Source organism: Stenotrophomonas sp. STEN030 (genome assembly GCF_056759995.1).
In genome coordinates, this window is record NZ_JBRREB010000031.1 from 1 (window position 1) to 57,671 (window position 57,671).

The window sequence follows — 57,671 nt, forward strand, 5'->3', positions numbered from 1 at the left end:
CCCGGCTCCATTCAGCTCTCGGCTACACCACGCCTTTACAGATCGAGCAGCAATATCAACAGGTCAGGAGTGTCCCCTGACTACCTTATCCATGGAATCCGGGGCAGTTCACTCTGACCCCGGTTTTGCCTTCAAGCAAAAGCCAGAGCCCGAGCGATTCCCCCTTCGCGGGAATGACGATCTGAAAGATTTCCGGGGTCAGAATGCGGGGTCGCATCGAAACCGCACTCTGACCCCGGTTTTGCCATCGCTGACAGTGCGCATGACTGCTGCCAGGACGAACAAGCCAGTACGCCCTGTGCCAGCGGTGACAGCTGCGACTGTAAGCAGCATTGCAACATGCTGCCCAGCGTCACGATGACGCGGCTTGCACCGATGCGTCATGCATTGGCGTCAATGCCAGCACTGCCCTCTCGCGACGACGTGGCCCCGGGCCAGCTCAACCGCCCTCCCATCGCCTGATTCCCGCGCCTTCTGGCGTCCGCAGATATCTGTGCCAAGGCCATCGCCCTGGTGCACCCTTGATCTGTTCAGGACATGCAGCGACGCATCGTGATGCGGCTGTGTGACCGGGAGTTCCACATGTCTTCTGATTTCCTTTCCGATTCGCGCTCGGTGCTGTCGCGACGTCGCTTCGTGCAAGGCCTGGCCATTGGCGGCGTCGTCGCCGGTGCCGGCTTGGCGCGTATTCCGCAGGCCTTCGCCGCCGGCAGCGCCATGGCGGTGCCGCCAGTTGAGCTGCGTGGTACCGAGCTGAGCCTTGCGATTGGCCGCTCGGCAGCCAACTTCACCGGCCGTACCCGCCCTGCCATCACCGTAAATGGCTCATTGCCGGCGCCAATCCTGCGCCTACGCGAAGGCGATACGGTCAACCTGCGCGTGGCCAATACGCTCACCGACGAAATGACCTCCATCCACTGGCACGGCATCCTGCTGCCAGCCAACATGGATGGCGTGCCGGGGCTGAGCTTCAACGGCATCGCGCCGGGCGAGGCCTACCAGTACCGGTTCCAGCTCAAGCAGTCCGGCACTTACTGGTATCACAGCCATTCGATGTTCCAGGAACAGGCCGGCCTGTACGGCGCGATGATCGTCGATCCGCTGGCACCGCCGCCGTATCACTTCGACCGCGAGCACGTGGTCATGCTCTCGGACTGGACCGACATGGATCCGACTGCGCTGTTCCGGCGCATGAAGAAGATGCCGATGCACGACAACACCTACCAGCGCACGGTCGGTGACTTCATGCGCGATGCGCGCAAGGATGGTCTGCGCGAGACGCTGAGCGACCGTGGCATGTGGGGCCGGATGCGGATGACGCCATCCGACCTGTCCGACATCAACGCCCACACCTACACCTACCTGATGAACGGCACCGCGCCGGCCGGCAACTGGACCGGCCTGTTCCGCAGTGGCGAAAAGGTCCTGCTACGTTTCATCAACGGCTCGGCGATGACCTACTTCGACGTGCGCATCCCCGGCTTGAAGATGACCGTGGTAGCCGCCGATGGCCAGTACATCCATCCGGTCAGCATTGACGAGTTCCGTATCGCACCGGCCGAGACCTTCGACGTCATCGTCCAGCCAACTGGCCAGGATGCCTTCACCCTGTTTGCGCAGGACATGGGCCGCACCGGCTATGCCTGCGGCACGCTGGCAACGCGCCAGGGCCTGCAGGCACCGATTCCGCAGATTGATCCGCGCCCGCTGTTGACCATGAGCGATATGGGCCACGACATGGGCAGCCATGGCGATCACGGTGCCGGCATGGAAGGTGGTTGCGGCGCCAACATGGGCGCCAAGGGCATGGAAGGTGGCTGCGGTGCAGCGATGGGCCACGGTGCCCATGGCGGCGGCGACAAGTCACCCAAGCACAAGCCCAGCGAAGCCGGCAACCCGCTGATCGACATGCAGACCGCGGCCACCGAGCCCAAGCTCGACGACCCCGGCATCGGCCTGCGCGACAACGGCCGCAAGGTGCTGACCTACGGCGCGATGCGTTCCTTGTTCGAGGACCCGGATGGACGCGAGCCCGGCCGCGAGATCGAACTGCATCTCACCGGTCACATGGAAAAGTTCGCCTGGAATTTCGACGGCATACCGTTTGCCGGCGCCGAACCCATCAAGTTGAACTATGGCGAGCGCATGCGCATCGTGCTGGTCAACGACACGATGATGCAGCACCCGATCCATCTGCACGGCGTATGGAGTGATCTGGAGAACGCCGACGGCGAGTTCCAGCTGCGCAAGCACACCGTTGACATGCCGCCAGGCACACGCCGCAGCTACCGCGTGCGTGCGGATGCGCTGGGCCGTTGGGCCTTCCATTGCCATCTGCTGTACCACATGGAAGCGGGCATGATGCGCGAAGTGAGGATCGACGCATGAAGACCTTCTCTCACTCGCTGTTGTTCATCGCCCTGGCCGCCAGCGGCAACGCCTTCGCGCAGGACCCGCATGCGGGCCACGCCGGGCACACCGCTGAAGCAAAGCCAGCAGTGGATCCGCATGCCGGGCACAACATGCCCAAGGCGAAGCCGGCCGATCCGCATGCCGCGCATCGTGGCCACGGTGAAAAGGCCAAGGCTGCAGATCCGCATGCCGGGCATGCGATGCCAGCTGATCCACATGCTGGTCATGCAATGCCCAAGGCTCAAGATCATTCCAGCCACGGCGCGGCAGCCGACCCGCACGCGGGACATGCGATGCCGGCCGATCCGCATGCAGGCCACAACATGCAGGGCAGCAATGCCAGCGACACACCGCGCGAACCGATCCCGACGCCGACCAAGCAGGACTTCGACGACGCCTTCCCGGTGTTGAAGCCGCATGCGATGGAGCACGCGCCGTCGTTCAACAGCCTGGTGGTGTTCGATCACCTGGAAGCCTGGGACAACGCCCATGGCAGCGGCCAGGCCTGGGGTATCGACTCCTGGTTCGGCAACGACATCAACCGCTTGTGGATCCGCAGCGAAGGCGAGCGCAGCGACAACGCGCTCGGCGACTGGTCGGTGGATGCGCTGTACGGCCATTCGATCTCGCCGTGGTGGGACGTGGTGGCTGGCGCTCGGCATGACAACAACCGTGAATCGCCGGACCTGACCCGCGCAGCCTTCGGTCTGCAGGGCATGTCGCCGTACAAGTTCGAAGTCTCAGCGATGGCTTACATCGGCGGACCGCGCAAGGCCGAGTTGGCCTTCGAGGTCGAGTACGACGTGCTGCTGACCAACCGGCTGATCCTGCAGCCGGTGGTGGAAGCCAGCATCGTTGCCGATGATGATCCGCGCCGCGGTGTCGGCAAGGGCCTGAGCAGCGTGGAAGCAGGCCTGCGCCTGCGCTACGAGTTCACCCGCAAGTTCGCGCCGTATGTGGGCTTTGTGCACGAACGCGCGTTCGGCAATACCGCTGATATGCACCGTGATGCCGGCGAAGGCGTGAGTGAATCGCGCTGGGTTGCCGGCGTGCGCTTCTGGTTCTGATTCGTAGTGATGGCGTCGCGTGCCGACGCCATCACCACTCTCCCTACAAGGAATACATTCGATGAAGTTCTTTATCCAGGCCGCACTGGTCGGCGTGATCTGCCTTGCCTCCGTTTCCATCGCGCAGGCCCAGCATGCCGGCCACGAGCATCACGCACCGGCTGCAAAACCTGCTGCAAAGGCACCGCAGGCTGATGCAGCGGCAACGTTCAAACGCTTTGATGCCAACAAGGATGGCTTCATCAGCCGCGAGGAGCTGCCCAGCGGTCACCCACTACTGCCGCACTTCGGCATGAGCGACGGCAACCGCGATGGCAAACTCGACGCCAGGGAATTCGAGCGCGGCCTGTCGATGCTGTGATGCCCTACCGCCGCATCGGCCAGCGGTCGGTGCGGCGAACTGCCCAAGGAATCAAGATCATGAAAATGCGTTCAAAACCGATGTTCTCGTTGCTGGTGTTGGCTGCCAGCACTCTGTTGATCAGCGCCTGCAATGCCAGTCCGTCGACTGCTGCTGTGGCAGCCGCAACGGCTGCTGTGACACCTGTGAAAGCTGTTGAAGCTGCGCCGGCCACCAAGGCCTTGCCGCTTGTGGTTGTGCACAAGGACCCGAACTGCGGTTGCTGTGGTGGCTGGGCCGAGCATATGCAGGCCGCTGGCTTCCCGGTACAGCTCAATGACACCAGCGACATGATGGCGGTCAAGCAGCGCTTGGGAATCGGTGACGGCATGATGTCCTGCCACACTTCCGAGATCGACGGCTATGTGGTGGAAGGCCATGTGCCGGTGGAAGACATCAAGAAGCTGCTGGCCGAGCGCCCGCAGGCGCGCGGGCTGGTGTTGCCGGGCATGCCGGTTGGTACACCGGGCATGGAGTCGCCGGATGGTTATCGCCAGGCGTTTACGGTTGCACTGCTGGGCAATGATGGTTCGTTGAGCGAGTTCTCAAAGCACGAGTAAGTCCACCGCAAAAATGATCGGAGTAAAGCCCCTCTCCCGTTTACGGGAGAGGGGTTGGGGTGAGGGGAAGCTTCTAGCTAAGCAAAGTCAAAAGCTCCCCTCATCCGCCCTCCGGGCACCTTCTCCCGCAAGCGGGAGAAGGGAGTGTCCAAAGCCGAAGCCGAAGCCAGAGCCAGAGCCAGAGCCAAGGCCAGAGCCAGAGCCAGAGCCGAAGCCGAAGCCGAAGCCGAAGCAACAGCAACTACAACTACAACTACAACTACAACGGCAACACCTGCAGACCTCCAACATCTGCAGCCGCGACAGCCAAGCTCTAGTTCACTCAGATCTTGAAGTCATCAAACGCAACCCGCTCATCCGCAACACCCAGTTTGCGCAGCAGCTGCCTGGTCGCCGCCAACATCGCCGGCGGCCCACACAGATAGAACTCGCAACCCGCCAGATCCGGATGCTGCTTCAATAGATCTTCATGCATCGCCTCATGCACTCGACGCGCGTCTGCCCCCTGCCCTGACCACACCGGATGCCAACTGAAGTTGGCATGCTCATGCGCCAGCTCCTGCATCTGCTCGACATAAGGGCAATCACGCTCGCCACGGGCGCCGTACCAATAGTGGATACGCTCGCCACCGCCCTCATCCAGACGCTGCTGGATCAGCGCACGTAGTGGCGCCATGCCCGCGCCAGCGCCAATGAATATCTTCTCGCGCTCGCTGCCACTGAGTGCAAAGTCACCGAACGGCCCGCTGTAGCGGACACGGTCGCCCTCACGCAGCGTATAGGCATAGGTCGAGCCCTTGCCCGGCGGATGCTTGCGATTCTCCTGCCAGCCGGGGCTGAAGCGGACCAGCAGCACCAGCCCGCCGTCCGCGTTGGACACTGGTGTTGCCAGCGAGTACGAACGCCGTACCGCCGCCTTGTTCTGCAAGGTCGCAGGCAAGGACAGTGCCTTCCAATCCTCGTCATGCTCGGCCGGATACCACACTGCACTGCGCGGCAGCTCGTACTCGGGCACGTGCAGCTGCAGATAGCAGCCAGACTGGAACTGTGCATCCGCGGCCTGCTCCGGGCGCAGATGGATCTCTCGCAGGAACGGCGTCACTGCGACGACCTTCTCGACGATGGCCCAGTGTTCGGTCCAAAGGCTGGCACCGCCGGCAACTTCGATCTCTACGTCTTCATCCACCTGCAGATTGCAGGCCAGTCGACAACCAACCTTGCGCTTCGCCTCAGGCACGTGCGCGCGATCGGCCGCCGTTGCCTTGCCCACGCCAGAACGCACCCGCACTTCGCATAGACCGCAGCTCTGCCCACCACCGCAGTTGGAAGGCAGATTGATGCCTTCGCGCGCCAGTGCAACATAAACGCTGTCACCACTGGCTACTTCAACCGTGCGCAGATGCGCGCCGCCCGGTGCGTAGACCATCAGCTGCCGACGCGACCGCCAGCGACGCGGGATGAACTCCTGCAGGTGAAAACTTGCGATCAACAACCACACGCCGGTCAGCGCCAACCATAGGCCGCCTATTCCAATGCCCACCACCAGCGGGTTGTTGAAATCGACCCGGCTGCTGTAATCCATGATGTGCAACATCCAGAAGATGTCGAACAACCGCCAGGTGGCGTTGCGGTGCTCCATCACCTGGCCGCTGTGCGCGGAGACGTAGATGCTGGTGTCCTGCGCATCGCTGAAGTCCACGCGCCACACCGGGTCCGGGTTGGCCCTGGTTTCCAACGTCTTTCCCAGATACTGCGGCGCAGCGGCAACACCATCGCCGGAATAGGCCGCATGTGCGACTTTCGCCGCAACAGCCGCATCAATGACGATGCGCTTGCCGTTCAGGGCATCGATGACCTCGGTGCCTTCCGGTGATTGCAGACGGTACACCGGCTGTTGCAGCAACCAGCCACTGTCCAGTGTTGCCGCCTCGCCCTTGGCTGCAGCCAGCGCCACGCTCGGCGACACTGCCGTGGCCGGCCACGCAGGATTGGCGACAGCTGCTGCTTGCTGGGCACTGCCTTCGATCTTGTCCGGATCAAGCAGGCTCATCATCAGGCCGCTGCCCAACCACACCACGAACTGCAGGCCGACGATCAGGCCCACCCACTTGTGCAGGGTCCGCATCCAGGGCGTCATGCGCTCCTCCGCTTGCCGAAGCTGTAGAACAACAACCAGATACCACTAAGCGCAAAAACCAAGCCAACAATCGAGGCAGCACGCAGCAAGGTGTTGTTGACGTCGGTACGGTTCTCGTAATCCATGATGTGCAACATCCACACGAAGTCGAATACTCGCCACAGGTCGTGTCGGCGTGCCAACAGCTCACCGCTGTCTGGTGACAGATACAGCGTGCTGTCGCCGCGGCCGCTGAAATGCACGGCCCACATCGGCACCGGTCGCGTCTTTACTTCTGACGGCGCGCGGGTGATCCACTCCACTCGCTCCACTTCGCCCTCGCCCTGATACAGCGACTGGGCCAGCGCTATTGCCTGCTCGCGGTCCATCGGCGCCAGGCGTTCGCCGCTGGCGGCGTCGACCAGGTATTTCTGTTTTCCTTGGCGGATCTCATAGACCTCGCGTTCCAGCACATGCTTGAGCCGGAACGACTCCATCTGCGGGTAGCGAGTGGCCAGCACATCGGCGCCGACGCGCGCGGTCTGCGCCGGCAACGGCGTGCCATGCACGTGGGCCAGGTGGTCGCCATGGATCACGTCCAGCGGCACCACGGTCATGTAGACACCGCTGAGCATCCACAGCAGCGCCTGCACACCGATCACCAGACCGATCCATTTGTGGGCACGGCGTGCCCAGAATGCGGGTTTCATCAACATCGTCCTCGTTCAATGACGCGCCCCGCCGCAGCTGCGACGGGGCGCATCCAATCACCAGCGGTAGCCGATGCGTGCGTACCAGCGGCGACCCAGCAGGTCGTAGGTCATCGTATCGGTGTTGGCATCGGTATAGCTCTGGATGAAGGGCGGCTTCTTGTCGAATACGTTGTCCAGGCCCAGCGATACATCCAGCGCCTTGCTCACCGCGTACTTGAGCTGCAGGTTGTGATAGAACACCGACGGCGCGTGGTCACCGATGTCACCGCGCGCCGCATTGATGTCATCGGCCCGGCCGATGTACTGCGTGCTCCAGGTACCCGACCATTGGTCGCGCGAGGCATTCATCGAAACCAGACCGCGCCACTTGGCATAGCTGCCGCGGCCGCCGGTGATCTTGCCTGCATACTCGATCAGGTCGGCACCGTCGTACGGCCGCACGTCGTAGCGCTGCAGGTAGGACACATCTGCACTGACACTGGCATCGAAGCCCACTGCCTTGAACTCATACAGCGCGCCGAAGTCATAGCCGGTTACGTGTTCGTTGGCGGCATTGACCGGCTGCGAGGACAGAAAGTCGACTTCGCCAGTGCGCGGGTTGCGGGTGAAGTTGCTGGCATCGCAGAACGGATGCGCCAAGCCCGGCGTGTTGTAGCAGATGGCAAGCTTGGTGGAGCCGTCGATGCGCTGGATCGCATGCTTGATGCGGATGTTGTAGTAATCCAGCGTCAAGGTCAGCCCGGACAGGAACTCCGGCGTCCATACCAAGCCTGCGGTGAAGGAGGTGGCGTCCTCCGGCTTCAGATCGGCATTACCACCCGAGGTGGTAAGGATGGTATTGCCCGGCTGCACATAGCCGGCCGGCACGCCGTAGGCCTGGCAGTTGGCACGCACCGTGGAGGCCGCCGGCAAGGCCGACCAGTTGCTGCAGGGATCGGTGGTGGTCAGGTTGCCTTCGGCCACACCGCCAAACAGTTCCGGAATGTTCGGAATACGGAAGGCGGTGGCATAGGTACTGCGTACTTTCAGCGAGGAATTGACCTGCCAATCCAGCCCGGCCTTGTAGTTGTAATCACGGCCGAACAGGTCGTAATCCGATGCGCGGCCGGCGAGATTCAAATACAGCGAATCAGCAATGACGTTGTCCTGCAGCAGCGGGATAGCCAACTCCGCAAAGACTTCCTTGGCGGTGTATTCACCGGCAATCGGATCCTGCTGGTTGGTATTGCCGATGCCCAGCACAGTCAGCGGATCGGGATTGCGCCAACCACGTTCCTTGCGCACTTCAACGCCAGCAGCAAAGCCCACCCAGCCAGCCGGAAGCTCGAAGATCTGCCCGCTGAGGTTGGCGGTGAAACTCTTCTGTTCGTTACCGCCGGTATCGCGCGAGGTATAGAGAATGTAGTCGAGCACTTCGCGACTCAGATCGCCGTAGCCGAGATAGTCGCCGCAGGGAATCGCAGCGCCCGGCACCGGACTGCAGATGCCGCGGTTCAAGGTCTGCTCGACACGATCAAGATTGGCGACGTTGTCCGAGCCATCGACGCCGGTGTTGCGGCCCCAGTTCAAGGCTGCCGACCAATCCCAGCCGGTGCCGAACTGACCCTTCACTCCCACCAGTCCACGGAAGGTGTTCACCTCCTGCGAGAAATGGCGCGGGCCGGCTTCTTCCAAGCGTCGGCGCTGCAGCAGCAAGTCCTGTCCGGTCGGGTTGGTCGGGTGATCGGCAGCAATATTGATCGGCCGGTACACACCCAGTCCGCCCGGCGCAGCCAGCTGATCGGATTGGCGATTGGTGTACATCAGCTCGGTGAACACCGTGGTGTTTTCGCTGAGCTGGCTGTCGCCGAACACGCTCATGCTGATGCGTTTGATCGGATTGACCGCGTTGAGCGTGGGGTTGCCGTTGTAGTTGTGTTTGGCGGCCGAGTACGGCTCGTAGAAATCGCCGTTGCCGCCCAGCACCTGGTTGAAGTTGACGCGGCTACCATCGGCCAGCAGCGCGCGGCCGCCTACTGTGGTCGAACTGCCCGAGCACACCAGCTTGCCGTCCACTTCGGCCAGGCCACAGGGCGCGCGTGAGCCCATATTGACCGTGCCGCCTTCTGCATAGTTGATGCCGGCCATCAACGAGCCGCGATCGCTGGTGACGCCCCAGGCCAGATCCACGGCGGTTTCGTCGCCATCGCCGCGAGTGGTCTGGCCGTAACGCACGGCAGCCTCGGCGCCGTCGAAACCTTGCTTGGTGATGATGTTGACCACGCCAGCCACCGCATCGGCGCCATAGATCGCCGACGCGCCGTCCTTGAGCACTTCCACGCGCTCGATCAGCGATACCGGGATCATGTTCAGATCGACCGAGCTGTTGGCGCCGGTACCGCCATTGACGATGCGGCGGCCATTGAGCAGGACCAGGGTGCGGTTGATGCCCAGGCCGCGCAGATTGACCTGGGTGGTGCCATAGCCGTTCTCGGCCCAATAGGCATTGCTTTGGCTGCCGGCAAAACCGGCCGAGGCCGGCAAGCGCTGCAGCAGCGTGTCCACCGAGGTGGCGCCGGAGCGTTCGATGGCCTGCGCGTCGATCACGCTGACCGGGCCTACCCCGGACAACTGCGCGCGCTTGATGTGGCTGCCGGTGACCTGCACGGCATCCAGCGTGCGGGCGGCTTCATTCGGGGGTTGCGCGTCCTGCGCGTTGGCGGTGTGGACGGCGGTGGCACACAACAGCGTGCCAATGGCCGCAGCCAAGGCTTGGGGCTTCAAATACATGTTCTCTCTCGCTGGGATTCTGTCTCGGGGCGATAGCCGCGATCGCGGGTGCGAGCACGGTTCACTACTACGTCGTGGTGACGCGAGAACAACCGCTCAGACGATGGGAGGTCGGAAGACGCGGGATAGCCTGCCCGCCGGCAATACCAGCGCTGGCAATGGCGTATCGGCCGATACCGGTGGATGCGCACCGGCGAACAACAGCGCCGTCGCGGGGGGATAGATGGTGAACACACACAGGCATTCGCAGCCCACGCTGTCGGCGCAGCTGCAGTCGTCGGCATGGCTGGATGCCGATTTGCCGGCATGCTCATCGTGACCGCCACCGCCGGTTGCGCGCGGCGCTGCCGATGTGCGAGCCGCCACATCACTTCGAACCGGATCACTTCGAACCGGGTCACAGCTGGCACTGGCCGCGCGGGTAATCCCGGCAACCGACGGAGCCGCGTCCGCATGCAGCACCATGCGCGTGCTCGCCCATGCCCCGAGCACGCCTTCGACGGCGAGCACCAGCATCAGCAGCAACGGCAGGCACATACGGTAGGACATGAAGTTCCGGACAATTCCGTTATTTGTATATACATACAATGAATAACGCGAGCAGCGAAACCTTGTCAACCGCCGCTGGTCACGTCGTGGCTCCGTCCGTGGTGGCATCCCCTGCCAACAATCCGCGCAGCCCTTGCGCCAGCGTCACTTCCCAGCGCACATCAGGCAATGCATGTGCGCTTCATCAAAACGAGAGGAACAACGACTATCCTGCGACGCAGCATAGCCAGCGCGCGCGCAGCCGCCTAGCCACTGAAGGTATGCCGTTGATGATTTTTTGTATCGACGCACGCAAGCTGGGCTAGCGATTTCAAATGCAACTTTCTGCATGAGCATTGCGTTGCCGCAGCTGCACGCGCGCCCTCCCCCATTCATCGCAACAGGACAGATTTCATGAGCCTTCAAACCCTTGCTCAACAGCCCGGCGTCGCCGCCCAGGTACCGGCCGAAACCAACGGCTTCGTGTTCAACCACACCATGCTGCGGGTCAAGGACATCCGTGCCTCGCTGGATTTCTATACGCGCGTGCTCGGCTTCCAGCTTATCGACCAGCGTGATTTCGCCGAAGCGCAGTTCAGCCTGTACTTCCTGGCCTATGTGCCAGCCGGAGTGCAGGTGCCGCAGGACGATGCCGAGCGCCGCCTGTGGATGGCCGGCATTCCCGGTGTGCTGGAACTCACCCACAACCACGGCACCGAGAACCAGGACGGCGCGATATACCACGACGGCAACAGCGATCCGCGCGGCTTCGGCCATATCTGCGTGTCGGTGCCGGAACTGGAAGCAGCGTGTGCGCGTTTCGAGGAACTTGGCGTGCCGTTCCAGAAGCGCCTGACTGATGGCCGCATGAAGAGCCTGGCCTTCATCAAGGACCCGGACGGCTATTGGGTGGAGATCATTTCCAACAGCGTGCGTGCCTGATCAGCACATAGTCTTGAAACAACAAACGCCGGCTTACGCCGGCGTTTGCTGGTGTCGAACCACTTGGCAGAATTCGACTTACTTGGTGAAGGTGCCGGCCTTGACCAGCACCATCTTCTGAGGATCCACGTATTTGCGGATCGCGCCATTGACCTGCTCCAGCGTCACCGACTGGATCGCCTGCGGGTAGTTGTCCAGCCATGCCAGGCCAACACCGCGCTCAACCGTGCCGATGATCGCCGCCGACATCCCATCGGTGTTGCCCAGGCCAACCTGGTAGCTGCCGACCATCGCCTGCTTGCGTGCATCCAGTTCGGCGGCAGTGATGCCATCCTTCCACCAGCGCTGCAGTTCGCGGCGGGTGCTGGCGATGCCCTTGTCCATCAGCTCCGGTGCAAACGTGGTGCTGATGCCCAGGCCGCCGTCCATGTAGTCGCTGCCCAGCAGGTTGCCGCCGATGCCGTAGGTCAGGCCTTCCTTCGCGCGCACCGCTGCCATCAACCGGCCGGTGAAGCCCGAACCCAACACGTCCACGCCCACCGTCATCGGCAGGTAGTCGGCATCTGTGTAGCGCAGGCCGGTGGCCTGGCCCAGGAACACACTGACGCTGGCCTTGTCCTTCATCGCGATGCTGTGCTCGGCGGCCTTGGCCGGCAGCCGCGCCGGTGCATCACGCAGATAGTCGACGCCGCCGCTCCAGCCGTTGAAGCCGTGTGCAACCGCGGTCTCAATCGCCTTGGCATCGACGTCACCGGCAAACACCAGGGTCATGTGCGCCGGGCCGTAGTACTTGGCATGGAAGGCCTTGATCTGCTCCAGCGTTACCTGCGGCACAGCCTTGAGCATGGCCTCGCGCGGTGCCGGTGCGTTGATGCTGGCGGCCGGGAAGATGCTCAGCATCAGCGTTTCACGCGCCATCGCGCCGGGGTTGTCGCTGGCCTGGCGCAATGCCGCTTCCAGCTGCACCTTGGCCTTGGTCAACTCTTCAGCGGTGAACGCCGGCTGGCGCAGCTGCTCGGCGAGCAGGTCGAGCACGGTCGGCAGGTCCTGCTTCAGGCTCTTGCCGTAGATGCCGATGCGTGCCGCGCTGGGGCTGAAAGACAGCTGCGCACCGATGCCGTCGAGGGTATCGGAGATGGCGAACTTGTCGCGGCGGATGGTGCCGGCCTCCAGCAGCATCGCGGTCAGCGTCGGCACCGCCGGGTTATCGGCCTTGGCGGCGAGGAAGGCGTCACCCAGCGGCATCGAGCCGGTGAAGGTGACCACGTCCTTGACCCCCATCGGGTAGACGATCAGGTCGATGCCTGCAGCCTTGGCGTGCACGGCGGTATCAGCGACACCGGCCTGTGCGGCGAATGCGGCAAGGCTGGACAGTGCAGCCAGTGCCAGCGGAATCAGTCGAATGCGTTTTGCGTTGTTCACTTGCTGCTCTCCGGCACGAACCAGCCAACCGTGCTCTGCTCTGCGGTGAAATACTTGCCGGCGACGCGCTGCACGTCGGCCGGGGTGACCTTCTCAAGATCCTTCAGGGCGCTGGAATACAGGGTCCAATCACCCATAGCGATGAACTCGTTGAGCGCATCGGCGGCCTGATCGGTGCCATCGCGGCGGTAGGCTTCCTCGGCGCGGTACGGACCAAGCACGCGCTTGATCTCCTCGACGCTGACGCCGTCGCGGGCAACCTTGGCGATCTCGTCGCGGACGATCTTCTCGATGTCTTCGTGCTTGCTGTCCGGGGCCAGCGCCACGCTCAGCATGAACAGGCTGGGATCGCGCTGCTGGTACATGCCGCCCGATACCGCCACCGCCTTGCTGGTGTCCACCAGCGCACGCTGCAGGCGGGCGCTGCGGCCGCCCTGCAACACCAGCTCCAGCACGTTCAGTGCCGGAATGTCCTTGTCCAGGCCAGCCGGTGCCTTGTACGCCATCATCACCGTGCCGGTTTCGCCGCCACGACGCAGCGTCACCCGACGCTCGCCCTGCTGCTCCGGTTCGGTGGTGTAGACCTCAGGAATGGCATGCGGCGAGCGCGGCACCTTGCCGAACTTGTCGCCGATGCTGGCCAGCACCTTGGCACTGTCGATATCGCCGACCACGGTGACGGTGGCGTTGTTCGGCCAGTAGAAGGTGTCGTAGAACTCGCGCAGCTTCTCGATGGACACCTTCTCGATATCGCTGCGCCAGCCGATCACCGGATGGTGGTACGGATGCGCACTGAAGGCGGTCGCCCACATCAGCTTCATCAAGGCGCCATTGGGATTGTTTTCATTGCGCTCGTACTCGTTGCGCACCACGGTCATCTCGCTCTGGCGGTCTTTCTCGCGCAGCAGCAGGCCGCGCATGCGGTCCGCTTCGATCGCGATGTAACCGTCCAGCGCGGCCGGCGGCAGCGTGGCGTAGTAGTTGGTGCGGTCCAGCGAGGTGGTGGCATTGAAGCCGGCGCCGACGCGGTCCAGGTAGGTATCGACGTTGTTCGCGCCGTCGAAGTTGGTGCTGCCCATGAACATCAGGTGCTCGAGCAGGTGGGTGCCGCCGGTAGTGCCGGTCACCTCGTTGCGCGAACCGACCCGGTAGGTCATCTGGAAGGTCACCACCGGTGCGGCATGGTTGGGCAGCAACAGGACGCTCAAACCATTGGCGTCGAGCCGGTACTCATCGATGCCATCGGCGGATTTTACGTAGGTGAAGCCATTGACCTTGACCGGCTCGGCCGAGGCAGCAGCAGCTGCCATCAAGCCCAGCGCAAGGCCGGCGCACAACAGGCGTTGCGAAATCATGCGTTGCGTTCTCTCTAGATGCGCTCGGAGGCGCGGGGAAAGTCGGGGCGGGATTTCAATCCCGTCCTGGTGGGGTAGCGTTTTCCAGCGCGGAGAGCACGATCTCCGGCGTGAGTACCTCGGGCAGTTCGCGCGGCGGGCCGCCACCAGCCGGATAGGCCAGGTTGAACGGCACCGCGCTGCGGTTCCAACGTTCCAGCTCAGCCGTGATCAGTGGGTCGGCGTTGGTCCAATCGGCCTTCAGCGCAACCACCTCGTTGTCGCGGAAGTAGTCGTTCACTCGCGCCGCGGCGAACACCACCTTCTTGTTCACCTGGCAGGTGGCACACCAGCGTGCGGTGAAATCGACGTAGATCGGGCGGCCTTCGGCCTGCAACTGCTGCACGCGTTCGCTGCTCCAGGCCTCCCATTGCAGCGCTTCCGGCGCTGGTGCACGCGGCCAGCCGAACAGCACCGCCGCAGCCAGCACCAGCACGCCAGCCACCGCACTGAGCTTTGCGCGGCTACCGCGTGCACTTGGACGGGTGCCACGGCCGTACAACCACAGACCGAAGCCCAACAGTGACAGCGCCAGCAAGGCATTGAGCAGGGCCGCTTCGTGCAACTGCCCGGCCAGCACCCACAGCAGATAGCCGACGGTGGCATACAGCGGGAAGGCCATCAGCTGCTTGAAGGTTTCCATCCACGCACCGGGTCGCGGCAACAGTTTGACCAGCGATGGGAATACCGACAGCAGCAGATACGGCAGCGCCAGCCCCAACGCGATGGCGGTGAACACCAGGAACGACTGTGCGGTCGGCAGGGCCAACGCTGCACCCAGGGCCGGTGCTAGGAACGGCGCACTGCACGGCGTTGCCACCACGGTGGCGAGCATGCCGCTGAAGAAGCTGCCGGCCACACCACTACGCGTCTGCAGGCTCGAGCCAACGCTGGTGGCGCGCATACCAACCTCGAACACGCCACTGAGGTTCATCGCGAAGGCCAGCATCACCAGCGCCAGTACAAACACGAACGGTGCCGACTGCAGCTGGAAGCCCCAGCCCAGTTGCTGTCCGCTTTCGCGCAGCACCGCCAGCATGCCGGCCAGCGCCCAGAACGAGAGCAGCACACCGGCGGTGAACGACAGCGCATGCAGGCTGACCTTGCGCCTGTCGTTGCCAGCCTGCTCGATGAAGCCAACCACCTTCAGGCCAAGCACCGGGAACACGCATGGCATCAGGTTGAGGATCAGCCCGCCTAGTACTGCGAACAGCAGCACCAACAGCGACAGCTGCGCGCCGTCATTGCCTGCGCCCGAAGCTGGTGCAGCCCCAAGGTCGGCCGTGCTGACCAAGGCAGTCGCTTCGGCCTCGGCCACGAACGGCAGCTCGATGCTGACACCACGGTAGACGCCCTGTGCGTCGGTATAGGCCAGCACACCGCGCAGCGCTGCATCGGCCGGCATGGGCTCGGCCGGGTCCAGTGGCAACTTCAGCAAGGCGCGTGCACCGCGATTGCCGATCGTCTGCGGCACCTTGTAGGAGACGAATTCGTCAGCCGGGAAGAAGTGCAGCTCAGCAATATCGGCCGGTGCTGCCACGCGCAGGGTCAGGTCGCCCTGCTCACGGGTCGCCGCCAGCTGCCAGCCTTCGCTGGAGCTCGGCATCGGCAATGCCGCCAGCGCCGCCTGCACATCGGCATCAGGCTGTGGTGGGTCGGCACTGACCGGCACGCTCAGACTCACGGCTGCCTTGCCCGGAATGCACACGGTCTCGCACATCAGCCAACGGGCCTGCGCCTTTAGCTCGACCGTACTGCCGGGCTTCAGGTCAGCCGGTGCGATGAGCCGCACCGGCAGATACGACAGGCCTTCATAACCGTGACCGGTGATGTTGCCTTCGCGGTCACGCACCAGGATTGGTGTTGGCCACTGGATCGCCTCGGCGGTCCAACCCGGCGGAAGCTCCCACATCAGCTTGGTCGGCAGGCCAGTGCCGGCGTTCTTCCAGAAACTGTGCCAATGCGGATCGTGCTGCATGCGCAGGGCCAGCTGCAGCGGTTGCCCCGGCTGCACCGAGCGCTGGGCGGTTACCAGCTCGGCCTGCACCTGCGCCAGCACGCTGCCGGGCAGCAACACGCCGAGCAGCAGCAATGCACTCAGCGCGGCGCGGCGGATGACATCAACGTGCAGGCGCATCTTCAACCTTCTTGATCTGCGCACGCACTGCGCGCTCGACGTCCCACTCGCGCATGCCGACGCCGACAATGGTGCCGTCACCGGCGATCAGGTAGTTCTGTGGCAGCTGCACCACGCCGTAGGTCTGCGCGGCTTTGTCCTCGAAGCCCGGTGCCTGCAGGTTGATCCACGGCAGATCGTTGCTGCCGCCCTCTTCCTGCATGGCCTTGGTCCAGTCCGCCTTGTCTTCATCCAGGGACACGGCGTAGATCTCGAAGCCGTGTGCGTGGAATTCGCGGTAGACCTTCAGCAGGTGCGGGAACTCGCCCCGGCACGGCCCGCACCACGAGGCCCAGAAATCGAGCAGCACCAGCTTGTTGCGTGCCAGCACCTCGGACAGCTTGACCACCTTGCCGTCCACGCCGACGGCCTCGATGTCGGCATAGGGCTTGCCCGGACCGAACTTCTCGGCCAGCTGCTGGGTCTTGGCGTAGTCAGCGGCGGCCTGCTCCATCTGCACGATCAAGGGATGCGCGCCGAGCTCCTGCTTGTAGCTGGCCAGCAGCTGCGCGCGGCGGGCCATGTCGTAGCGTTTCCAGTCGTAGTTTTCACTAAGCACGAGCAACTTGAGCAGGGTCGGCTCGGCACCGTCGAGGATGACCGCGTCATAGTCGTTCCTGACCTTGGTCAAGGCGGTGAACGGCGCAGCCACCGATTCGCGTGCGGCCTTCATCGCCGACTCGTCGTTCTCATCGACGCCGTCGAAAGCCTTGCGATTGGCTTCGCGGTTGGCCTGGTAGGCGGCCACATAGGCCGGATCTTCCAGATAGCCGTAAACCCGCTCGGTCAGGCTGCCGCCCTTGGCCACCGGCCCCAAGGCCCCGGCTTCGATACGCAGCTCGCCCGGTTCCAGCACCAGCTTCACCGAGCCCTGATTACCGACCATCAGCACCGCTGGCACCGCCTGCTGCACCTGCCCGCTGAGCACGAACGCACCGCCTTGCGCGGTAGCCGTGGCCACCGGCTCGACATGCAGCGGGTCGGTCGCTGCAGACGGCACCAGCAGCTTGAGCTCGGTGCCATCGGCCAGCCCCGGCAGCGTGCCGCGGATGCTGTACGCACCGCTGCTTGCGGGCGTGGCGGCGGCCTGGCCAGGAGCGGCAGGCGGGGTTTGCGATGGGCTGCAGGCAACGAGGCCGAGTGCAGTGACGACCGCGCTGGCCAGCAGGCAGGCGCGCAGGGTGTTGGCGATGGACTTCATGGATTTCCTTGCAATGGATGCGGCGCGCCGCCGATGAGGGATCGGCGCACCGCGTTGTTACGGAGCAACGCGACGGCGTCAGAACTCTTTCTTGATGTCCAGGTAGAGCACGCGGCCGCGGATGTTCACGCGGTTGGAGACGAAGCCGGACAGGTTGTCGACGAACGGATAGTCGCGATCGAACATGTTCTGTACGCCCATGCGTGCGGTAACCCCACCCAACCAGCCGTCACGCTGATGCTTGCGATAGCCGACCTGCGCATCGAAGGTTGTGTAGGACGCCGAACGCGTACGCGGGCTCTCGTTTGGAGTGAAATCGTTGTAATCGGTGGCGGTGGCCGACAGCGGATACAGCACGCGATGCGCGGCGCTGTAATGGCTGCCCAGCGAGGCAAACCACGAATTCCCTTCCCAACCGACGAACAGGTCGCCGGCCCACTTGCTCGGCCCCAATTCGCTGTCCGCATAGCTCAGCGTCGGCATCGACGCCAACGAACGCGAGGTCAGCTCCAGCGTACGCACGGCATTGAGCTCGATGCGCCAATCGCCCCAGTCATTGCCGAAGTAATAGCTGGCGGTGGTATCGACGCTGCGCGAGCGCCGGCCGAGGAAGTTGATCGCACGGTTGTCCCACAACATCACCCCGTTCTCGCCCAGGGTGAAGGTGCCTTCAGGCATCTTGCTGATGTCCTTGAAGATCTCCGAATAGGTCAGGCCGGACAGCGGATCGCCGATGTAGTTGTCGAAGGTGGTGCGGTTATAGGTGGCCGACAGCTGCAGACCGGTAGCGAAGGTCGGCGACCAATCGAAACCGTAAGTCACCACGCTGGCCACCTGCGGCTTCAGGTTTGCGTTGGGGCCGCTGAGCGCGACGATCTGGGTGACCCCGTCCGGCAATTGGCCGCCGTTGAACAGCACGCGTGCGGTGTAGTCATCCATGATCAGCTGGCCGAACTGCTGCTGGGCCTGCGGCACCAGGAAGGACTCGCCCCAGGTGGCACGCAGGCGCAGCTGATCGATCGGCTTCCACGCCAAACGTGCCAGCGGGCTGGTGCGACTGAAGCTGCGCGACACCGTGGTGTCACTGCCGGTCATGCCGGTAGCGCCGTCGTTGTTGATGCCGGTCAGTTGCTCGACATCAAAGCCACCAAGTTCACCCAGGCCGGCAGACCAATCGCGCAGTGCGCTGTCGCCGCGCTGATCGAAGCGCTCGTAGCGCGCGGCAACGGTCAGGCTGAGCAGCTTGGCCAGCGGCTGATCCTTCAACAGCGGGATGCCGATCTCGGTGAACAGTGCCTCTGACTTGCCGGTGCTTTCTGAATTCAAGCGTTCGCCGAGATTGCTCTCGTAGTTGTAGCGCTGCTCTCGGTGCTGTGCGCCAAACGCCGCTTCAATCTTGCCTGCGGGCAGCTGGAACAGCTCACCACGGGTCAGCAGGTCCACCGTATTGGCACGCGACTGGAAACGATAGACATAGCGTTCGACCAGGCTCTGCAGAAGCTCGCGATTGCGCGCGACAATTGCGTCGTTGCTGCCGTCGCCAAACACGTTCAAGCCATTGAGCACTTCCAGCGTGCGCGCATAGCCATCGGCGCCCATCGAGCCGGTCAGGTCCATCAAGGCGGTAGTGGTGCCCTTCTCGCGGCCGATACTGTACGTCGCCTCGTAGTCCCACCCCTTGGCGAAGGGCAGCTTGCCGTTGATGCCGATATGCGCATCGCTATTGGTCTGCTTCTGATCTTCGCTCAGGTTCATGCCCTCGAACTCACGCTCGAAGGAATAGCCCACCAGCACGTCGCTGCCGAAATTGTTGTATGGATTGCTCTCGGGAACGTAGGTGTTGTAACCGTCCTCGAAGATACTGAAATCGAACAGCGTCGGCCGCCAGTTCTCCTTGTTGACCTGACGCACATGGCTGACGCCGTAGTTCAGTTGGGTGGTTTCGCCAAGATCATGCAGGCCGCTGATGCGGACATAGCTGTTATCAACCTTGGGACCGATGCGGCTGCGCTCATAGGTCGACGGTGCAGTGGCCGGGTCGTAGGCAAGCAGGCTGTCCGGATCCAATGCGGTGCCATCCTGGCCAGCGGGAATCACGCCGAGCACATCGCCCATGAAGTGATAGTCGATGCCGAAATCCAAGGACTCATAGACCACCCCGGGCTGGCCTTTGTTGCGGGTGCGGCCGTTGACGCCACCACGGTCGCTGAAGTCACCGCGGCCGTCCGGGCCAACATGGATCAGGCTGGTGACATCAGCAGGCAGGGTGCGTTCAAACCCTACTGCCGCAGTGACGTGGCCACTGCCATAGCCAAAGGTACGGGCCAGATCCAGCCGCGATACATCGGCGCCGGTGCTGGAGTTCTCGTGCCGTACCTGCGCGGTGGTGCCGTCGTAGGACTTCTTGAGCACGATATTGATCACGCCAGCCACGGCATCGGAGCCATAGATGGCGCTGGCGCCATCGCTGAGTACTTCGATGCGCTCAATCTGCGAAACCGGGATCGAGGAAATATCGGTGTAGGCGCCCTGCGCCTGTGCCGAACCGCTGCGGCGACGGCCATCGACAAGGATCAGCGTGGAGCGGCTGCCCAGGCCGCGCAGATTGGCGCCGGAGGAACCCAACCCGGATACGCCATCGCCATACGTGCTGCCGAACTCCTTCTCACCCAGCGCGCGCGAGGCGCTGGTGCGATTGGAGAAGTTCTGCGGCAGGTTGCGCAGCACGTCTTCGATCGAAGCATAACCACGGCTTTCGATCAGCTGCGAATCAATCACGATCAGCGGCGAAGCCGGATCGATATTCTTCAGGTAAGTACCGGTGACATTGATGGTCTCCAGCGTTTCGGCATTGCCGCCTGCCTGTTCAACCACATCGCCAGCGCTGCTGCGCGGGCGGATGGCGACGGTTTTGGCATTGATGTAGGCAGACGTATAGCTGGTAGGCGCAAGCAGCTGCTGCAAGGCAGCGTCCGCAGCAAGGCGGCCATTGACCGCGCCGCTTTGCACGCCACTGCCAGCACCGCCGGCATAGACCACCTGCAGCCCGCTCTGCTCGGCAAACACCTCAAGTGCCGAGGCCAGTGACTGCGCCGGCACATCAAACTGGAACACCGCCGCATCGGCAACCGTGTCGGCTGCCGGTGTTGACTGTGCCACCGCCACATTGCCGGTGCCGACCAGCAGCGCTAGCGCCACCGCCTTCACCAACGCGTGCTTATGAAGAATAGTGCTGGACCCCATGGATAATTCGCCCCCGAAAGACATCGAATGGTTACCGAGCAACCGGAGCCGCCTTGCGCGGAACCAGCCTCTTATTACATCCGTGTGTCCAAGTGCGGGAAAAGGGTACTCATGAGCAGAAATATTTTTCCGGGAACCTGCATTACTGCTTACTGACGACTACCGCGGTTGCCGATCACACTGCGATCAGCCTGACGGCTGACCTGCAGCTGCGAGCAGCATTCCAGGAACTGCAGGAAGGAATCGGCATCATCGGCATAGAACACGCCGCTGTAGCGCTGCTCGCGGATCAGCGGATCGGTGACCACGATGGGCCGCGGGTTGTAGCGGTTGAACTCGCTGATGATGTCTGCCAGGGTGTCGTTGCGGAAGCTCAACCGCCGCTTGCCATCGGCCGGCGCGCTCGGTGCTTCCAGCGGCATCCGCAGCATGGCCTGCTGCCCCTGCGGTATGCGCGCCTGCTCACCGGCTGACAATGCCGCCGGGCGGCCCAGCGATTCGACCTTGGCCTTGCCCGCTTCCAGCGTCGGCGCATCATCGCGCCACAGCGATTCCAGCCAATTGCTGTTGGCGGTCACCTTCACCTTGCCCTCGCTGACCGCCACCAGCGTGCCCGAGGGCAACCGGTTGACGGTGAAACGCGTTCCCACCGCCTGCACGGTGTTGTCGCCGGCATGCACGCGGAACGGGCGGCTTGTGTCGTGCGCCACATCGAAGGTGGCCTCGCCATCGCGCAACTCGATGTCGCGCACACCCGCACTGAAGCGCACAGCGATATACGAAGCCGGTGCCAAGGTGACCATCGAGCCATCGGTCAGGGCGATGCTGCGCTGCTCGCCGACCGCACTGGCGTACTGGTGAACCGGCACCTCCGGTTGCAGCAGAGTCCAGCTGCCAACCAGCAGCGCACAGGCGGCGACGCCCGCCACCAGTGCCCAGCTCAGTCTGCGACGGCGTCCACGCACTGCAGCTATGCGCTGCTGCGGCGGTGGTCCCGCGACAGCGCTGGGTGCATCGTGCAGCGGTACCACGTTGTCCATGGCCTGCGCCTGTGCCAGTACCGCGTCCAGATCGAAGGCCTGCAGCGCGGTGCTGGAGGCCAGCTCGCGCTGCACCAGCTGCGCCATCAGCAGTTCTTCCAGGTGCAGCGGCGAACGCGCCACCCAGGCGGCAAAGCCGGTACGGTCGGCATCACTGGGGGCAGCACCCATGACGTGCAGCCATTCGGCTGCCTCGCGTGCGGCGCGCTCCCGGCTCTGTTGCGGCGATGTGCGATAGATATTCATGGCTTCACCCGCCCTGCTCGTAGCAAGGTCCACATCCTGTTCATCGTTCCAAGCTCGCGCGTACATGCGCCAGCGCTTCGACACTGTATTTCTTCACCGTATGCACGCTCAGCCCCAGCTTCTGCGCGATCTGCGCATGGCTCATGCCTTCGCGCCGCTCCAGCAGCAGCACCGCCAGCCGGTTGGCTGGCAGCTGCGCCAGCGCATCGCCTACCTGCCGCTCGAAGAAGCCACCGCCTTCGCTGAAAGCTACCTGCCCCGGGTTCTCGGATACCGCGTCCACCACCGTCGAGTCGTATAGCAGCCGGCCCTGGCGCTGGCGCATGTTGAACTCGCTGGCCACGTGCGCGGCGATGCCATAGATATAGGCCAGCGGATTGCGCACGGTTTCGATGCTCTGCACCCGCAGCAGGCGCAGATAGACCTCCTGCACCAGGTCACCCAGATCCTGCGCCTCGGCCACCCGCCGGCGCAGGTAGCGGTGCAGCTCGGCGCTGTAGTCGTGGACCGCCCGCGCAGCGAAATCGCCCCCGGGCTGGTCCTGTCCGGCCGACTCCATCATCGTCTCCCGCCCGGACCTTGCCGACGGTGGCTTTTCCGCAACCTCATCACCCACTCCCAATGGCTGGGGCAACGAAAACGATGTCCCCTTGATCATGCAGTGCGTGGCAAGGGGCGATTTGGGTACTCCGGGCGTTCAATTCATTCAGCCAACAATCACCTTGCCGGCCAGCTTACCGGGGCTGGAACGACAACGCCCGGCGCAGGGCCGGGCGTTGTCGTCATCGCATCAGGGCGCGATCAGGGCCGGACCGGCACCCCGGGCATCTGCTGCGCCCCTGGGCCCCGCCGGCAACGCCGGCCCTGGCAATCATCGAGCCCAGCCTCACCCATCGCGCCCGCGCTGCCAACACCGGCACCACCCTTGCCGTAGGTGATGCGCAGGCCAACGCTGTTACTGGAGGCGCTGTTGCTGCCCTGGTCACGGCCGAACAACAACGAGATCAACCAGCCGTTGCGGGTCTGCATGTCCAACCCCAACCCGGCGGTGACCATGTTGTCGGCATAGCTCTGCATCTTCAGCAGATAGCCATCGGCACTGGGCTGCTGCACGTAGTTCATCCAGGCGTCACCGCTGTTGGACAGGGACTGACGGTACTCCAGCTTCCAGAACGGCCGCAGCTGCAAACGTTCACCTTGCCAGCTGTAACTGCCGTCAAAGCCCAGCGCCAGCCCACTGTTGCGCACGGTCTGCCGCGCATAAGCCAGGTCATACGCTTGCAAGCCATGCTCGCGGTAGCCGTCCAGGCGGGTGTGACTGCCATCGAAGCGGCCATAGCCGGACAGCGTGGTGGCACCGTGCTGCTGCTGATAGCCGAAGGTCAACGCCCCGAAGGTCTGGCTGCCATCGCGTTGACCAACCGCAATGGCATTGGCATCGCTGCTCCAGCGCGCGATGTCGAAGTCCAGACGGCCCTGCGCCAGCACACCATCAACAAACAGGTGTTCACCGGCACGCCATAGGCCATACATCGCCAGCGAGTACTGGTCGGCGTCCGTCCGCGAGGGTGAGTTGTCCAACCGGCTGCGGTTGCGGCCCAGGCTGGCGGCCATACCCAGCAGGCCGTTGTCGCCGTAACTACGGTCCACACCCAGGCTGATGCCGTCGGTGTTGAAATCGAAGCCACCGCCCTGTTGCTGGCCGCTGTTGCCAAACGTGGCCGTGCCCGACATCCAGCCACCCCAACCACTGGGCATGCCGGTGAACTGGTTGACCGGCAGCTGCACCGGAACCGACAAGGCCTGCCCGAGCAGATCGCCAGCGTAAGCCAGCGTCAACGTTGCCGACGACGGATTGCTGCCCGAACGCACCTGCTGCAGACGCGACTGGATGTTGCCCAGCTGCACGCGGCTGAAGCGCACGCTGGCATCCACCTGCGCCTGCAGGCTGCCGCGCACGCTGGCGTCAGCGGTCGGGTCAGGCCGTGCATTGACAGTCAGGGTCAGCTCCACGCTGGCCGCGGTGTAGCCACCCTGCGCTGCCTGGTGAGCGGTGAGGGTAGTGCTGCCCTCGCCCACCAGCGTCACGCTACGGCCAGTGATCGTCGCCACACGGGTATCACTGCTGCTGAAGCTGAAAGCACCGGCACTGTTGCTGCTGGGATCAGGCAGGTCGAAGGCAGCCTCGCCATAAGCCTTGTTGATACCGTCCAACCACGCCAGCGACGGCGCCGCAGCCGCAATGTCCACGTGCAGTACGCCCTGCTGTGCCGCCAGGTACTGCGCGTTGCCAGCCTGATCGATCGTCAGCACGCAGGTGCCTGCATCCAGCATGGTCACCACATTGCCCGCCACGCTGCAGATCGCCGGTGAACCGCTGCCGTATACCAGCGGGTTGCCGGACTGCCCCCCCTGTGCCGATACGATGAAGCTTCCACCGGCGGCGAACACCGGCTCGGCCGGATCGGTAGCCATGTCATGGATGATCTGCAGTCCCGCTTCCACCTTCAGGCTGAGGCTGGCGGTGTCGGCAAAGCCATTCGCATCGGTCACCTGCGCGGTGAATGCGAATGTTCCGGCCAGCTCCGGCACGCCACTGATTTCACCGTCCGCGCTCAACGACAGCCCTGCCGGCAGCTGACCGCCAGCAATGCTGTAGCTGTAGGGCGCGGTACCGCCCTGGCTGCGCAGCTGGGTCCGATACTGCTGCCCGCCAAACGCAACCATCAGTGCCGAGGTAGCCAGTTCCAGGTCCGGATTGGTGACCACCAACGTATAGCTCTGTGCCACCGTGAACGGCCCGGCACCATAGCTGCTATCGGTACTGCTGACGGTGAACGTGAAGCTGCCGGTCTGGGTGGGCGTGCCGCTGAGCAGCCCCTCATTGGACAGGTTCACGCCAGCCGGCAGGCTGCCCGAGGTCACCACATAGCTGTAGCCCTCAATGCCACCACGGGTGACCAGCTGATGCTGGTAAACGGAGCTGGCGACTGCGTCCGCCACACCGCTGTCCATCGACAAGCTGGGCGGGCCAACCATCACATTGACCGTCGCCGTTGCGCTCGAATAGCCGTCCATCACCTCGTAGGTGAAGCTGTCCGGGCCGACGTAGCCCAGGGTCGGCGTATAGGTCAACCTGGTACCCCGTACACTGACCGAACCATTGACTGGGTTAACAAAGACGCTCACTGCCTGGTAGGTGCCGGTGACAGAAAGGGTGATTTCCGCCGCGGTGCCATAGGCAACGTTCTGCGTGACCGGATGGGCTTCAAGCAGCGGCACCATGAACAAGGTGTTCGAGAAGGCCGAAGGCGCGCCCGTGCCGACGCTGTTGATGGCTACCACGGAGAACGAATACTGCACGCCCTTGGTCAGACCGGTCACGCTTATTGGTGAACCGGTCCCCGCATAGGTGGCCCCTCCTGCCGTAGCCGGGTGTGGCTGCACCTGATAGCCGCTGATCGCCGCGCCGCCGTCGAAGGCCGGTACGGTGAAGCTGATCTCGGCACTGGTTTCGGACAGCATGGTCGCAGTGCCAATCACCGGTGCTGCGGGCACTACGGCCTGCACCACGAAGCTCTGGCTGACCCGTGCTGCCGGATCATGGCTGGCATCGCCCGCCTGGTCGGCATGCACGGTGCAGCTACCTACCGAAGCAAAGCTGAGCACATCATTGTTGATCGCACACACCGATGCGCTGCCAGCATCCACCGTCAGGCTCACCGGCAGGCCCGAACTGGACGCGGCACTGAACGTCGGCGTCGTGCCGAAGTCGTAGCTGCCCGCCACACTGAAGGAAATGCTCTGCGCGACCATCGGCTGCAGTGCGTTGGATGCAGCCGAAGCAGGGCTGTCACCGGCGCTGTTGCGTGCCAGCACGGTGAAGCTGTAACTCTGCCCTGCAATCAATCCGTCCACCGCTACGGGCGAACTGCTGCCCACGAACGGACCACCAGCTACGGCCGGTGACGGCACCACCTCATAGTGCGTGATCGCAGCACCGCCATCGAAGCTCGGCGCGGTGAAACTGATGCCTGCAGCGGTTGCGGAGGTCATCGCCGCGGCGCCAATCACCGGCGCCGCCGGCGCCACCGCCAGCACGTTGAAGCTCTGGCTGACCTGTAGCGCCGGGCCGTGGCTGGCATCGCCGGCCTGGTCGGCAAGCACCGTACAGGTCCCCACCGACGCGAAGCTCAGTACGCCGTTGCGGATGCTGCACACAGCAGCGGCCGCGCCATCCACCGACAAGCTCACCGCCAGGCCCGAACTGACACTTGCACTCAAGGTGGGTGTCGTTCCGAAGTTCTGCGCCCCCGGATTGGTGAAGGTGATGGTCTGTACCGTCATCGGCTGCACGGCATTGGAAGCAGCAGACGCAATACCGTCACCCGCGCTGTTGCGCGCCAGCACGCTGAAGCTGTAGCTCTGGCCTGCAACCAAACCACTGACCGTCAACGGTGAGCCAGTGCCAACGAACGGGCCACCGGCCACGCTTGGTGACGGAATCACTTCGTACTGGGTGATCACCGCACCACCAGCAAACGCCGGAGCAACAAAGCTCACCTCGGCCTCTGTTGCCGAACTCAGCGTGGCCGCACCGATCACCGGCGCTGCCGGCACTACCGCCTGCACCGTGAAGCTCTGGCTGACCTGGGCAGCCGGATCGTGGCTGGTATCACCGACCTGATCGGCAAGCACCGTGCAGATGCCAACGGTCGCAAAGCTCAGCACACCATTGTTGATGGCGCACACGGCAGCAGTTGCGCCATCCACCGACAAACTCACCGCCAGACCGGAGCTGGCACTTGCACTCAAGGTCGGCGTAGTACCGAAGCTCTGCATGCCCGGGTTGTTGAAGGTGATGGTCTGAGCCGTCATCGGCTGCACGGCATTGGAAGCAGCAGACGCAATGCTGTCACCCACACTGTTGCGCGCCAACACGCTGAAACTATAGCTCTGGCCTGCGACCAAGCCACTGACCGTCATCGGCGAGCCAGCGCCAACGAACGGACCGCCAGCGACGGCCGGTGACGGAATCACTTCGTACTGACTGATCACCGCTCCGCCAGTAAATGCAGGGGCGATGAAGGCCACTTCGGCTACCGTCGCCGAACTCAACGTGGCGGCGCCGATCACCGGCGCTGCCGGTACTACCGCCTGTACCAAGAAGCTCTGGCTGACACGCGTAGCCGGATCATGACTGGCATCACCCGCCTGGTCCGCATGGATGGTGCAGCTACCAGCAGAGGCAAAGCCCAGCACACCGTTGTTGATCGCACACACGGCCATGCTGCCAGCATCCACCGTCAAGCTCACCGACAGGCCCGCGCTGGAAGTAGCGACCAACGTTGGCGTAGTACCGAAATCGTAGCTGCCCGCCGTGTTGAAACTGATGATCTGCGCCGTCATCGGCTGCAGCACACCAGAGGCGGTTGATGCCTGGCTTGCGCCGGCACTGTTGCGAGCCAGCACGGTGAAGCTGTAGCTCTGGCCTGCAACCAAGCCATTGACGGTCAGCGGTGAACCGCTGCCGATAAACGGGCCACCGGCCACCCCCGGTGACGGCAACACCTCGTACTGGGTGATCGCCGCACCGCCATCGAATACCGGCGCAGTAAAGCTCACTTCAGCCGCCGTTGGCCCGCTCAGCGTCGCCGCGCCGATCACCGGCGCTGCCGGCACTACCGCCTGCACCGTGAAGCTCTGGCTGACCTGGCCAGCCGGATCGTGGCTGGCATCACCGGCCTGATCAGCAAGCACCGTGCAGATGCCGACGGTTGCAAAGCTCAGCACACCGTTGTCGATGTCGCACACTGCAGCAGCAGTGCCGGCCACCGACAGGCTCACCGCCAAGCCAGAGCTGGCGCTGGCGCTGGCACTCAGGGTCGGCGTCGTACCGAAGTTCTGCGTGCCCGGGTTGTTGAACGTGATGCTCTGTGCCGTCATCGGCTGCACCGCATTGGAAGCAGCCGATGCCTGGCTGTCACCGGCACTGTTCCGTGCCAGCACAGTGAAGGTATAGCTCTGGCCAGCAACCAAACCACTGACTGTCACCGGCGAGCCGGCACCAACAAACGGACCACCGGCTACGCCCGGCGACGGCATCACCTCGTACTGGGTGATCGCTGCACCGCCATCAAACGCCGGAGCGGTAAAGCCAACGTCGGCCACGGTCGGTGAACTGAGCGTGGCGGCGCCGATAACCGGCGCCGCCGATACGACGGCCTGCACAGTGAAGCTCTGACTCACCCGCATGGCCGCAGCATGGCTGGCATCACCATTCTGGTCGGCGTGGATGGTGCAGGTACCCACCGCCACAAAGCTCAGCGCGCCGTCGCTGCTGATGGTGCAGATACTTGCGGTGCCCGTTGTGAAGGTTGCTGCAAGGCCCGAATCCACAGTCGCGGTCAAGGTCGGTGTCGTTCCGAAATTCTGCGCACCCGGGTTGGCAAACGTGATGGTCTGGGCTGCGGTGGGTGTCACAGCGTTGGTTGGGTTGGACGCCAGACCGATGCCAACACTGTTGGTGGCCGACACGGTGAACTCATAGGATCGGCCGTTGGTCAGCCCGGTCACTGCAATCGGCGAGCTGATAGCGCTGACCGGTGCAACATCGGCCGGAATGACAGTAACGGTGTAACCGGTGATGTCTGCGCCGCCGGTGGAGGTGGGGATGGCAAAAGCCACGCTGGCCTCACCGTCACCTGCAGTGGCCACTGCATTCTGCGGTGCTCCTGCCAGTACGGCGTTCACGGCAAAGTTCCGGGTGACCTGGGCTGCGGCCATATAGAAGCCATTGCCAGGTTCATCCACGTTGATGGTGCAGGTACCCGCAGTCACAAAGATCAGTGCACCAACGGGGCTGATGGTGCATACCCCGCTTGTGCTGGAAGTGAACGTCGGCGTCAGCCCGGAGTCCGAAGTAGCGGTCAAGGTTGGCGTAGTGCCAAAGTTCTGTGCCCCCGGATTGTTGAAGGTGATGGTCTGGGCTGCCTTGGGCGTGACCGAGTTGGAGGCAATCGACGCTGGGCCGGTGCCCGCACCGTTGTCGGCGCTGACAGTAAACGTATAGGGCTGGCCATTGGTCAAACCACTCACAACAACTGGTGAGCCCGCGACACTGACTGGGGGGACATCGGCAGGGCTGACCGTGACCGAATAGCCGGTAATGCTTGTGCCACCGGTGTTGCTGGGCGCGACAAAACTGACGCTGACCATGGTGTCGCCAGCGATAGCCACCAACGAAGTGGGTGCACCTGCCGTGATAGCGCTGACAGTGAAAGTGTGATTGACCTGCGTCGCCGCCAGAAATGCGCTGTCGCCAGCCTGATCCGCCTTGATGGTGCAGCTGCCTGCGGTGACGAATGCCAGCACACCATCGGTGGTAACGGTGCATACACCTGTTGTGGAAGAGGTGAAGGTCACCCCCAGACCGGAGGTTGCCGAGGCACCGCCGTTGATGACGCGCAGATCCGGCGTCGTGCCGAAGTTCTGTGAGCCCGGATTGTTGAAGGTGATGGTCTGTGGCGAAGCTGGGACGACGGCGTTGCTGCTCTCGGATTCGCTGCCGGTACCTGCGGAATTGGTCGCGGTCACCGTGAAGTCGTAGGAGACACCGTTGGTCAGCCCGGTCACGGTGACCGGCGACGAACTTCCCGTAGCGCTGGCTCCGCCGTGGTTTGCCTTGATGGTGTAACCGGAAGCGATGATCGCAGCACCGCCGGAGCTCGAAGGAGCAGAGAAGGTGACCGTAGCCTGGGTGTCGCCAGCCGTTGCGGTACCTATCGTCGGTGCGGAGGGTGCCACTGCTTTGACCGTGAAGCTGCGGGTGACGGTAGTCGCAGCATTGGTCGAAAAGTTTCCCGCTTGTTCTGCATCAATGGTGCAGGTTCCTGCAGTAACGAAGGTCAGCACACCAGCACTGGTCACCGTGCACACGCCCACCGTCGTCGAATAAAAGCTGATCGCAAAACCCGTTGCGCCCCCACCGATCGCATAGTTTGAACTCGCGGTCAGGGTTGCGCTGGCATCGAAGTTGTAGCTGGTCGGCTGGGCGAAGCTGATGACCTGGTTGGCCTTCGGTGTTGCACTGTTTGATGCACCGGAGGCGCTACCTGTGCCGGCGGCATTCGTTGCAGTCACACTGAAGGTGTAGGCCGTGCCGTTGGTCAAGCTGCCAACGGTGGCAGTACAAGCCGCCGGCCCGGTACAGGTTCCGGTGGCACCGCCGGGGTTGGCAGTTGCCGTATAGCTCGTGATCGGCGAACCGCCGTTGCTGGCGGGTGCGGTGAAAGTCACCGTCGCCTGCGTATCGCCCGCCGTCGCAGTACCTATGGTCGGTGTTCCCGGTACGGCGGGGATTGCAACGGTATGGGGACTGCCACCATTGTAGGACGGAATCGAATTCCCCGCTTTATCGACGATGTTGGTCGATGCGTTGAGGTTCACCTTTATTTCGCCGTTACCAGAAATTTCGGCAATGTTCACGCTTACCGATGAACCGCTGGACGCCGAAACACTGGCTATCCTGCCCGTCGCACCGTTGGCCCCCACCACAGTGAAATCGTCAGTGGAAACATTCGTCACCAGCTCACTGAAGCTGACGTTGAAGGCCATCGACGTATCCGTCGCCAATGGTGAGCCGGACACCGCGATACTACTGACAGAGGGCGGGTTGTTGTCCACGGTTGCATTGGTGGTGTCAGTGGTTGTCGCCCTATTGCCCGCATTGTCGGTGGCGGTGACCTTGACGTTCCGGTTGGTGGCATCGATGTTGCCCAAAACTATCGTATAGGTGGCCGTCCAGGTGCCCGAGCTGTTGGTGGCTGCTACCACCGCACCACCACCGAAGTCGGTCAAGTCCACGGTGACATTGGAAATGGTGTCGGAGTTGTTGTCGCCGCCGGCGGTATTGTTCCAGGTGGCGGTAACCGTATCGCCGATCTTGTAGATTCCGCTGGTTCCAGTAGCACCGCTGATACTGATCCGCGCGTCGGTCACCGTTGGCGCGATGTTGTCCACGGTTGCATTGGTAGTGTCGGCGGTGGTGGTTGTACCGGCTGCGTTGGTCGCACTGACACTGATGTTGCGGTTGGTTGCGTCAATGCCGCCTGAGGTGATGGTGTAGCTAGCCGTCCACATGCCGCCACTGTTCGACGCAGCCACGGCCGGGCCGCCGCCGAACTGGCTGAAGTCCATGGTGACGCTGGTGATTCCAGAGTTGTTGTCACCACCGATGGTGTTGTTCCAGGTAGCAGTAACGGTGTCGCCGACCTTGTAAGCACCGGCGGTGCCGCTGGCACCACTGATGTTGATTCTCGCGTCGGTCACAATGGGTGCCGAGCCATAGATGTATTGGTCCGCCACGCTGGTCGCACTGGTGCCGCCAACCGTTGTCACGGTGACATCGTAGGTGCCCGCACTGTTGCCGGGCGCGGTGGCGGTGATCTGTGTGTCGCTGTTGACGACGTAGGTGGCAACCACGGCACCAAACTTCACTGCGCCGGTGGCCGCTGCTGCACTGAAGCCGGTGCCGGTGATGACCACCGACGTGCCCCCACCACTGGGCCCGGTGGTGGGGGAAACCCCGAGTACAGAAGGCGTTTGAACGGTGGTGAGGTTGTTCAAGACAACCTGGTTGAGGGCAAACGACGTGGCTACACCACCACCGTAGCCTGTGAACATGATTGTGAATGACGAAATCCCCACAAACTCGGGGCCAGAGAAATTCAGGGTCGCTGGAACGCCATATATATTCACCGAACCGCTTCGACTTCCTCCTTTACTGGTCGTAACGAGGTAATTGCCACTATCGAACGGTTCGAGGTTTGTAAGCGCCAGGCTGGTGAGATCAAATACTTTGCCCGTAACTGACGTCGTCACATCGAGCGGCCCCGGCCCACTTGCTCCCCTGCTTACGCCCCAGCCATCAAAGAAGAAGCAATCCATGGTACCCATCACCCCCAGGATGCCATCGCAGCTACGGGGATAGTAGTCAGGCGCCCCGATCACAGAGAAACGCAAGGTCTCGCCATTTTCGGTCCAGGTTGCCGAACTGCGACTGCTGACGTTTTCAATACCCGCGCCATGGGTCAACGAGAATGTCGCGGCCATTGCCGGGGCGCTGACGCCCGCCAGAAACAGCACGAGGCTCCAAAGCACTGCTGTGAATAAAAGCCGAAACCCACCCTTTCCCAAACGCATTGGTCGCCCCTTTGCCATTTCATTCATCCGGACAGGCCCGCCAAGCGTCGCCTGCCAACATTGCTTGATGTCCAAACACACCTGATCAGATGGGCGCCAACCTGCCGGCTGCGCCGCCGTCAAGCGCTCATACCGCAAGCGCCTGCACAGCAGGCCGCTTGCGCGCTCTCACTCACGGAACGATGGCCATCCCCGTCCTCCCAAGGCGTCTCAGGCCAACGCCTGCGGATGGCAGCACGGCCGGATAAACCACCTTGCACGCAAGAAAGCGTGGGTTCTGCCGCAGGATGCCGGCCAGCAGGGTCGAGCCGGAGCGTGGCAGGCCGGCAATGAAGTGGTAACGCCGGCTCATGCGCGCAGCCCAACCGCCGCCGCGCGAGCAGCAGCCATCGTCCAGCACTGAACGCGCACCACCCAACCTGGCGGCACGCCTTTCGCAACACACATACAGCCCCCTGTCATGACGTCCCCACCGGCGGTGCCGGTTTTTCTGCTGGCTCTATTGGGTAAACCGGCAAAAGCGGCGCGCGATCATCATCGCCTCTATGATGTTCATCACACTTTGCAACTGCCAATCCCGCGAACCATCGCGGTCGGCACTGTGACCGAAATCCCGAGCGCCGTCTGTAAGGGCCGCCCGGACACCCCACAAAGCAAAAGCCCGGCGCTGGGCCGGGCTTCGAGCAACGTCGGGGGAGAGAGGACCGGGCTGCTGGAGGTGATTATCCATAGGCCCGGTTACGCTCCGGTGACACCTGCGTTACTCCACGGTAACGCTCTTGGCCAGGTTGCGCGGCTTGTCCACGTCGGTGCCGCGTGCCAGGGCGGTGTGGTAGGCCAGCATCTGCACCGGAATGGTGTGGACGATGGCACTGAGCACGCCGGCATGGCGCGGGGTGCGGATCACGTGCACGCCCTCGGAGGCATTGAAGTTGCTGTCCTGGTCGGTGAACACGAACAGCTCACCACCACGCGCACGCACTTCCTGCATGTTGGACTTCACCTTCTCCAGCAGGCTGTCGTTGGGGGCAATCACCACCACCGGCATTTCCGCATCCACCAGCGCCAGCGGGCCATGCTTGAGCTCGCCGGCCGGATAGGCCTCGGCGTGGATATAGGAGATTTCCTTCAGCTTGAGCGCGCCTTCCAGCGCGATCGGGTAATGCAGGCCGCGGCCGAGGAACAGCGCGTTCGACTTGCCGGCGAAACGCTCAGCCCAGGTGGCGATCTGCGGCTCCAGGTTCAAAGCGTGCTGCACGCTACCCGGCAGATGCCGCAGCTGCTCCAGGTAGTCCGCTTCCTGCGCGGCATCGACCTTGCCATGCAACTTGCCCAGCACCACGGTCAGCTGGAACAGCGCGGCCAGCTGGGTGGTGAAGGCCTTGGTCGAGGCCACGCCGATCTCGGCACCCGCGCGGGTGTAGCAGACCAGCTCGCTGGCACGCGGGATGGCGCTTTCCGGTACGTTGCAGATCGACAGCGTGTGCTTGTGGCCAAGCGACTTGGCGTACTTGAGCGCTTCCATCGTGTCCAGGGTTTCGCCGGACTGGGAGATGGTGACGATCAGATGCTTGGGATTGGCGTAGGCGGCGCGGTAGCGGTATTCGCTGGCGATTTCCACGCTGCACTGCAGGCCGGAGATGGCTTCGATCCAGTAGCGCGCGGTCAGGCCAGCGTAGTAGCTGGTGCCGCAGGCCAGAATCTGCACGCCTTCGATGTCCTTGAACACCGCTTCGGCGTTCTGGCCGAACAGGGTTGCCGGGAAACCACCGGCATCAATCGCTGCCTCGACGGTGTCGGCCAGCGCGCGCGGCTGCTCATGGATTTCCTTCTGCATGAAGTGGCGGTACGGGCCCAGCTCCAACGAGGCCAGCGATACATCCGACATGCGCTGTTCGCGCTGCGCTGGTGCATTGTTGGCATCGAATACACGCACGCCCTGGCGGGTCAGCTCAGCGGTATCGCCCTCTTCCAGGAACATCACCCGACGGGTGGCCTGCAGGATGGCCGATACGTCGGAGGCGACGAAATTCTCGCCATCGCCAAGGCCGATCAGCAGCGGGCAGCCCATCCTCGCCACCACCATGCGCTCGGGCTCGTTCTCACTGATAACCGCCAGCGCGTAGGCACCAGTCAATTCCTTGACCGTGCGCTGCAGGGCGCTGAGCAGATCGTCGCGATCGGCCTTGAGGTGATGGTGGATCAGGTGGGCGATGACTTCGGTATCGGTCTGCGACTCGAACACATAACCCAGTGCCAGCAGCTTCTCGCGCTGCTCTTCGTGATTCTCGATGATGCCGTTATGCACCAGTGCCACGCCCTGGCTGATATGCGGGTGGGCATTGGACTCGGTGACGCCACCGTGGGTGGCCCAGCGGGTATGGCCGATGCCCATCACCGAATGGAACTGCTCGGCGATGGCCGCACCTTCCATCTCGGCAACACGACCGGTGCGACGCACGCGGCGGATGTGCTCGGCATCGAGCACAGCTATGCCGGAGGAATCGTAGCCGCGGTATTCCAGCCGCTTGAGTCCTTCAATCAGTACCGGAACCACATCGCGATCAGCGATCGCTCCCACAATGCCGCACATAGCCTATCCATTGGTGATTACGAACGGACATTCTAAGCCAGCTGGATCAGACAGCCAGCGGACATACCGGGACATCGCCCGCCGGACACTGTCCGGGTGAGCGTCCGCGGACACCCGGACACTCACAACGCTGAATGTTTTACAAACAAATTCAATGAGTTGGAGTTGGCACGCTGCCTGCTTAATAGATACCAACCCCAGCAGCGAAGCCGACGATGATCCGCGACACCTCCGCCCAGGACCAGGTAAGCACCCAGCGCCCACAACCCGTCTGGCGCCGTTGGCTGTGGCCGGCAGTCGCCACCGCAGCGGTGGTGATCGGCATCGGCTATGTGATCAGCAACTGGCTGGGTGCCAGTCGCTCATTCGACGGTGATCGCCTGCGCATTGCCGAAGTCAGCCGCGGCAATCTGGTCCGCGACATCGCCGCCGATGGCCGCGTCATCGCCGCCAACAGCCCGGTGCTGTACGCCATCTCCTCCGGCACGGTGACCTTGAAGGTCGTCGCCGGTGACGTGGTCAAGCAAGGCCAGGAGCTGGCCGTGATCGACAGTCCGGAGCTGCGCAGCAAGCTGGCGCAGGAACAGGCCACTCTGGCCGGTTTGGAAGCCGAAGCCGGCCGCGCCGCACTCGATGCCACCCTGGCCCGCGCCACCGGCGCCAAGATGTCCGACCAGGCCGATCTGGTGCGCATCGCCGCCCAACGCGACCTGCAGCGCTATCAACGCGGCTTTGACGGCGGTGCAGTGCCGCAGGTGGATCTTGCCAAAGCCCAGGACGAGCTGAAGAAGGCCGATATCGAGCTGCAGCACGCCCATCAGGACGCCAGCCTGCAGAGCCAAGGGGCAAGCCTGGATGCGCGCAACAAGCGGTTGATGGCGGATCGTCAGGAAGCCGTGGTGGCTGAAGTGAAGCGTCAGGTAGATGCACTGACCCTGCGCGCACCGTTCGATGGTCAAGTCGGCCAGGTGCAGGCCATCCAGCACACCCAGGTCGCCACCAACGCACCGATCCTGGGTGTGGTTGATCTGTCGCGCTTCGAGATCGAGATCAAGGTGCCGGAAAGCTTCGCCCGTGATCTGGCAATCGGCATGCCGGCCCAGCTCACCAGCGGCTCCGGCCAGCCGTTCCCGGGCGAGATCGCCGCGGTGTCGCCGGAAGTGGTCAACGGCGAAGTCGTCGCCCGCCTGCGTTTCTCCGACAAGCAGCCGCCCGGCCTGCGCCAGAGCCAGCGCATGAGCGCACGCATCCTGCTGGATACCCGCAACAACGTGCTCAAGGTTGAGCGCGGCCCGTTCGTCGAACAGTCCGGTGGTCGTTATGCCTATGTGGTCAGCGGCGGCACTGCGGTGCGCCGTCCGATCCAGACCGGCGTCAGCAGCCTGGGCGAAGTTGAAATCGTCTCCGGCCTGCAGCCGGGCGAAAAGATCGTCGTCTCCGGTGCTGACCTGTTCGGTGATATCGAGCGCGTATCGATCAATTGATTGAGAGCTGAGAGTCGGGATTGGAAACAGCTGCTGGCGTCCGGGGCGTCGTGAACCCTGCCGCCAACGCTGCAACGCCACTCCCGGTTCTCGACTCCCTGATTCATCGCCTCACCTTTGCAATACCCGTCCCAAGCCCCGCTCCACATTCCCCGTCGCTGAAAGGAATACCCATGCTCCAGATGCAATCCGTCTCCAAGGTCTTCCGTACCGAACAGGTTGAAACCCATGCGCTGCGTTCGCTGGACCTGCATGTGCGCGAAGGCGAGTTTGTCGCGGTCACCGGCCCGTCGGGTTCGGGCAAGACCACCTTCCTCAACATCGCCGGCCTGCTGGAAACCTTCACCAGCGGCCAATACCTGCTCGATGGCCAGGACGTCAGCCACCTCGGCGATGACGCCCGCTCGCGCCTGCGCAACCAGAAGATCGGCTTCATCTTCCAGGGCTTCAACCTGATCCCCGACCTCAACCTGTTCGACAACGTCGATGTGCCGCTGCGCTACCGCGGCATGCCCTCAGCCGAGCGCAAGCAGCGCATCGAGAAAGCCTTGAGCGACGTCGGCCTGGGTTCGCGCATGAAGCATTACCCGGCCGAACTGTCCGGCGGCCAGCAGCAGCGTGCAGCAATCGCCCGCGCCCTGGCTGGCAGCCCGCGCCTGCTGCTGGCCGACGAACCTACCGGTAACCTCGATACGCAGATGGCACGTGGCGTGATGGAGCTGCTGGAAGAGATCAACAGCCAGGGCACCACCATCGTCATGGTGACCCATGATCCGGAACTGGCCGCACGCGCCCAGCGCAACGTGCACATCGTCGACGGCCAGGCCACCGACCTGATCCGCGAACCGGTGCTGGCACACGCCGCACGCATCGCCGCTGTCGCCGACAACCAGGGCTGAGTCAACGATCATGTCGCTGTTCGCCTACCACCTCCGCCAAGGCCTGCGCAGTCTGCGCCGCACCCCCGTGCTGACCGCACTGATGGTGCTGTCGATTGCGATGGGCATTGGCGCGTCGATGACCACGCTGACGGTAAAGCACCTGCTCTCGGGCGACCCCCTGCCCGGGCGCAGCGCGCAGATCTATTACCCGCAGCTGGATGCATCGCCGCGTGGTGAGCGGGCCCGCAGCGAACCGCTGGACATGCTCGACTACACCTCGGCGACGGACCTGTGGCGTGATGGTCCAGCCGATCGCAAGGCTTTGGTGGTGGACAGCCCCGTCAAGTTATCCGCTCCCGGTAGCCAAGTGCCGGCGATGATGACGACGTTGCTGTCCACCACGGCCGATTTCTTCCCGATGTTCCAGGCACCGATGGCCTACGGTGCCGGCTGGTCGGCCGAGGATGACCAGCGCCGCGCCCGCGTAGCGGTGATCTCCGCGGAATTGAACCAGCGCCTGTTCGACGGCAAGGACAGCACCGGCAAGATGCTGCGCATCCGCGACAGCGAAGTGCGCATCATCGGCGTGCTCAAGCCATGGCGTCCGTCGCCCCTGTTCTACACCGTCGCTGGCGGACGCTTTGCACAGGGCGATACGGCCGACTATTACCGGCCGGTCGAAGACGTGATGGTGCCGTTCTTCACCGGCCTGCAGATCAACGCCGGCAACTTCCAGCAGTTCACCTGCAACACGCTGCCGGAGAAGCCCGGCCATCTGGAAAACACCGATTGCGTCTGGCTGCAGTTGTGGGTGCAGCTGGACAGCACTGCCAAGGTTGCTGCCTACCAGCAACACCTGCAGGCCTATGTGCAGCAACAACAGCAGCTGGGCCGCATCAGCCAGCCCGAGCTGGTGCGCCTGCGCAGCCTGATGGAGTGGATGGACTACAACGGCGTGGTTCCGCGCGATGTGAAACTGCAGGCATGGATGGCCATTGCCTTCCTGGTGATCTGCCTGTTCAACACCATCGGTCTGCTGCTGGCCAAGTTCCTGCGCCGCACCGGCGAAATCGGCGTACTGCGTGCACTCGGCGCCACCCGCGCAATGGTGTTCCAGCAGTGCCTGATCGAAGCAGCCCTGATTGGTGTTGGCGGCGCTGTGCTGGGACTGCTGTTCACCCTGTTCGGCTTGTGGAGCATCCGCCAGCAGCCTCTGGCCTATGCCGACATGGTGCAGCTGGACATGAGCATGCTCGGCCTCACCTTCGCCACCGCGGTAACGACCACCGTTCTTGCTGGACTGCTGCCGGCGCTGCGCGCCGCGCGCATCGATCCGGCCCTGCAGATCAAGGCGCTGTAAGCGATGACCCTGGACATCAAACCCATCATCAGCACGCTGTCGCGGCATCGCATCGCCGCCAGCCTGATCGTGCTGGAAATCGCACTGGCCTGCGCGGTGCTGTGCAATGCACTGTTCCTGGCCGCATCGCGGATGGAGCTGATCAGCATGAACAGCGGCGTCGACGAGGCATCCATCGCAACACTCAGCCTGCTCGACTGTGACTCCTGCAGCGAAGTCGACGTCAACAGCCGCTGGCTGCAGCAGCTGCGCAGCCAGGCTGGCGTGCAGGCGGTGGGCGTGCTCAATGCGGTGCCGTTCGGCCAACGTGCCGGCACTGCCGGTGTCTCGCTGGATCAGGAAGGCAAGCACCATGGCGGCGTACCACACTTCTACTTGATGGATGCAGGCGCCATCGATGCGTTGCAGCTGAAGCCGGCACAAGGCCGCATGTTCAGCGATGCCGATTACCAACCGGTGGAGAATTTCCTGCCGGCGCACGCACAGGTCTGGATTACCCAGGCTTTTGCCAAGCATCTGTGGCCGGGCCAGGACCCGCTGGGCAAGCAGCTGTGGATGGGCGACTACCAGCTCACCGTGGCCGGTGTTCTGGCGCACTTCTCGCGCCCGGACCCGGGCCGCAGCGAGAACGGCCTGGCAGGCATGGAATGGTCAGTGATTGTGCCGGTAACCACCGATGCGCAGGCCGGTACCTATGTAATCCGCGCCAACCCGCGTGACCTGCAACGTATCGTCAGCGACGCCGTCGCCGCCGCCCCGAAAGTCACCCCGGAGGCAATCATCTCCGCCGACTACAGCAAGACACTGCAGCAACTGCGCGAGGTCTACTTCCAGCAGGACCGCAGCATGACCCGCTTGCTGCTGGGCATCTGCCTGGTGATGCTGCTGGTCACCGCGCTGGGCATCATCGGTCTGGCCAGCTTCTGGGTGCAACAGCGCACCAAGCAGATTGGCGTGCGCCGCGCCCTTGGTGCAACCCGCCGCCAGATCATCAGCTACTTCCAGACCGAGAACCTGCTGCTGACCAGCGCCGGCATCGTGCTCGGCATGCTGCTGGCCTACACCGGCAATCAATTGCTGATGACTTACTTCGAAATACCCCGGCTGCCGCTGTATTACCTGCCGCTGGGTGCCGTACTGCTGTGCTTGCTGGGCCAGGCCGCCGTCATCGGCCCTGCCCTGCGCGCTGCTTCCATCCCACCCATCGTCGCCACCCGCAGCGCCTGAGCTGCCAAGGATCGTCCATGTTCAGTTACTACTTCAAACTTGCGCTGCGCAGCTTCGGCCGCAACAAGATCCTGACCGCACTGATGGTACTGGCCATCGCGCTCGGCATCGGCGCGGCGATGACCACCTTGACCGTGTTCAAGGTGTTGTCCGGTGATCCGATCCCGCACAAGAGCGATCGTCTGTTCTACGTGCAGTTGGATCCGGGCATGCGTGAAGGCTACAAGGCCGGTGAAGAGCCGGAGATGCAGCTGACCCGCTTCGATGCGGAAACCCTGCTGAGCCAGAAGAAGGCACCGCGCCAAGCCCTGATGACCGGTGGTGGCGGCATCGTCGATCCGCGCGTGGATGCACTCAAGCCTTTCAGCATCAGCATGCGCTATACCTCGGCCGATTTCTTCCCGATGTTCGATACGCCGTTTGCTTTCGGCCAGGGCTGGACCGGTGACGAAGACCAGGGCCGCAGCCGCGTTGCGGTGATCAGCAAGACCCTCAACGACAAGCTATACAAGGGTGCGAACAGCGTCGGCAAGGAAGTGCTGGTCGAAGGCCATGCATTTCGCATTGTCGGCGTGCTGAAGGAATGGAAGCCGGCGCCGAAGTTCTATGACCTGTACTCCGGCAAGTTCGATTCCGAAGAAGACGTGTTCGTGCCGTTCAGCACCTCGCTGGAGCTCAAGCTGGACCGCAATGGCAGCATGAACTGCTTTGGCCGCGAGATCGTCAACGATGCCATGGCCTTGAACGTGCCCTGCGCTTGGGTCCAGTACTGGGTTGAGCTGAATTCGCCCAGCGATGCCAAGGGTTTCAAAGGCTACCTGGACAACTACTCCGAGCAGCAGCGTGCCAGCGGTCGCTTCGAGCGTCCGGCCAACACCCGCCTGCGTGATGTCATGGACTTGATGGAATACCGCAACGCGGTGCCGGGTGACGTGCGCCTGCAGATGTGGCTGGCCTTCGGTTTCCTGCTTGTGTGCCTGGTCAATACCGTTGGCCTGCTGCTGGCCAAATTCCTGCGTCGCAGCGGTGAAATCGGCGTGCGCCGTGCACTGGGTGCCAGCCGCGCGGAGATCTTCAAGCAATGCCTGATCGAGGCCGGCACGATTGGCTTGGCCGGTGGCCTGCTGGGCTTGGTGTTTGCACTGTTCGGGCTGTGGGCAGTGCGTCAGCGCCCGGCCGAGTACGCCTCGCTAGCTCACTTGGACGGCTCAATGCTGCTGATCACCTTCGCGCTGGCGGTGTTCGCCAGCATGCTCGCCGGCATCCTGCCCGCCTGGCGCGCCATGCAGGTAGCCCCAGCACTGCAACTCAAGAGCCAGTAACGCAATTACCCCCTCCCTTGCGCACCGCGCAGGGGAGGGCTGGGGAGGGGTGCTTTGGCACTGAAGGTCCCCTCGCCTCTCCCAACAAAAAACCCATTCCCAGCGTCACGCCTCCCCGGAGACACCTCATGGAAATCCGCCCCATCCTCTCCACGCTGTCGCGGCATAAAACAGCCGCCGCACTGATCGTGCTGGAGATCGCGCTGAGCTGCGCCATCATCTGCAACGCACTGTTCATCGTCTCCCAGCGCATCGAAAACATGCAGCAGGCCAGCGGCATCGATGAAAGCCAGCTGATCGAAATCGGCCTCAGCGGCATCGGCAAGCAGGTAGACGGCGACGCGCGCACGGTTGAGGACATTGCCTCGTTGCGCGGCATCGCCGGCGTTGAGAACGTGGCCATCATCAACCAGCTGCCGTTCCAGGGCGGTTCCTGGAACACCTCGTTGTCCGCCAGTCCCGAACCCGATGCACAGTCGGTCAACGGCGCGCAGTACACCATCGGTGAGAACACGCTCAAGACCCTGGGCTTGAAGTTGACTGCCGGGCGTGACTTCAATGCCGACGAGTACATGAGCAATGACAAACTGGAGAAAGAGCAGAATCTGGAATCGGTTAGCCTGTCGGTGATCCTCACCGAATCGATGGCCAAGAAGCTGTTCCCGGATGGCGCTGCCGTCGGTAAGACGCTGTACATGGCCAACATCCCGGTCACCGTCGTTGGCGTGGTGCAGACCCTGCTGCGGCCCAACAACCAGAACGGCAACCGCACCGATTCGCTGATGTTCCCGATCCGCATGAACTACGCCAACGGCGGCCGCTTCGTCATCCGCGTGACCGATCCTGCGCGCCGCGCTGAAGTGCTGAAGCAGGCAGTGGCAGCGCTGGAAAAGAACGATCCCAATCGTTTGATCTACAGCAAACAGACCGTCGAAGAGAAGCGTGCCAAGTACTTTGCCGACGACCGCGACATGATCGGCCTGCTGCTGATCGTCAGCGGCCTGCTGTTGCTGGTGACCGCACTGGGCATCATCGGCCTGGCCAGCTTCTGGGTGCAGCAGCGCACCAAGCAGATCGGCATCCGCCGCGCCCTGGGTGCTACCCGTGCACAGATCCTGCGTTACTTCCAGACCGAGAACTTCCTGCTGGCCGGCATCGGCATCGTGGTCGGCATGTTGCTGGCCTACCTGCTCAATCAGTGGCTGATGGGCCGCTACGAGCTGCCACGCTTGCCGCTGCTGTATCTGCCGGTTGGCGCGGTGCTGCTGTGGCTGCTCGGCCAGATCGCGGTGTTCGGCCCGGCGCGCAAGGCGGCATCGATTCCACCGGCGGTGGCCACCCGCAGCACCTGATCCATCGGCTCAAGGAAGGGACATGTTCGGCTATTACCTGCAACTGGCGTGGCGCGGCTTCGGCCGCAACAAGGTACTGACCACCTTGATGGTGCTGACCATCGCGGTAGGTATAGGCGCGACCATGACCACCCTTGGCCTGTACTTCGTACTGTCAGGGGATCCGATTCCAGGCAAGAGCCAGCAGCTGTTCTACCCGCAACTGGAGCCGCGCAGCCTGGGCAAGGACGCCACGCTGGAGTCGGACCCGTTGGCGCAGATGACCCGCTACGACGCCGAGGAGTTGTTACGGCAGAAGCGCGGTGATCGGCAGGCGCTGATGTCGGCAGGCTCGGTGACGGTGCTGCCTACGGGCAGGGCCACGCAGCCGTTCCGGGTGATGACGCGCTATACCTCGGCTGACTTCTTCCCGATGTTCGAGGTGCCGCTGGCCGCTGGCAATGCCTGGAGCGCGGCCGAGGATGATGGCCGTGCGCTGGTTGCGGTCATTGACCGCAAACTGGCGCAGCGGCTATACGGCACGGAGAACGCCATCGGCAAGCAACTGCGCCTGCCGCAGGGTGTGTTCCAGGTGGTCGGCGTGCTCGGCAACTGGAAGCCGACGCCGCGCTTCTATGACCTGACCAGCCAGCGTTATGGCGGCGACGAACAGATCCTGCTGCCGTTCTCCACCTCGCGCGCACTGACCTTGGATACCCAGGGCAGCATGGACTGCTGGGGTAGCAGCGAAGATGGCGAAGGCAATCGCGGCCTGACCGCGCCCTGTGCCTGGCTGCAGTATTGGGTGCAGCTGGACACTCCGGAGAAAGCGCGCGACTACCTGAAATACCTGGCTGACTATTCCGATAGCCAGCGCGCCAGTGGCCGCTTCGAGCGCCCCACCAATGTGCGCCTGCATGACGTGATGGGCTGGCTGGACTTCAACCGCATCGTACCCAACGACGTGCGCCTGCAGATGTGGCTGGCCTTCGGCTTCCTGCTGGTCTGCCTGATCAACACGGTGAGCCTGCTGCTGGCCAAGTTCCTGCGCCGCAGTGGCGAGATCGGCATACGCCGGTCGCTGGGTGCTTCGCGTACCGACATATTCAAGCAATGCCTTATCGAAGCCGGTTCCATCGGGCTGGCCGGCGGAGTGCTGGGGCTGGGCTTCGCGGCGATGGGCCTGTGGCTGATCCGCCAGCAACCGGACGAGTACGCACAGTTGGCGCAGATGGATGTCACTACCCTCTGGATGACCTTCGTTCTGGCCGTTGGCGTGAGCCTGCTTGCGGGGCTGCTGCCGGCCTGGCGGGCAATGCAGATCCCGCCTGCATTGCAGCTCAAGAGCCAATGACGCGATGGCATTGCATCCATCCAGCGACCAACGGCAGCTTACGCCGCCACGGAGAACTCCCTTGGACATCCGCCCCATCCTGTCGATGCTGTCCCGGCACAAGATTGCCGCGCTGCTGGTCATCTTCGAGATCGCGATCAGCTGCGCCATCATCTGCAATGCGGTTTTCATCATCAGCAACCGCATTGCGCAGATCCAACTGCACAGTGGCGTGGCCGAAGACGAGCTGGTCTATCTGGCCACCAGCAGCTTGCTGCCTGACGTCAACTACGATGCCCTGCGCAAGCAGGATCTCGCCGCACTTGCTGCAGTCCCCGGCGTGAAGGCGGTCAGCAGCATCAACCAGATTCCCTATGGCGACAATGTCTGGGGCTCGGGCATACGCCTGCAACCGGACCAGAGCCGCCCCAGCGTGCATGCATCCAATTACATGGACGACGGCCAACTGCTGCCGACTTTCGGCCTGCAGCTGCGCGAAGGCCGTGGCTTCAAGCCCGACGAATATCTGGAGAACAGCACCTTCGCTGCTGGCGACGGCGCTCCGTCGGTACCCAGCGTGTTGTTGAGTCAGTCGCTGGCCACGTTTCTGTTTCCGGATGGCAATGCGCTGGGCAGCAACATCTATGTCTGGGGCAGCAAGCCCACCCAAGTGGTTGGCGTGATCGAGGACTTGCTGGCTCCGGGCGAGGCCACCGAGTTCGGCAACCGCTTCAACAGCATGGTGTTCCCGATCCGGGTCTCCAATGGCGCCTATGCGCTGCGCACCAGTCCAGAGCAGCGCGAGGCCGTGCTCAAGGCCGCCATTGCGGCACTGAACAAGGCCGACCCCAACCGCATCATCGAGCAACAGGGCACGCTGTCGCGGATGCGCGACGACTTCCACCACCGCGACCGCTCGGTGATCTGGCTGCTGCTGGCGGTGAGCATCGCGCTGCTGGCAGTAACCGCGTTCGGTATCGTCGGCCTTGCCAGCTTCTGGGTGCAGCAGCGTACTCGCCAGATCGGCATCCGCCGCGCCCTGGGCGCTACCCGCAAACACATCCTTCGCTCCTTCCAGCTGGAAAACCTGCTGCTGAGCAGTGCCGGCATCGTCCTTGGACTGATGCTGGCCTATGCGCTGAACCTGGTGCTGATGAGCCAGTACGAGCTGCCGCGCCTGCCGCTGATCTACCTACCCATCGCAGCACTGCTGCTGTTGTTGCTGGGTCAGTTCGCCGTACTTGGGCCAGCGCGACGCGCTGCTGCGGTGCCACCTGCGGTTGCCACGCGTGCCGCCTGATTCTCTTCCAATGTTCGCCGGAGTCGCCTCGATGAAAACCAAGTTGCCGTCCCTGCTGCTGATGCTGTGCTCGCTGCTGGTGATCCCAGCGCATGCAGCCGATGCTGACAATGCCAGCCTGCACGACACCATCGCCGCACTCGACCACGGCATGTTCGACAGCTTCAACCACTGCAGCGATCCAGCCCAGTTCGAAAAGCATGCGGGCTATTTCGATCCGGCGGTGGAGTTCTACCACGACAACGGCGGTGTCACCTGGACCCGCGACGCCATGCTGGCAAACACCCGCAAGCATGTCTGCGGCAACTACACGCGGCAGCTGCTTCCGGGCACTCTGGAAGTGTTTCCGATCAAGGATTTCGGCGCGATCGCACGCGGTCAACACCAGTTCTGCGACCTCAACGGCGAACACTGCGACGGTCTGGCCGACTTCGTCATCATCTGGCGCCTGCGTGATGGCCAGTGGCAGGCAACGCGAGTACTCAGTTACGCACACCGCGCAGCGGCAGGACCCGCACCATGAACTACACGCTGGAAACCGGACTGCGCGGCTGCATCCGCCACCCAAGGACGATGGCTCTGGTAGTACTGACCCTGGCTCTGGGATTGGCCTCGGTGATGACCATGTTGAGCCTGTTGTCGGTACTGGCGGCTGACCCCCTGCCCGGCATCAGCCAGAACCTGCATCTAGCCTGGGCCGACTCGCGCCAGGCGGCAAAAAGTGGCGAAAGCGACAGCTACGGCGATGGCTCGCCGGTGCCGCCGCTGTGGAAATTGGCCGACGTGCAGGCGATGCGTCAGCTGCGCCCGGATATCCCGCAGGTAGCATTGCTGACCGCCCCACTGACGGTCGGCAACACAGACAACACTCTCAGCAAGAATGTATCGGCAAGCCTGGCCATGGGGCCGATGCTGCCGGTATTCGGTGTGCCGCTGCGGCATGGCCGCTTCTGGACCGCCGAGGAAGAAGCAGCACGCACGCCGGTGGTGATAATCAGCCGTGCACTCAGCCAGCACCTACTGGGCCGCGAAGACGGCACCGGTGCCGAAATCCGTCTAGGCAAGCACAACTTCCGCGTCATCGGCATCAGCGAACGCTGGGCGCCGCGCCCACGTCCGCACTTCCTGCCTTCGTACAATGCCGGTTGGGAGGGCGATGGCGATGAGCTGTTCGCGCCCGCAGAAGCAGTACTGGCTTCGGGTGCGGAGATCACCAGCACCCGCATCTGTGATGGCAATGGCTTCGGCGGCTTCCGCTTCGATCAGATCGATACCCAGCAGTGCCGCTGGCTGGTGCTGTGGGCGGAACTGAAGGACGCGCAACAGCGCGACAGCTATGCACAAAGCCTGCAGACCTTTGCGGCTGATCGGCATGCAGCAGGTATCTTCGCGCGTGACGCCAGCACCCGTCTGCAGTCAATGGCGCAGTGGCTGCATTTCAACCGGGTGGTGCCCGACAGCGTGCGGCTGAATCTCTGGCTTGCAGCGGGATTGTTGGTGTTGTGCCTGGTCAATGTGGCCGGCCTGCTCGCAGCACGCTTCCTGCGCCGTGCCGGTGAGCATGGTGTGCGTCGTGTCCTGGGCGCGCCCCGCCGCTCGATCATCGCCGCCTGCCTGGTGGAGTCCACCTTGGCCGGTTTGCTGGGTGGATTGCTGGCGTTGCCGCTGACGCTGGCCGGCCTGTGGTTGATGCGCCAACAAGGCGAAGCTTACTCATCACTGGCACAGCTGAGCCCTGCGCTATTTGCCGGCCTGCTGTTGATGGCGGTAATCACCGGCGTGGTGGTCGGTCTGCTGCCAGCCATCCGTGCTGCGCGCCAGGAACCCGCGCTGCAGGTCAAAACCCTATGAACAAGGCTATCGCATGAATCCGTTGCTCTCCTCCATGCGCCGCCAGCCGCTGATGCCTTGGTTGATCGTGCTGCAGATCACCGTGGCCTGCGCCATCCTGTGCAACACCTTGTTCCTGCTCGCGCAGCAAGCGGGGCCGCTGTTGATCGACGATGGCATCGCCGACAAGGAAGTCATCGTCATCGACCAGGTGGTGCGCCCGGATGGCAACTGGACTGCGGCACAGGCCAGCGCCGGTGCCGATGCACTTGCACAGATTCCCGGCGTCAAGCGTGCGTCCGCCGTGGTTGGCGCGCCGATGCGCGAAACCCTGACCATGGTCTACGACCTGAAATCAGCCAACGGCCCAACCGTGCAGGTCAGCGGCTTCATCGGCAAGCAGCTGATCGACACGCTGGGCCTGCAGCTCAGCCGTGGCCGCGACTTCCTCGACAACGAATACGCCGATCTGCAGCTCGGTGATGATGCCAACACTGCCAGCACGCCCATCATCATCACCGAGGCATTGGGCCGAACCCTGTTCGACGGCAATCCAGTCGGGCAGGCACTCACCTCCGGGAATGGCAGCAGCCACTATGTAGTTGTCGGCGTTGTCGCCCACCTGCTGCGCTACCAGCTCAGCGAACTGGACGATGGCAAGGCCGAGTACGCCATCCTGTTGCCGCGACGCCCGGCCGGCCTGCCACTGCTGAGTTTCGTGGTGCGCGCCGATGCCGATCAGCGCGACGCGGTAATCAAAGCCGTACCCGGCGTACTGCAGACGACGTACGCCGGACAGATGGCGAAGAGCTTCAACCCGGCCGTGTCCAGCTACGAGCAGTTGCGCAGCAATGGTATGCGCAACCGCCGCGCCGCGGTATGGCTGCTGCTCACCGTCAATCTGGTTGTTGCGACTATTACCTTGATCGGTATCGCCAGCCTCAGCGGCTATTGGATCCAACAGCGCACCCGCCAGATCGGCATCCGTCGCGCGCTGGGCGCTACCCGCAGCCAGGTGATGCGCCAGTTCCTGGCGGAGAACCTGTTGCTGACCGCCGCGGGCTTGCTGATCGGTCTGCTGCTGGCGTTGCTGATCAACCAGTGGTTGATGCAGCATTACGAGCTGCCACGGTTGCCTTGGGCCTATCTGCTGGTCGCTGGCGGCTTGATGCTGCTGCTCGGGCAAGCTGCGGTTGCGGCACCTGCGCGGCGTGCCGCACGGCTGCCACCTGCCAGCGCGACCCGCACCGTGTAATGTGCTGACTTCAGCGCCCGCGCTGCGTCCCCCAATCTTCTTCTGCGACAACTGATGCCACAGATCCTGATCATCGACGACAACACCGCCGTGGCCACCGCGCTGGATGTGCTGTTCTCCCTGCACGACATCGACACCCGCCACGCCACCTCGCCCGAGCAGGGCCTGGCGATGCTGGCCGAGCATGAATTCGATCTGGTCCTGCAGGACATGAACTTCACCGCCGACACCACCTCCGGCGAGGAGGGCCAGGATCTGTTCCGGCGCATCCGCCAGGCACATCCGGACCTGCCGGTGATCCTGCTCACTGCGTGGACGCACCTGGACAGCGCGGTGGAGCTGGTCAAGGCCGGTGCCTCCGACTATCTGGCCAAGCCTTGGGACGACGGCCGTCTGCTGACCACGGTCAACAACCTGCTGGAACTGGCCGAAGCGCGCCGCGAACTGGCCCGCCGCCGCGCCCGCGAGCAGCGCCAGCAACAGGCGCTGCACGACCGCTACGATCTGCGTGGGCTGGTGTTCGCCGACCCGTCCAGCGAACGCATCATCGCCCTCGCCTGCCAGGTCGCGCGCTCCGAACTGCCGGTATTGATCACCGGACCGAACGGTGCCGGCAAGGAGAAGATCGCCGAGATCATCCAGGCCAACTCGGCGCACAAGAAAGGTCCATTCGTCGCGCTGAACTGCGGCGCCATTCCTTCCGAACTGATCGAGGCCGAGCTGTTCGGCACCGAGGCCGGCGCCTACACCGGCGCCAACAAGGCCCGCGAGGGCAAGTTCGAGGCCGCTGATGGCGGCACCTTGTTCCTCGACGAAATCGGCAACCTGTCGCTAACCGGGCAGATGAAACTGCTGCGCGTGCTGGAAACCGGGCGCTTCGAGCGGCTCGGCTCCAACCGCGAACGGCAGGTCAAGGTGCGCGTGGTCAGCGCCACCAATGCCGACCTGCCGGCAATGATCCGCGCCGGCAGCTTCCGCGAAGATCTCTACTACCGACTCAATACCGTCGAGCTCAGCCTGCCGCCGCTGGCCGAACGACGCGAGGACATCCTGCCGCTGGCGCAGTATTTCCTCGCCGATGGCAAGCCGCTGTCGGCACCGGCCTTGCAGGCCCTGCAGCGCCACAACTGGCCGGGCAATGTGCGCGAGCTGCGCAACGTGATCCAACGCGCCGCCCTGCTCGCACAGGGCCCGCGCATTGAAGTTGCCGACCTGAACCTGCCACGTGCGCCGGCAAGACCTACCGCACCGGCAGACGAGCCCGACCGCGAACACATTGTCAGCGCCTTAGAACGTGCTGGCGGCGTCATCGCCCAGGCCGCCGCCGAGCTGGGTTTGAGCCGGCAGGCGCTATATCGCCGCATGGATCGCCACGGCATCCCGCGCGAGTGAGCACACATCAGTGAAAACGCGCTCCTTCACCTTCACCCTGTTCCTGCGCCTGCTGCCGGTGCTGGCACTTGCTGCGGCCTTGCCGTGGTTCCTGGCCTACTGGATGGACCGCGGCTGGGTGGTCGTGTGCGTGTCCACCGTGCTCCTGCTGGCAGCGATGTGGTGGGCCCTGAGCCGCGCCACCGCGCCTATCCGCTCGCTGCTGCGGGCGCTGGCCGGCACCACCAGCAGTTATCGCGACGGTGAGTTCAACTTCGGCGTGCATTGGCGCGGACATGATGAATTCGCGCAACTGGTGCAGGCCCATGCCGAGCTGGGCGATGTGCTGCGCGAGCAACGGCAATCACTGGTACAACGCGAGCTGCTGCTCGACACCATGGTGCAGAACACGCCGGTGGCGATGCTGCTACTTACCGATGGCGGCGATGGCGTGCAACGGGTGACCTTCTCCAACACTGCGGCGCGCAAGCTGCTGCATGGTGGCTGGAAGCTGGAAGGCCAGCGCATGCATGAGCTGCTGGAGAACATGCCGATCGAGCTGCGCAATGCCATCGCCCGTGGCGGCGACAGCCTGTTCGCGGTGCGTGACCCGGACGCGGCCGAAGACGATGACGACGACGAGCAGATCTACCATCTGTCGCGTCGTGCCTTCCATTTGAATGGACGCCCGCATGAGCTGTTGCTGCTACGCCTGCTCACCGCCGAGCTGCGCCGCCAGGAAGTGCAGACCTGGAAGAAGGTGATTCGCGTCATCAGCCACGAGCTCAACAATTCGCTGGCACCGATTGCCTCGCTGGCGCATTCCGGCGCCGAGCTGGTGCGACGCGGCCGCTATGACCGGCTGGAAGATATCTTCGGCACGGTGGAAGAACGTGCACGCCATCTGGAAGGCTTCATTCGCGGCTATGCACGCTTCGCCAAGCTTCCACAACCGCAGCTGCAGACGGTTGCCTGGAGCCAGTTCCTGCATACCCTGCAGCAGCAGATCAGCTTCCGCATGGAACCGATGGCGGACGAGCAGTACAGCCGTCTGGATCAATCGCAGTTCTCGCAGGCGTTGTTGAACCTGCTTAAGAACGCGCATGAAGCCGGTGCTGACAATGGCGCTGCGGATGATTCGGTTGAAGTGCGTATCGCACGACTGCCGAACTGGCTGCGCATCGAGGTATTGGATCGCGGCACCGGCATGAACGAAGCGGTGCTGCAGAACGCGCTGATGCCGTTCTACTCAACCAAACGCAATGGCACCGGCTTGGGTTTGGCGTTGACCCGCGAGATCATCGAAGCACACGGCGGCCGTATCTCATTGCAGAACCGCAAGGACGGCGGCCTATGCGTGGCGATTCTGTTGCCGCATGACTAAGCGAATGTGATTGCGGTTGTTGTGGGAGCGGCGTCAGCCGCGAAGCTGACACCGCATCCACGACCGCAATACCGGGTGATCTGAAAGCACCCCGGCTTCGCGGCTTACGCCGTTCCCACAAGGGCAAAGCTGAAGCAGTAGCTCAGGACTTCTTTACCGGCCGCACCCAGCCTTCAATCGTCTGCTGGCGTGTGCGCGCTACCGTCAACTGGCCTGCAGGCGCGTCGCGGGTGATCACCGAACCAGCACCGATCGTTGCCCCATCTTCAAGCGTCAGCGGCGCCACCAGCGAGCTGTTGGAGCCGACAAACACCTTGTCACCGATCGTGGTCTGGAACTTGTTCACGCCATCGTAGTTGCAGGTGATGGTGCCGGCACCGATGTTGGTGCCGCTGCCGATCACCGCATCACCCAGATAGGTGAGATGGTTGGCCTTGCTACCTTTGCCCAGCGTGGTCTTCTTGGTTTCCACGAAGTTGCCAACGTGCACGCCATCGGCCAACACGGTGCCCGGACGCAGTCGTGCAAACGGGCCGATCTGCGCCGCGCCTTCGCTGATCACACCTTCCAGATCACAGTGCGGACGCACTTCGGTGCCGGCGCCGAGCTTGACGTCCTTCAGCCGCACGAAGGCACCGATGCTGACGCCATCACCCAGCTCGACCTCGCCTTCCAGAATCACGTTGGCGTCGATCTGCACATCGCGACCGACCTTGACCGTGCCGCGCTGATCGAAGCGCGACGGATCCAGCAGGCGCGCGCCCTGCTCGCACAGCGCCTTGGCTGCACGCAGCTGCCAGGCCCGCTCCAACTGGGACAGCTGCCACGGGTCGTTCGCACCCTCGGCTTCCTGCGCATCGGCAACCAGCACCAGTTCGGCCGGCGCGTATTCACTGGCAGCAGAAGCGAACACGTCGGTCAGGTAGTACTCGCCCTGCGCATTGCTGTTGGACAGGCCAGACAGCCAGCGACGCAGCGCGGTGGACTCGGCGGTGATGATGCCGGTGTTCACCGTGCGGATACGCTTCTGTTCGTCGCTGGCATCTTTCTGTTCGACGATGGCAGCGACCCTGCCCTCGGCATCACGCACGACGCGGCCGTAACCATTGGGGTCATCCAGCTCAGCTACCAGCACCGCCAGACGCGGACCGTTGTTCAACAGCGCGCTCAGCGTTTGAGCGCGCATCAACGGCACATCGCCATACAGCACCAGCACCTGGGCGGTATCCGGAACCTGCGGCATCGCCTGCTGCACAGCATGGCCGGTGCCCAGCTGCTGGCTCTGCTCGGCCCACAGCAGATCAGTTTGATCGGCGAAGGCGGCGCGCACTGCTTCACCGCCGTGGCCGTAGACCACATGAATGCCGGCCGGCTGCAGCTCACGCGCGGTGGCAATCACATGGGCCAGCATCGGCTGGCCGGCGATGGGTTGCAGCACCTTGGGCAACAGCGATTTCATGCGTTTGCCGGCGCCGGCGGCGAGAATGATGACGTGCAGCGGCTGGGTCATGCTTACAACTTCCTTCGAGGTTCTCTGGATTCTAAGCGCAAGGGGGTAGCATTGCAGGCTATTCGCCAGAGCCCGCCATATCCATGAGCCTATTCCGCCAAGGCACCCAGTTCATCATCATAGGTGTGGCGCAGCTGGCGTTGGACTGGGGCGTGTTTGTTGCTGCGACGGCGCTGGGTATACCCGTCGCGCCCAGCAATCTACTGGGGCGGATCAGTGGCGCCGTGCTCGGCTTCTGGCTCAACGGCCGCTATACGTTTGCCACGCAGGGCGAGCAACGCCATGGCTGGAAGCGCTTTGCGCGCTTTTGGGTACTCTGGCTGCTGATGACCGTGATCAGCACTGCGCTGATCGACTGGGTCGCACAGTCACTGGGCCTGCAATATGCGTGGCTGGCCAAGCCGGTGGTCGAGCTGGGGCTGGCGGTGGTGAGCTTCTTCGCGCTGCGCCATGTGGTCTATCGCTGATAGCGCTTTTGGTAGTGCCGAGCCATGCTCGGCACTACAAAAAACAGGGCAAAAAAAACGCCGGCTTTGGCCGGCGTTTTTCTTTGGTGCTGCTGCAACCCTCAGTGCTTGAGGTTGCGGCGCAGACGCTCCAGGGCTTGCAGCTGGGCGGTGACTTCCGCCAGCTTCTGCTGTGCCTCGGCCAGTTCCATGGCTTCGCCACGGTGCGCCAGTACGCGCTCTGCTTCTTCCTTCGCCTTGCGCACCGACGCTTCATCGATATCGGTGGCGCGGATGGCGGTGTCGGCCAGCACGGTCACGACCTGCGGCTGTACTTCCAGGATGCCGCCGGAAATGGCGAAATCCAGGTGCTCGCCTGCAGCGGTGGTGACCACGACCTTACCCGGCTTCAGACGGGTGATCAGCGGTGCGTGCTTGGGCGCGATGCCCAGCTCGCCCAGCTCACCGGTGGCCACGACCAGGGTCGCTTCGCCGCTGAAGATCTGCTGCTCGGCACTGACGATGTCGCAACGGATGGTGCTCATGGATCTCTCTTCGCCTGGTTGGGTGGGCCTGCGCCCACCGCAGGTTGCCGCGTGGGCGGAGCGAGCTCCGCCCTACGTGGTTATTAGGCCTTCTCAGCCATCTTCTTGGCCTTCTCGACGGCTTCGTCGATGCTGCCGACCATGTAGAACGCCTGCTCCGGCAGGTGATCGTACTCACCATCGACAATGGCCTTGAAGCCACGGATGGTGTCCTTCAGCGGCACGTACTTGCCCGGCGAGCCGGTGAACACTTCGGCCACGTGGAACGGCTGGCTGAAGAAGCGCTCGATCTTGCGGGCGCGGGTCACGGCCTGCTTGTCTTCTTCGGACAGTTCGTCCATGCCCAGGATCGCGATGATGTCCTTCAGTTCCTTGTACTTCTGCAAGGTCTGCTGGACGCGCTGGGCTGTTTCGTAATGCTCGGTACCGATGACCTGCGGGTCCATCTGGCGCGAGGTCGAATCCAGCGGATCCACGGCCGGGTAGATACCCAGCGAGGCGATCGAACGCGACAGGGTCACGGTCGAATCCAAGTGGGCGAACGTGGTGGCCGGCGACGGATCGGTCAAGTCATCGGCGGGCACGTAGACGGCCTGGATCGAGGTGATCGAGCCGGACTTGGTCGAGGTGATGCGCTCCTGCAGGACGCCCATTTCCTCAGCCAGGGTCGGCTGGTAACCCACGGCCGACGGCATACGACCCAGCAGTGCCGACACTTCGGTACCGGCCAGGGTGTAGCGGTAGATGTTGTCGACGAACAGCAGCACGTCCTTGCCCTTGCCGCTGGCGTCCTTCTCATCACGGAAGTACTCCGCCATGGTCAGGCCGGTCAAGGCAACGCGCAGACGGTTGCCCGGCGGCTCGTTCATCTGGCCGTACACCATCGCCACCTTGTCAAGGACGTTGGAGTCCTTCATCTCGTGGTAGAAGTCGTTGCCCTCACGGGTACGCTCACCCACGCCGGCGAACACGGACAGGCCGCTGTGCGCCTTGGCGATGTTGTTGATCAGTTCCATCATGTTGACGGTCTTGCCGACGCCGGCGCCGCCGAACAGGCCGACCTTGCCGCCCTTGGCGAACGGGCACATCAGGTCGATGACCTTGATGCCGGTTTCCAGCAGCTCGGTCGAGGAAGACTGGTCTTCATACGACGGGGCCGAACGGTGGATTTCCCAGTTGTCCGAAGCCTGCACCGGGCCGGCTTCGTCGATCGGGCGACCCAGCACGTCCATGATGCGGCCCAGGGTGCCAGCGCCGACCGGCACCGAGATGGCGCGGTTGGTGTTGGTGGCAACCAGGCCACGCTTCAGGCCGTCGGTCGAGCCCAGCGCAATCGCGCGGACGATACCGTCACCCAGCTGCTGCTGGACTTCCAGCGTGATTTCGGTGTTGTCGACCTTCAGCGCGTCGTACACCTTCGGCACATCGCTGCGCGGGAATTCGACGTCGACGACGGCGCCGATGATCTGAACGATCTTGCCCTGACTCATTGCTGCATCCTCTAAATGTGTGCTGTTGACTGCGCGCGTTAAACCGCTGCCGCGCCGCTGACGATTTCGGAGATTTCCTGGGTGATCGCTGCCTGGCGGGCCTTGTTGTAGACCAGCTGCAGGGTTCCGATCATCTTGTTCGCGTTGTCGCTTGCCGCCTTCATCGCCACCATGCGAGCTGCGTGCTCGGAGGCAACATTCTCCAGCACCGCCTGATACACCAACGATTCGATATAGCGGGTGATCACGTGCTCAAGCACGGTTGCTGCGTCTGGCTCGTACAGGTAATCCCAGTCGTGCGAGGCCACCTGCTTTTCAGCAGCTGGCAACGGCAGCAGCTGATCGAAGCTGGCCTTCTGCGTCATCGTGTTGATGAAGCGGTTGTAGACCAGGTAGACGCGATCAACCTTGCCTTCGGTGTAGGCGTCGAGCATGACCTTGATCACGCCGATCAGCGTTTCCAGCTTGGGCTGGTCGCCGATGTTGGCAACCGAAGCAGCCATGTTGACGTTGACGCGACGGAAGAACGCGCCGGCCTTCTGGCCAACGGTCACCACGTCGATCTCGGCGCCCTTTTCCTGCCAGCCGCGCATTTCTGCGACGGTCTTGCGGAACAGGTTGTTGTTCAAGCCGCCGGCCAGACCGCGATCAGACGAGATCACGATGTAACCCACGCGCTTGACCTGCTCGCGCTCAACCAGGAACGGATGCTGGTAGTCGGTGCTGGCCTGGGCCAGGTGACCGATAACCTGCTTCATCGCCTGCGCGTACGGACGCGAGGTCTTCATCCGATCCTGCGCCTTGCGGATCTTGGAGGCCGAGACCATTTCGAGCGCGCGCGTCACCTTGCGGGTGTTCTGCACGCTCTTGATCTTGGTTTTGATTTCGCGTCCGCTTGCCATCTCTTATTCCCGTGGCGCGAGGTCGAACCCCGCGTTTGCCATACAGCGGAGCCAGGCTCCGCTGCTTTCAGTCGTGCGGAGCCAAGCTTCGCACTACTGGACTGGTATTACCAGGTGCCGGTGCTCTTGAAATCGGCGATGCCCTTCTTGAAGGCAGCTTCGATATCGTCGTTCCACGCGCCGGTGCTGTTGATCTTGGAGGTCAACTCACCTGCGGTGTTGGCGAAGTGCGCGTGCAGGCCAGCTTCGAACGAGAGCAGCTTGTTGACCGGCACGTCGTCGAGGAAGCCCTCGTTGACGGCGTAGATCGACAACGCCTGGTCGGCGATCGACATCGGTGCGTACTGCTTCTGCTTCATCAGCTCGGTGACGCGCTGACCGCGCTCCAGCTGCTTGCGGGTCGCTTCGTCAAGGTCGGAGGCGAACTGCGCGAACGCAGCCAGCTCACGGTACTGGGCCAGCGAGATACGAATACCGCCGGACAGCTTCTTGATGATCTTGGTCTGGGCCGAACCACCGACGCGCGACACCGAGATACCGGCGTTGACGGCCGGACGGATACCGGCGTTGAACAGGTCGGTTTCCAGGAAGATCTGGCCGTCGGTGATCGAGATCACGTTGGTCGGAACGAACGCGGAAACGTCGCCAGCCTGGGTTTCGATGATCGGCAGTGCGGTCAGCGAACCGGTCTTGCCGGTGACGGCACCGTTGGTGAACTTCTCGACATACTCTTCCGACACACGAGCTGCACGCTCGAGCAGGCGGGAGTGGAGATAGAACACGTCACCCGGGTAGGCTTCGCGGCCCGGCGGGCGCTTCAGCAGCAGCGAGATCTGGCGGTAGGCAACAGCCTGCTTGGACAGATCGTCGTACACGATCAGGGCGTCCTGACCACGGTCCATGAAGTACTCACCCATGGTGCAGCCAGCGTAGGCGCTGATGTACTGCATCGCAGCCGATTCGGAAGCGGTGGCAGCCACGACCACGGTGTGGGCCAGGGCGCCGTTCTCTTCCAGCTTCCGCACGATGTTGGCAACGGTCGAGGCCTTCTGGCCGATCGCTACGTACACGCACTTGATGCCGGTGCCCTTCTGGTTGATCACGGCATCGATCGCCATCGCGGTCTTGCCGGTCTGACGGTCACCGATGATCAGTTCGCGCTGGCCACGGCCGATCGGAATCATCGAGTCGACCGACTTGTAACCGGTCTGCACCGGCTGGTCGACCGACTTGCGCCAGATCACGCCCGGAGCAACGCGCTCCACTGGGGCGGTCAGCGAGGTGCCCAGCGGGCCCTTGCCGTCGATCGGCTCACCCAGCGCGTTGACAACGCGGCCGAGCATTTCCGGACCCACCGGCACTTCCAGGATGCGACCGGTGGTCTTGGCCACGTCGCCTTCGCGCAGGTGCTGGTAGTCGCCCAGGACCACGGCGCCGACCGAGTCGCGCTCCAGGTTCAGTGCCAGGGCAAAGGTGTTGTTCGGCAGTTCGATCATTTCGCCCTGCATCACGTCGGCCAGACCGAAGATGCGCACGATACCGTCGGACACGCCAGTGACGGTGCCTTCGTTGCGCGACTCTGCGGACAGGGCGACCTTCTCGATGCGGGTCTTGATCAGTTCGCTGATTTCAGAGGGGTTGAGCGTGGTAGCCATCGTCAAGTCCTAGTGCCGGC

At 63.3% G+C, this 57,671-nt stretch carries 38 protein-coding genes; 19 read left to right on the forward strand and 19 right to left on the reverse strand.

Translation table 11 applies throughout. The features are described from left to right. Window positions 1–582: 582 nt before the first annotated feature. The 4 genes from ACVOLR_RS12090 to ACVOLR_RS12105 all read left to right on the forward strand — a co-directional run bounded on the left by ACVOLR_RS12090 (window position 583) and on the right by ACVOLR_RS12105 (window position 4,439). On the forward strand, window positions 583–2,388 hold the full coding sequence (locus ACVOLR_RS12090) for a copper resistance system multicopper oxidase (RefSeq protein ID WP_481536638.1): 1,806 nt from the start codon (window positions 583–585) through the stop codon (window positions 2,386–2,388). Then, entirely contained in the window at window positions 2,385–3,479 is a 1,095-nt protein-coding gene (locus ACVOLR_RS12095) for a copper resistance protein B (protein ID WP_481536639.1), read from the forward strand. Before ACVOLR_RS12090 ends, ACVOLR_RS12095 begins: the two co-directional genes overlap by 4 nt. Before the next feature lie 61 nt (window positions 3,480–3,540). Beyond that, the gene (locus ACVOLR_RS12100) at window positions 3,541–3,840 is read left to right on the forward strand and encodes an EF-hand domain-containing protein (protein WP_481536640.1); all 300 of its coding nucleotides are present in this window, start codon (window positions 3,541–3,543) and stop codon (window positions 3,838–3,840) included. A 59-nt stretch (window positions 3,841–3,899) separates the two neighbouring features. Further along, entirely contained in the window at window positions 3,900–4,439 is a 540-nt protein-coding gene (locus ACVOLR_RS12105) for a DUF411 domain-containing protein (RefSeq protein ID WP_481536641.1), read from the forward strand. 322 nt (window positions 4,440–4,761) lie between these two features. Here the strand turns inward: ACVOLR_RS12105 and ACVOLR_RS12110 are convergent, their stop codons facing one another. From ACVOLR_RS12110 to ACVOLR_RS12125, 4 genes are all read right to left on the reverse strand, one after another. Next, window positions 4,762–6,576: a 2Fe-2S iron-sulfur cluster-binding protein gene (locus tag ACVOLR_RS12110; RefSeq protein WP_481536642.1), complete on the reverse strand. Its 1,815-nt coding sequence runs from the start codon at window positions 6,574–6,576 to the stop codon at window positions 4,762–4,764. Next, a complete protein-coding gene (locus ACVOLR_RS12115; protein WP_481536643.1) occupies window positions 6,573–7,265 on the reverse strand; it encodes a PepSY domain-containing protein in 693 nt (230 codons plus the stop codon). Before ACVOLR_RS12115 ends, ACVOLR_RS12110 begins: the two co-directional genes overlap by 4 nt. Before the next feature lie 57 nt (window positions 7,266–7,322). Further along, window positions 7,323–10,037: a TonB-dependent receptor gene (locus tag ACVOLR_RS12120; RefSeq protein WP_481536644.1), complete on the reverse strand. Its 2,715-nt coding sequence runs from the start codon at window positions 10,035–10,037 to the stop codon at window positions 7,323–7,325. A gap of 96 nt (window positions 10,038–10,133) precedes the next feature. Beyond that, complete coding sequence (locus ACVOLR_RS12125; protein ID WP_481536645.1) at window positions 10,134–10,586, reverse strand: CopL family metal-binding regulatory protein; 453 nt, start codon at window positions 10,584–10,586, stop codon at window positions 10,134–10,136. A 393-nt stretch (window positions 10,587–10,979) separates the two neighbouring features. On the opposite strand from ACVOLR_RS12125, the gene gloA reads away from it, so the two are divergent. After that, complete coding sequence (gene gloA, locus ACVOLR_RS12130; protein ID WP_481536646.1) at window positions 10,980–11,507, forward strand: lactoylglutathione lyase; 528 nt, start codon at window positions 10,980–10,982, stop codon at window positions 11,505–11,507. Between the two features lie 78 nt (window positions 11,508–11,585). On the opposite strand, the gene ACVOLR_RS12135 is transcribed toward gloA, so the two are convergent. The 10 genes from ACVOLR_RS12135 to glmS all read right to left on the reverse strand — a co-directional run bounded on the left by ACVOLR_RS12135 (window position 11,586) and on the right by glmS (window position 35,025). Further along, window positions 11,586–12,929 carry a M16 family metallopeptidase gene (locus tag ACVOLR_RS12135; protein WP_481536647.1) on the reverse strand — a complete coding sequence of 448 codons (1,344 nt, stop codon included), beginning with the start codon at window positions 12,927–12,929 and terminating at the stop codon, window positions 11,586–11,588. Then, window positions 12,926–14,284, reverse strand: coding sequence for a M16 family metallopeptidase (locus ACVOLR_RS12140; RefSeq protein WP_481530488.1), 1,359 nt, complete (start codon window positions 14,282–14,284; stop codon window positions 12,926–12,928). Before ACVOLR_RS12140 ends, ACVOLR_RS12135 begins: the two co-directional genes overlap by 4 nt. A gap of 55 nt (window positions 14,285–14,339) precedes the next feature. Next, a complete protein-coding gene (locus ACVOLR_RS12145) occupies window positions 14,340–16,460 on the reverse strand; it encodes a protein-disulfide reductase DsbD family protein (protein ID WP_481536648.1) in 2,121 nt (706 codons plus the stop codon). Then, on the reverse strand, window positions 16,444–17,700 hold the full coding sequence (locus ACVOLR_RS12150) for a redoxin domain-containing protein (protein ID WP_481536649.1): 1,257 nt from the start codon (window positions 17,698–17,700) through the stop codon (window positions 16,444–16,446). The genes ACVOLR_RS12145 and ACVOLR_RS12150 overlap by 17 nt, the downstream gene beginning before the upstream one ends. 78 nt (window positions 17,701–17,778) lie before the next feature. After that, window positions 17,779–20,943, reverse strand: coding sequence for a TonB-dependent receptor (locus tag ACVOLR_RS12155; protein WP_481536650.1), 3,165 nt, complete (start codon window positions 20,941–20,943; stop codon window positions 17,779–17,781). Between the two features lie 149 nt (window positions 20,944–21,092). Next, the gene (locus ACVOLR_RS12160; RefSeq protein WP_481536651.1) at window positions 21,093–22,229 is read right to left on the reverse strand and encodes a FecR family protein; all 1,137 of its coding nucleotides are present in this window, start codon (window positions 22,227–22,229) and stop codon (window positions 21,093–21,095) included. Between the two features lie 40 nt (window positions 22,230–22,269). Continuing rightward, the gene (locus ACVOLR_RS12165) at window positions 22,270–22,788 is read right to left on the reverse strand and encodes an RNA polymerase sigma factor (RefSeq protein ID WP_481536652.1); all 519 of its coding nucleotides are present in this window, start codon (window positions 22,786–22,788) and stop codon (window positions 22,270–22,272) included. A 242-nt stretch (window positions 22,789–23,030) separates the two neighbouring features. Then, the gene (locus ACVOLR_RS12170) at window positions 23,031–31,913 is read right to left on the reverse strand and encodes a fibronectin type III domain-containing protein (protein WP_481536653.1); all 8,883 of its coding nucleotides are present in this window, start codon (window positions 31,911–31,913) and stop codon (window positions 23,031–23,033) included. Window positions 31,914–32,604: 691 nt separating this feature from the next. Beyond that, a complete protein-coding gene (locus ACVOLR_RS12175) occupies window positions 32,605–32,784 on the reverse strand; it encodes a hypothetical protein (protein ID WP_481536654.1) in 180 nt (59 codons plus the stop codon). A gap of 408 nt (window positions 32,785–33,192) precedes the next feature. After that, the gene (gene glmS / locus ACVOLR_RS12180) at window positions 33,193–35,025 is read right to left on the reverse strand and encodes a glutamine--fructose-6-phosphate transaminase (isomerizing) (RefSeq protein WP_481536655.1); all 1,833 of its coding nucleotides are present in this window, start codon (window positions 35,023–35,025) and stop codon (window positions 33,193–33,195) included. Between the two features lie 215 nt (window positions 35,026–35,240). On the opposite strand from glmS, the gene ACVOLR_RS12185 reads away from it, so the two are divergent. The 13 genes from ACVOLR_RS12185 to ACVOLR_RS12245 all read left to right on the forward strand — a co-directional run bounded on the left by ACVOLR_RS12185 (window position 35,241) and on the right by ACVOLR_RS12245 (window position 51,103). Beyond that, window positions 35,241–36,509 (forward strand): efflux RND transporter periplasmic adaptor subunit, encoded by a 1,269-nt coding sequence (locus tag ACVOLR_RS12185; protein WP_481536656.1) that lies wholly within the window; start codon window positions 35,241–35,243, stop codon window positions 36,507–36,509. A gap of 173 nt (window positions 36,510–36,682) precedes the next feature. Continuing rightward, on the forward strand, window positions 36,683–37,408 hold the full coding sequence (locus ACVOLR_RS12190; protein ID WP_057626881.1) for an ABC transporter ATP-binding protein: 726 nt from the start codon (window positions 36,683–36,685) through the stop codon (window positions 37,406–37,408). A 10-nt stretch (window positions 37,409–37,418) separates the two neighbouring features. Next, a complete protein-coding gene (locus ACVOLR_RS12195; protein WP_481536657.1) occupies window positions 37,419–38,750 on the forward strand; it encodes an ABC transporter permease in 1,332 nt (443 codons plus the stop codon). A 3-nt stretch (window positions 38,751–38,753) separates the two neighbouring features. Further along, window positions 38,754–39,977, forward strand: coding sequence for an ABC transporter permease (locus ACVOLR_RS12200; RefSeq protein ID WP_481536658.1), 1,224 nt, complete (start codon window positions 38,754–38,756; stop codon window positions 39,975–39,977). Between the two features lie 17 nt (window positions 39,978–39,994). Further along, complete coding sequence (locus ACVOLR_RS12205) at window positions 39,995–41,299, forward strand: ABC transporter permease (RefSeq protein WP_481536659.1); 1,305 nt, start codon at window positions 39,995–39,997, stop codon at window positions 41,297–41,299. A 128-nt stretch (window positions 41,300–41,427) separates the two neighbouring features. Continuing rightward, window positions 41,428–42,651 carry an ABC transporter permease gene (locus ACVOLR_RS12210; RefSeq protein WP_481536660.1) on the forward strand — a complete coding sequence of 408 codons (1,224 nt, stop codon included), beginning with the start codon at window positions 41,428–41,430 and terminating at the stop codon, window positions 42,649–42,651. Between the two features lie 22 nt (window positions 42,652–42,673). After that, on the forward strand, window positions 42,674–43,984 hold the full coding sequence (locus ACVOLR_RS12215) for an ABC transporter permease (RefSeq protein ID WP_481536661.1): 1,311 nt from the start codon (window positions 42,674–42,676) through the stop codon (window positions 43,982–43,984). A 61-nt stretch (window positions 43,985–44,045) separates the two neighbouring features. Beyond that, the gene (locus ACVOLR_RS12220) at window positions 44,046–45,263 is read left to right on the forward strand and encodes an ABC transporter permease (RefSeq protein ID WP_481536662.1); all 1,218 of its coding nucleotides are present in this window, start codon (window positions 44,046–44,048) and stop codon (window positions 45,261–45,263) included. A gap of 31 nt (window positions 45,264–45,294) precedes the next feature. After that, the gene (locus ACVOLR_RS12225) at window positions 45,295–45,786 is read left to right on the forward strand and encodes a nuclear transport factor 2 family protein (protein ID WP_481536663.1); all 492 of its coding nucleotides are present in this window, start codon (window positions 45,295–45,297) and stop codon (window positions 45,784–45,786) included. Next, entirely contained in the window at window positions 45,783–47,114 is a 1,332-nt protein-coding gene (locus ACVOLR_RS12230) for an ABC transporter permease (RefSeq protein WP_481536664.1), read from the forward strand. Before ACVOLR_RS12225 ends, ACVOLR_RS12230 begins: the two co-directional genes overlap by 4 nt. Window positions 47,115–47,127: 13 nt before the next feature. Next, window positions 47,128–48,348 (forward strand): ABC transporter permease, encoded by a 1,221-nt coding sequence (locus ACVOLR_RS12235; protein WP_481536665.1) that lies wholly within the window; start codon window positions 47,128–47,130, stop codon window positions 48,346–48,348. A gap of 54 nt (window positions 48,349–48,402) precedes the next feature. After that, entirely contained in the window at window positions 48,403–49,740 is a 1,338-nt protein-coding gene (locus ACVOLR_RS12240; RefSeq protein WP_296247612.1) for a sigma-54-dependent transcriptional regulator, read from the forward strand. A gap of 10 nt (window positions 49,741–49,750) precedes the next feature. Then, window positions 49,751–51,103 (forward strand): sensor histidine kinase, encoded by a 1,353-nt coding sequence (locus tag ACVOLR_RS12245; protein WP_481536666.1) that lies wholly within the window; start codon window positions 49,751–49,753, stop codon window positions 51,101–51,103. 142 nt (window positions 51,104–51,245) lie between these two features. Here the strand turns inward: ACVOLR_RS12245 and glmU are convergent, their stop codons facing one another. After that, the gene (gene glmU, locus ACVOLR_RS12250) at window positions 51,246–52,613 is read right to left on the reverse strand and encodes a bifunctional UDP-N-acetylglucosamine diphosphorylase/glucosamine-1-phosphate N-acetyltransferase GlmU (protein WP_481536667.1); all 1,368 of its coding nucleotides are present in this window, start codon (window positions 52,611–52,613) and stop codon (window positions 51,246–51,248) included. Window positions 52,614–52,696: 83 nt separating this feature from the next. Between glmU and ACVOLR_RS12255 the strand changes: the two genes are divergently transcribed. Then, the gene (locus ACVOLR_RS12255; RefSeq protein WP_481536668.1) at window positions 52,697–53,080 is read left to right on the forward strand and encodes a GtrA family protein; all 384 of its coding nucleotides are present in this window, start codon (window positions 52,697–52,699) and stop codon (window positions 53,078–53,080) included. 101 nt (window positions 53,081–53,181) lie between these two features. On the opposite strand, the gene ACVOLR_RS12260 is transcribed toward ACVOLR_RS12255, so the two are convergent. The 4 genes from ACVOLR_RS12260 to atpA all read right to left on the reverse strand — a co-directional run bounded on the left by ACVOLR_RS12260 (window position 53,182) and on the right by atpA (window position 57,651). Next, a complete protein-coding gene (locus ACVOLR_RS12260) occupies window positions 53,182–53,604 on the reverse strand; it encodes a F0F1 ATP synthase subunit epsilon (protein ID WP_481508170.1) in 423 nt (140 codons plus the stop codon). Window positions 53,605–53,687: 83 nt separating this feature from the next. Beyond that, the gene (gene atpD, locus ACVOLR_RS12265) at window positions 53,688–55,094 is read right to left on the reverse strand and encodes a F0F1 ATP synthase subunit beta (RefSeq protein ID WP_481536669.1); all 1,407 of its coding nucleotides are present in this window, start codon (window positions 55,092–55,094) and stop codon (window positions 53,688–53,690) included. A gap of 38 nt (window positions 55,095–55,132) precedes the next feature. Then, window positions 55,133–55,996, reverse strand: a complete 864-nt coding sequence (gene atpG / locus ACVOLR_RS12270; RefSeq protein ID WP_481517428.1) for a F0F1 ATP synthase subunit gamma — start codon at window positions 55,994–55,996, stop codon at window positions 55,133–55,135. A gap of 107 nt (window positions 55,997–56,103) precedes the next feature. Next, entirely contained in the window at window positions 56,104–57,651 is a 1,548-nt protein-coding gene (gene atpA, locus ACVOLR_RS12275) for a F0F1 ATP synthase subunit alpha (RefSeq protein ID WP_481512843.1), read from the reverse strand. Window positions 57,652–57,671: the final 20 nt, after the last annotated feature.

Bases quoted from the DNA above. Each gene is read 5' to 3' on its own strand.
- ACVOLR_RS12090 (WP_481536638.1), top strand. From the start codon at position 583: ATGTCTTCTGATTTCCTTTCCGATTCGCGCTCGGTGCTGTCGCGACGT.
- ACVOLR_RS12095 (WP_481536639.1), top strand. From the start codon at position 2,385: ATGAAGACCTTCTCTCACTCGCTGTTGTTCATCGCCCTGGCCGCCAGC.
- ACVOLR_RS12100 (WP_481536640.1), top strand. From the start codon at position 3,541: ATGAAGTTCTTTATCCAGGCCGCACTGGTCGGCGTGATCTGCCTTGCC.
- ACVOLR_RS12105 (WP_481536641.1), top strand. From the start codon at position 3,900: ATGAAAATGCGTTCAAAACCGATGTTCTCGTTGCTGGTGTTGGCTGCC.
- ACVOLR_RS12110 (WP_481536642.1), bottom strand. From the start codon at position 6,576: ATGACGCCCTGGATGCGGACCCTGCACAAGTGGGTGGGCCTGATCGTC.
- ACVOLR_RS12115 (WP_481536643.1), bottom strand. From the start codon at position 7,265: ATGAAACCCGCATTCTGGGCACGCCGTGCCCACAAATGGATCGGTCTG.
- ACVOLR_RS12120 (WP_481536644.1), bottom strand. From the start codon at position 10,037: ATGTATTTGAAGCCCCAAGCCTTGGCTGCGGCCATTGGCACGCTGTTG.
- ACVOLR_RS12125 (WP_481536645.1), bottom strand. From the start codon at position 10,586: ATGTCCTACCGTATGTGCCTGCCGTTGCTGCTGATGCTGGTGCTCGCC.
- gloA (WP_481536646.1), top strand. From the start codon at position 10,980: ATGAGCCTTCAAACCCTTGCTCAACAGCCCGGCGTCGCCGCCCAGGTA.
- ACVOLR_RS12140 (WP_481530488.1), bottom strand. From the start codon at position 14,284: ATGATTTCGCAACGCCTGTTGTGCGCCGGCCTTGCGCTGGGCTTGATG.
- ACVOLR_RS12145 (WP_481536648.1), bottom strand. From the start codon at position 16,460: ATGCGCCTGCACGTTGATGTCATCCGCCGCGCCGCGCTGAGTGCATTG.
- ACVOLR_RS12150 (WP_481536649.1), bottom strand. From the start codon at position 17,700: ATGAAGTCCATCGCCAACACCCTGCGCGCCTGCCTGCTGGCCAGCGCG.
- ACVOLR_RS12155 (WP_481536650.1), bottom strand. From the start codon at position 20,943: ATGGGGTCCAGCACTATTCTTCATAAGCACGCGTTGGTGAAGGCGGTG.
- ACVOLR_RS12160 (WP_481536651.1), bottom strand. From the start codon at position 22,229: ATGAATATCTATCGCACATCGCCGCAACAGAGCCGGGAGCGCGCCGCA.
- ACVOLR_RS12165 (WP_481536652.1), bottom strand. From the start codon at position 22,788: ATGGAGTCGGCCGGACAGGACCAGCCCGGGGGCGATTTCGCTGCGCGG.
- ACVOLR_RS12170 (WP_481536653.1), bottom strand. From the start codon at position 31,913: ATGTTCACAGGCTACGGTGGTGGTGTAGCCACGTCGTTTGCCCTCAAC.
- ACVOLR_RS12175 (WP_481536654.1), bottom strand. From the start codon at position 32,784: ATGAGCCGGCGTTACCACTTCATTGCCGGCCTGCCACGCTCCGGCTCG.
- glmS (WP_481536655.1), bottom strand. From the start codon at position 35,025: ATGTGCGGCATTGTGGGAGCGATCGCTGATCGCGATGTGGTTCCGGTA.
- ACVOLR_RS12185 (WP_481536656.1), top strand. From the start codon at position 35,241: ATGATCCGCGACACCTCCGCCCAGGACCAGGTAAGCACCCAGCGCCCA.
- ACVOLR_RS12190 (WP_057626881.1), top strand. From the start codon at position 36,683: ATGCTCCAGATGCAATCCGTCTCCAAGGTCTTCCGTACCGAACAGGTT.
- ACVOLR_RS12195 (WP_481536657.1), top strand. From the start codon at position 37,419: ATGTCGCTGTTCGCCTACCACCTCCGCCAAGGCCTGCGCAGTCTGCGC.
- ACVOLR_RS12200 (WP_481536658.1), top strand. From the start codon at position 38,754: ATGACCCTGGACATCAAACCCATCATCAGCACGCTGTCGCGGCATCGC.
- ACVOLR_RS12205 (WP_481536659.1), top strand. From the start codon at position 39,995: ATGTTCAGTTACTACTTCAAACTTGCGCTGCGCAGCTTCGGCCGCAAC.
- ACVOLR_RS12210 (WP_481536660.1), top strand. From the start codon at position 41,428: ATGGAAATCCGCCCCATCCTCTCCACGCTGTCGCGGCATAAAACAGCC.
- ACVOLR_RS12215 (WP_481536661.1), top strand. From the start codon at position 42,674: ATGTTCGGCTATTACCTGCAACTGGCGTGGCGCGGCTTCGGCCGCAAC.
- ACVOLR_RS12225 (WP_481536663.1), top strand. From the start codon at position 45,295: ATGAAAACCAAGTTGCCGTCCCTGCTGCTGATGCTGTGCTCGCTGCTG.
- ACVOLR_RS12230 (WP_481536664.1), top strand. From the start codon at position 45,783: ATGAACTACACGCTGGAAACCGGACTGCGCGGCTGCATCCGCCACCCA.
- ACVOLR_RS12235 (WP_481536665.1), top strand. From the start codon at position 47,128: ATGAATCCGTTGCTCTCCTCCATGCGCCGCCAGCCGCTGATGCCTTGG.
- ACVOLR_RS12240 (WP_296247612.1), top strand. From the start codon at position 48,403: ATGCCACAGATCCTGATCATCGACGACAACACCGCCGTGGCCACCGCG.
- glmU (WP_481536667.1), bottom strand. From the start codon at position 52,613: ATGACCCAGCCGCTGCACGTCATCATTCTCGCCGCCGGCGCCGGCAAA.
- ACVOLR_RS12255 (WP_481536668.1), top strand. From the start codon at position 52,697: ATGAGCCTATTCCGCCAAGGCACCCAGTTCATCATCATAGGTGTGGCG.
- ACVOLR_RS12260 (WP_481508170.1), bottom strand. From the start codon at position 53,604: ATGAGCACCATCCGTTGCGACATCGTCAGTGCCGAGCAGCAGATCTTC.
- atpD (WP_481536669.1), bottom strand. From the start codon at position 55,094: ATGAGTCAGGGCAAGATCGTTCAGATCATCGGCGCCGTCGTCGACGTC.
- atpG (WP_481517428.1), bottom strand. From the start codon at position 55,996: ATGGCAAGCGGACGCGAAATCAAAACCAAGATCAAGAGCGTGCAGAAC.
- atpA (WP_481512843.1), bottom strand. From the start codon at position 57,651: ATGGCTACCACGCTCAACCCCTCTGAAATCAGCGAACTGATCAAGACC.